Annotated in this window: 57 protein-coding genes and 1 pseudogene (1 of these 58 only partly in view); 26 read left to right on the plus strand and 32 right to left on the minus strand. The window is 73.2% G+C overall.

The window, feature by feature from the left end:
• Positions 1-210: 210 nt before the first annotated feature.
• From HAV40_RS23030 to uraD, 6 genes are read right to left on the minus strand one after another with little or no spacing between them, the layout of a single operon-like run.
• Positions 211-1,563 (minus strand): 8-oxoguanine deaminase, encoded by a 1,353-nt coding sequence (locus HAV40_RS23030; protein WP_166384619.1) that lies wholly within the window; start codon positions 1,561-1,563, stop codon positions 211-213.
• Positions 1,560-2,069 carry a (2Fe-2S)-binding protein gene (locus HAV40_RS23035; protein WP_166384621.1) on the minus strand — a complete coding sequence of 170 codons (510 nt, stop codon included), beginning with the start codon at positions 2,067-2,069 and terminating at the stop codon, positions 1,560-1,562. The genes HAV40_RS23030 and HAV40_RS23035 overlap by 4 nt, the downstream gene beginning before the upstream one ends.
• Positions 2,060-2,911: an FAD binding domain-containing protein gene (locus HAV40_RS23040; RefSeq protein ID WP_166384623.1), complete on the minus strand. Its 852-nt coding sequence runs from the start codon at positions 2,909-2,911 to the stop codon at positions 2,060-2,062. The genes HAV40_RS23035 and HAV40_RS23040 overlap by 10 nt, the downstream gene beginning before the upstream one ends.
• Positions 2,911-3,771, minus strand: coding sequence for a factor-independent urate hydroxylase (gene pucL / locus HAV40_RS23045; RefSeq protein WP_166384625.1), 861 nt, complete (start codon positions 3,769-3,771; stop codon positions 2,911-2,913). Before pucL ends, HAV40_RS23040 begins: the two co-directional genes overlap by 1 nt.
• Entirely contained in the window at positions 3,771-4,097 is a 327-nt protein-coding gene (gene uraH / locus HAV40_RS23050) for a hydroxyisourate hydrolase (RefSeq protein ID WP_166384627.1), read from the minus strand. The genes pucL and uraH overlap by 1 nt, the downstream gene beginning before the upstream one ends.
• A gap of 13 nt (positions 4,098-4,110) precedes the next feature.
• Complete coding sequence (gene uraD, locus HAV40_RS23055; protein ID WP_166384629.1) at positions 4,111-4,608, minus strand: 2-oxo-4-hydroxy-4-carboxy-5-ureidoimidazoline decarboxylase; 498 nt, start codon at positions 4,606-4,608, stop codon at positions 4,111-4,113.
• A gap of 105 nt (positions 4,609-4,713) precedes the next feature.
• On the opposite strand from uraD, the gene HAV40_RS23060 reads away from it, so the two are divergent.
• Positions 4,714-6,288: a PucR family transcriptional regulator gene (locus HAV40_RS23060; protein ID WP_166384631.1), complete on the plus strand. Its 1,575-nt coding sequence runs from the start codon at positions 4,714-4,716 to the stop codon at positions 6,286-6,288.
• A gap of 5 nt (positions 6,289-6,293) precedes the next feature.
• Here HAV40_RS23060 and HAV40_RS23065 read toward each other — a convergent pair whose 3' ends face one another.
• Positions 6,294-7,280 (minus strand): LLM class flavin-dependent oxidoreductase, encoded by a 987-nt coding sequence (locus tag HAV40_RS23065; protein ID WP_166384633.1) that lies wholly within the window; start codon positions 7,278-7,280, stop codon positions 6,294-6,296.
• A 177-nt stretch (positions 7,281-7,457) separates the two neighbouring features.
• Between HAV40_RS23065 and HAV40_RS23070 the strand changes: the two genes are divergently transcribed.
• The gene (locus HAV40_RS23070; RefSeq protein WP_166384635.1) at positions 7,458-8,048 is read left to right on the plus strand and encodes a TetR/AcrR family transcriptional regulator; all 591 of its coding nucleotides are present in this window, start codon (positions 7,458-7,460) and stop codon (positions 8,046-8,048) included.
• A 145-nt stretch (positions 8,049-8,193) separates the two neighbouring features.
• Here HAV40_RS23070 and HAV40_RS23075 read toward each other — a convergent pair whose 3' ends face one another.
• The 4 genes from HAV40_RS23075 to HAV40_RS23090 all read right to left on the minus strand — a co-directional run bounded on the left by HAV40_RS23075 (position 8,194) and on the right by HAV40_RS23090 (position 11,954).
• Positions 8,194-8,886, minus strand: a complete 693-nt coding sequence (locus HAV40_RS23075) for an MSMEG_4193 family putative phosphomutase (protein ID WP_166384950.1) — start codon at positions 8,884-8,886, stop codon at positions 8,194-8,196.
• A gap of 1 nt (position 8,887) precedes the next feature.
• Positions 8,888-9,718, minus strand: coding sequence for an undecaprenyl-diphosphate phosphatase (locus HAV40_RS23080; protein WP_166384949.1), 831 nt, complete (start codon positions 9,716-9,718; stop codon positions 8,888-8,890).
• 6 nt (positions 9,719-9,724) lie between these two features.
• Entirely contained in the window at positions 9,725-10,777 is a 1,053-nt protein-coding gene (locus tag HAV40_RS23085) for an LLM class F420-dependent oxidoreductase (protein ID WP_166384637.1), read from the minus strand.
• Positions 10,778-10,862: 85 nt separating this feature from the next.
• Positions 10,863-11,954, minus strand: coding sequence for an acyltransferase family protein (locus HAV40_RS23090; RefSeq protein ID WP_166384639.1), 1,092 nt, complete (start codon positions 11,952-11,954; stop codon positions 10,863-10,865).
• 149 nt (positions 11,955-12,103) lie between these two features.
• Between HAV40_RS23090 and HAV40_RS23095 the strand changes: the two genes are divergently transcribed.
• The 3 genes from HAV40_RS23095 to HAV40_RS23105 all read left to right on the plus strand — a co-directional run bounded on the left by HAV40_RS23095 (position 12,104) and on the right by HAV40_RS23105 (position 13,971).
• Positions 12,104-13,072: an aldo/keto reductase gene (locus HAV40_RS23095; protein ID WP_166384641.1), complete on the plus strand. Its 969-nt coding sequence runs from the start codon at positions 12,104-12,106 to the stop codon at positions 13,070-13,072.
• An 85-nt stretch (positions 13,073-13,157) separates the two neighbouring features.
• Positions 13,158-13,349 carry a DUF5703 family protein gene (locus HAV40_RS23100; RefSeq protein ID WP_166384643.1) on the plus strand — a complete coding sequence of 64 codons (192 nt, stop codon included), beginning with the start codon at positions 13,158-13,160 and terminating at the stop codon, positions 13,347-13,349.
• A 154-nt stretch (positions 13,350-13,503) separates the two neighbouring features.
• The gene (locus HAV40_RS23105; RefSeq protein ID WP_166384645.1) at positions 13,504-13,971 is read left to right on the plus strand and encodes a GNAT family N-acetyltransferase; all 468 of its coding nucleotides are present in this window, start codon (positions 13,504-13,506) and stop codon (positions 13,969-13,971) included.
• Between the two features lie 65 nt (positions 13,972-14,036).
• On the opposite strand, the gene HAV40_RS23110 is transcribed toward HAV40_RS23105, so the two are convergent.
• Both HAV40_RS23110 and HAV40_RS23115 read right to left on the minus strand, forming a co-directional pair.
• Positions 14,037-14,687: a hypothetical protein gene (locus HAV40_RS23110; protein WP_144120603.1), complete on the minus strand. Its 651-nt coding sequence runs from the start codon at positions 14,685-14,687 to the stop codon at positions 14,037-14,039.
• Positions 14,688-14,746: 59 nt separating this feature from the next.
• Positions 14,747-16,054 carry a M20/M25/M40 family metallo-hydrolase gene (locus tag HAV40_RS23115; protein ID WP_166384647.1) on the minus strand — a complete coding sequence of 436 codons (1,308 nt, stop codon included), beginning with the start codon at positions 16,052-16,054 and terminating at the stop codon, positions 14,747-14,749.
• A gap of 112 nt (positions 16,055-16,166) precedes the next feature.
• On the opposite strand from HAV40_RS23115, the gene HAV40_RS23120 reads away from it, so the two are divergent.
• Complete coding sequence (locus HAV40_RS23120) at positions 16,167-16,832, plus strand: DUF3159 domain-containing protein (RefSeq protein ID WP_166384649.1); 666 nt, start codon at positions 16,167-16,169, stop codon at positions 16,830-16,832.
• A gap of 9 nt (positions 16,833-16,841) precedes the next feature.
• Entirely contained in the window at positions 16,842-17,576 is a 735-nt protein-coding gene (locus HAV40_RS23125) for a GNAT family N-acetyltransferase (protein ID WP_166384651.1), read from the plus strand.
• Between the two features lie 242 nt (positions 17,577-17,818).
• On the opposite strand, the gene HAV40_RS23130 is transcribed toward HAV40_RS23125, so the two are convergent.
• Complete coding sequence (locus tag HAV40_RS23130) at positions 17,819-18,535, minus strand: hypothetical protein (RefSeq protein ID WP_166384653.1); 717 nt, start codon at positions 18,533-18,535, stop codon at positions 17,819-17,821.
• Positions 18,536-18,792: 257 nt separating this feature from the next.
• On the opposite strand from HAV40_RS23130, the gene HAV40_RS23135 reads away from it, so the two are divergent.
• Positions 18,793-19,821: a DNA polymerase IV gene (locus tag HAV40_RS23135; protein WP_203672218.1), complete on the plus strand. Its 1,029-nt coding sequence runs from the start codon at positions 18,793-18,795 to the stop codon at positions 19,819-19,821.
• A gap of 170 nt (positions 19,822-19,991) precedes the next feature.
• Here the strand turns inward: HAV40_RS23135 and HAV40_RS23140 are convergent, their stop codons facing one another.
• Together HAV40_RS23140 and HAV40_RS23145 are read right to left on the minus strand one after the other, a co-directional pair.
• Positions 19,992-20,177: a hypothetical protein gene (locus HAV40_RS23140; protein ID WP_166384617.1), complete on the minus strand. Its 186-nt coding sequence runs from the start codon at positions 20,175-20,177 to the stop codon at positions 19,992-19,994.
• A gap of 29 nt (positions 20,178-20,206) precedes the next feature.
• Entirely contained in the window at positions 20,207-21,136 is a 930-nt protein-coding gene (locus HAV40_RS23145; protein WP_166384657.1) for a nucleoside hydrolase, read from the minus strand.
• 111 nt (positions 21,137-21,247) lie between these two features.
• On the opposite strand from HAV40_RS23145, the gene HAV40_RS23150 reads away from it, so the two are divergent.
• The gene (locus tag HAV40_RS23150) at positions 21,248-23,593 is read left to right on the plus strand and encodes a hypothetical protein (RefSeq protein WP_166384659.1); all 2,346 of its coding nucleotides are present in this window, start codon (positions 21,248-21,250) and stop codon (positions 23,591-23,593) included.
• 96 nt (positions 23,594-23,689) lie between these two features.
• On the opposite strand, the gene HAV40_RS23155 is transcribed toward HAV40_RS23150, so the two are convergent.
• Positions 23,690-24,034, minus strand: coding sequence for a cupin domain-containing protein (locus HAV40_RS23155; RefSeq protein ID WP_166384661.1), 345 nt, complete (start codon positions 24,032-24,034; stop codon positions 23,690-23,692).
• Between the two features lie 443 nt (positions 24,035-24,477).
• Between HAV40_RS23155 and HAV40_RS23160 the strand changes: the two genes are divergently transcribed.
• Positions 24,478-25,281 (plus strand): SGNH/GDSL hydrolase family protein, encoded by an 804-nt coding sequence (locus HAV40_RS23160; protein WP_166384663.1) that lies wholly within the window; start codon positions 24,478-24,480, stop codon positions 25,279-25,281.
• 49 nt (positions 25,282-25,330) lie between these two features.
• Here HAV40_RS23160 and HAV40_RS23165 read toward each other — a convergent pair whose 3' ends face one another.
• Positions 25,331-26,347, minus strand: a complete 1,017-nt coding sequence (locus HAV40_RS23165) for a LacI family DNA-binding transcriptional regulator (RefSeq protein ID WP_166384951.1) — start codon at positions 26,345-26,347, stop codon at positions 25,331-25,333.
• A gap of 146 nt (positions 26,348-26,493) precedes the next feature.
• Here HAV40_RS23165 and HAV40_RS23170 point away from each other — a divergent pair, with 146 nt between their 5' ends.
• On the plus strand, positions 26,494-27,462 hold the full coding sequence (locus HAV40_RS23170; RefSeq protein ID WP_166384665.1) for an ROK family protein: 969 nt from the start codon (positions 26,494-26,496) through the stop codon (positions 27,460-27,462).
• Between the two features lie 75 nt (positions 27,463-27,537).
• Here HAV40_RS23170 and HAV40_RS23175 read toward each other — a convergent pair whose 3' ends face one another.
• From HAV40_RS23175 to HAV40_RS23200, 6 genes are read right to left on the minus strand one after another with little or no spacing between them, the layout of a single operon-like run.
• Positions 27,538-28,653: a sigma factor gene (locus tag HAV40_RS23175; RefSeq protein ID WP_166384667.1), complete on the minus strand. Its 1,116-nt coding sequence runs from the start codon at positions 28,651-28,653 to the stop codon at positions 27,538-27,540.
• Positions 28,654-28,707: 54 nt separating this feature from the next.
• A complete protein-coding gene (lexA, locus tag HAV40_RS23180) occupies positions 28,708-29,337 on the minus strand; it encodes a transcriptional repressor LexA (protein ID WP_166384669.1) in 630 nt (209 codons plus the stop codon).
• Positions 29,338-29,396: 59 nt separating this feature from the next.
• Positions 29,397-30,008, minus strand: a complete 612-nt coding sequence (locus HAV40_RS23185; RefSeq protein ID WP_166384671.1) for a nucleoside/nucleotide kinase family protein — start codon at positions 30,006-30,008, stop codon at positions 29,397-29,399.
• A 13-nt stretch (positions 30,009-30,021) separates the two neighbouring features.
• The gene (locus HAV40_RS23190; protein WP_166384673.1) at positions 30,022-31,134 is read right to left on the minus strand and encodes a threonine aldolase family protein; all 1,113 of its coding nucleotides are present in this window, start codon (positions 31,132-31,134) and stop codon (positions 30,022-30,024) included.
• A gap of 50 nt (positions 31,135-31,184) precedes the next feature.
• A complete protein-coding gene (locus HAV40_RS23195) occupies positions 31,185-31,409 on the minus strand; it encodes a helix-turn-helix transcriptional regulator (protein ID WP_166384675.1) in 225 nt (74 codons plus the stop codon).
• Positions 31,402-31,875, minus strand: a complete 474-nt coding sequence (locus tag HAV40_RS23200; protein WP_203672219.1) for a hypothetical protein — start codon at positions 31,873-31,875, stop codon at positions 31,402-31,404. Before HAV40_RS23200 ends, HAV40_RS23195 begins: the two co-directional genes overlap by 8 nt.
• Before the next feature lie 383 nt (positions 31,876-32,258).
• Here HAV40_RS23200 and HAV40_RS23205 point away from each other — a divergent pair, with 383 nt between their 5' ends.
• From HAV40_RS23205 to HAV40_RS23225, 5 genes are all read left to right on the plus strand, one after another.
• Positions 32,259-32,510: a dsRBD fold-containing protein gene (locus tag HAV40_RS23205; protein ID WP_166384677.1), complete on the plus strand. Its 252-nt coding sequence runs from the start codon at positions 32,259-32,261 to the stop codon at positions 32,508-32,510.
• Positions 32,507-33,154: a flavodoxin domain-containing protein gene (locus HAV40_RS23210; RefSeq protein WP_203672220.1), complete on the plus strand. Its 648-nt coding sequence runs from the start codon at positions 32,507-32,509 to the stop codon at positions 33,152-33,154. The genes HAV40_RS23205 and HAV40_RS23210 overlap by 4 nt, the downstream gene beginning before the upstream one ends.
• 117 nt (positions 33,155-33,271) lie before the next feature.
• Positions 33,272-34,186, plus strand: a complete 915-nt coding sequence (locus HAV40_RS23215; RefSeq protein ID WP_166384679.1) for a serine hydrolase — start codon at positions 33,272-33,274, stop codon at positions 34,184-34,186.
• Positions 34,187-34,266: 80 nt separating this feature from the next.
• The gene (locus tag HAV40_RS23220; RefSeq protein ID WP_166384681.1) at positions 34,267-35,502 is read left to right on the plus strand and encodes a serine/threonine-protein kinase; all 1,236 of its coding nucleotides are present in this window, start codon (positions 34,267-34,269) and stop codon (positions 35,500-35,502) included.
• Positions 35,503-35,708: 206 nt separating this feature from the next.
• The gene (locus HAV40_RS23225) at positions 35,709-36,161 is read left to right on the plus strand and encodes a hypothetical protein (protein ID WP_166384683.1); all 453 of its coding nucleotides are present in this window, start codon (positions 35,709-35,711) and stop codon (positions 36,159-36,161) included.
• Between the two features lie 14 nt (positions 36,162-36,175).
• Here HAV40_RS23225 and HAV40_RS23230 read toward each other — a convergent pair whose 3' ends face one another.
• Together HAV40_RS23230 and HAV40_RS23235 are read right to left on the minus strand one after the other, a co-directional pair.
• Positions 36,176-37,186 carry a LacI family DNA-binding transcriptional regulator gene (locus HAV40_RS23230; RefSeq protein WP_166384685.1) on the minus strand — a complete coding sequence of 337 codons (1,011 nt, stop codon included), beginning with the start codon at positions 37,184-37,186 and terminating at the stop codon, positions 36,176-36,178.
• A 181-nt stretch (positions 37,187-37,367) separates the two neighbouring features.
• A complete protein-coding gene (locus HAV40_RS23235) occupies positions 37,368-37,961 on the minus strand; it encodes a GNAT family N-acetyltransferase (protein WP_239087056.1) in 594 nt (197 codons plus the stop codon).
• A 156-nt stretch (positions 37,962-38,117) separates the two neighbouring features.
• Between HAV40_RS23235 and HAV40_RS23240 the strand changes: the two genes are divergently transcribed.
• Complete coding sequence (locus HAV40_RS23240) at positions 38,118-38,639, plus strand: DUF4142 domain-containing protein (protein ID WP_166384687.1); 522 nt, start codon at positions 38,118-38,120, stop codon at positions 38,637-38,639.
• Positions 38,640-38,674: 35 nt separating this feature from the next.
• On the opposite strand, the gene HAV40_RS23245 is transcribed toward HAV40_RS23240, so the two are convergent.
• Positions 38,675-39,052, minus strand: a complete 378-nt coding sequence (locus HAV40_RS23245) for a VOC family protein (RefSeq protein WP_166384689.1) — start codon at positions 39,050-39,052, stop codon at positions 38,675-38,677.
• A gap of 30 nt (positions 39,053-39,082) precedes the next feature.
• Between HAV40_RS23245 and HAV40_RS23250 the strand changes: the two genes are divergently transcribed.
• From HAV40_RS23250 to HAV40_RS23265, 4 genes are all read left to right on the plus strand, one after another.
• Positions 39,083-40,321, plus strand: a complete 1,239-nt coding sequence (locus tag HAV40_RS23250; RefSeq protein ID WP_239087057.1) for a hypothetical protein — start codon at positions 39,083-39,085, stop codon at positions 40,319-40,321.
• Complete coding sequence (locus tag HAV40_RS23255; protein ID WP_166384691.1) at positions 40,321-41,850, plus strand: alkaline phosphatase D family protein; 1,530 nt, start codon at positions 40,321-40,323, stop codon at positions 41,848-41,850. The genes HAV40_RS23250 and HAV40_RS23255 overlap by 1 nt, the downstream gene beginning before the upstream one ends.
• 100 nt (positions 41,851-41,950) lie before the next feature.
• Positions 41,951-43,114 (plus strand): glycosyltransferase family 4 protein, encoded by a 1,164-nt coding sequence (locus HAV40_RS23260; protein ID WP_166384693.1) that lies wholly within the window; start codon positions 41,951-41,953, stop codon positions 43,112-43,114.
• Positions 43,111-44,283 (plus strand): glycosyltransferase, encoded by a 1,173-nt coding sequence (locus tag HAV40_RS23265; RefSeq protein WP_425549774.1) that lies wholly within the window; start codon positions 43,111-43,113, stop codon positions 44,281-44,283. Before HAV40_RS23260 ends, HAV40_RS23265 begins: the two co-directional genes overlap by 4 nt.
• Here the strand turns inward: HAV40_RS23265 and HAV40_RS23270 are convergent.
• The 3 genes and pseudogenes from HAV40_RS23270 to HAV40_RS23280 all read right to left on the minus strand — a co-directional run bounded on the left by HAV40_RS23270 (position 44,262) and on the right by HAV40_RS23280 (position 46,678).
• Positions 44,262-45,497, minus strand: a complete 1,236-nt coding sequence (locus HAV40_RS23270; RefSeq protein ID WP_239087058.1) for an RNA-guided endonuclease InsQ/TnpB family protein — start codon at positions 45,495-45,497, stop codon at positions 44,262-44,264. The two genes, HAV40_RS23265 and HAV40_RS23270, sit on opposite strands and share 22 nt — an antisense overlap.
• A 100-nt stretch (positions 45,498-45,597) precedes the next feature.
• Positions 45,598-45,732 (minus strand): annotated as a pseudogene (locus tag HAV40_RS38955) (helix-turn-helix domain-containing protein); the annotation flags it as partial.
• Positions 45,733-45,802: 70 nt separating this feature from the next.
• Positions 45,803-46,678 (minus strand): LysR family transcriptional regulator, encoded by an 876-nt coding sequence (locus tag HAV40_RS23280; RefSeq protein WP_166384699.1) that lies wholly within the window; start codon positions 46,676-46,678, stop codon positions 45,803-45,805.
• A gap of 197 nt (positions 46,679-46,875) precedes the next feature.
• On the opposite strand from HAV40_RS23280, the gene HAV40_RS23285 reads away from it, so the two are divergent.
• Both HAV40_RS23285 and HAV40_RS23290 read left to right on the plus strand, forming a co-directional pair.
• Positions 46,876-47,670, plus strand: a complete 795-nt coding sequence (locus HAV40_RS23285; RefSeq protein ID WP_166384701.1) for a GNAT family N-acetyltransferase — start codon at positions 46,876-46,878, stop codon at positions 47,668-47,670.
• A gap of 143 nt (positions 47,671-47,813) precedes the next feature.
• On the plus strand, positions 47,814-49,805 hold the full coding sequence (locus HAV40_RS23290; protein WP_166384957.1) for a BTAD domain-containing putative transcriptional regulator: 1,992 nt from the start codon (positions 47,814-47,816) through the stop codon (positions 49,803-49,805).
• A 153-nt stretch (positions 49,806-49,958) separates the two neighbouring features.
• On the opposite strand, the gene HAV40_RS23295 is transcribed toward HAV40_RS23290, so the two are convergent.
• A complete protein-coding gene (locus HAV40_RS23295) occupies positions 49,959-50,846 on the minus strand; it encodes a Vgb family protein (RefSeq protein ID WP_166384703.1) in 888 nt (295 codons plus the stop codon).
• A 202-nt stretch (positions 50,847-51,048) separates the two neighbouring features.
• Here HAV40_RS23295 and HAV40_RS23300 point away from each other — a divergent pair, with 202 nt between their 5' ends.
• The 3 genes from HAV40_RS23300 to HAV40_RS23310 all read left to right on the plus strand — a co-directional run bounded on the left by HAV40_RS23300 (position 51,049) and on the right by HAV40_RS23310 (position 54,490).
• Positions 51,049-51,663, plus strand: coding sequence for a pentapeptide repeat-containing protein (locus HAV40_RS23300; RefSeq protein WP_166384705.1), 615 nt, complete (start codon positions 51,049-51,051; stop codon positions 51,661-51,663).
• An 80-nt stretch (positions 51,664-51,743) separates the two neighbouring features.
• Complete coding sequence (gene mptB / locus HAV40_RS23305) at positions 51,744-53,285, plus strand: polyprenol phosphomannose-dependent alpha 1,6 mannosyltransferase MptB (RefSeq protein ID WP_203672222.1); 1,542 nt, start codon at positions 51,744-51,746, stop codon at positions 53,283-53,285.
• Complete coding sequence (locus HAV40_RS23310) at positions 53,279-54,490, plus strand: glycosyltransferase 87 family protein (RefSeq protein WP_166384707.1); 1,212 nt, start codon at positions 53,279-53,281, stop codon at positions 54,488-54,490. The genes mptB and HAV40_RS23310 overlap by 7 nt, the downstream gene beginning before the upstream one ends.
• On the opposite strand, the gene HAV40_RS23315 is transcribed toward HAV40_RS23310, so the two are convergent.
• A protein-coding gene (locus HAV40_RS23315; protein WP_166384709.1) for a hypothetical protein crosses the window boundary here: on the minus strand, positions 54,465-54,837 show its 3' portion. The gene runs 38 nt beyond the window's last position; the window shows 373 of its 411 coding nt (coding positions 39-411); the start codon falls outside the window, past its right edge — the gene reads right to left on this strand; the stop codon is at positions 54,465-54,467. The genes HAV40_RS23310 and HAV40_RS23315 overlap by 26 nt on opposite strands.

The following is a 54,837-nucleotide window of genomic DNA, read 5'->3' on the forward strand; positions in this document are numbered from 1 at the left end:
CCCGCCGCGAAGACGTCACGACACGCGGTCCTACCAGCCCCCACCACAAATGTGTGGGACCTTCACGCCCGACACTCACCCCGCCGATCACAAACCAACACCAACCCGAACCAGACACCCTCTTAAAGAGTCGCGCCGTCGAAGGGGTCCTGAGGCCGCGACTCTTTAAGAGTTGCGACAGGTGAGGCGGGCGCGGGGCGCGGGGGGTGGTCATCGGCCCGCCTTTCGGAGAAGGGTGTGGGTTACTCGGGTGAGGTCGCGGGCGAGGGAGTCTGCGTCGGTGTGGAGGAGGTGGCCGTGGCGGACGACCAGGGCGCCGCCGACCAGGAGGGCTTCGACGCGGGCGGGTGGGCCGAAGACGAGGGCGGCGACCGGGTCCTCGATGCCCGCGTGGCCGAGGTCGTCGATGCGCCAGAGGGCGACGTCGGCCAGGCGGCCGGGTTCGAGGGTGCCGAGTTCGGCGTCGCGGCCCAGGCAGCGGGCCCCGCCGGTGGTGGCCAGGGCGAGCGCCTCGCGGGCGGTCAGCGCGGCCGGGCCGCCGCGCAGGCGGGCCGCCAGCAGCGCCTGGCGCAGTTCGGGGCCCAGCTCACCGGCCTCCTGCGAGGCCGCGCCGTCGACGCCGAGGCCGACCGGCGCGCCCGCGTCGAGCAGGTCGCGCACCCGGGCGATGCCCGCGCCGAGGCGCGCGTTCGAGCTGGGGCAGTGCGCGACGCCGGTGCCGGTCGCGCCGAGCCGGGCGACCGCGTTGTCGTCGAGGTGTACGCCGTGCGCGAGCCACACGTCCTCGCCGAGCCAGCCCAGCTTCTCCGCGTACTCGACCGGCGTGACGCCGAAACGCTCGCGGCAGAACGCGTCCTCCTCGACGGTCTCGGCCAGGTGCGTGTGCAGGCGTACGCCGTGCGCGCGGGCCAGGGAAGCGGCCTCGCGCATCAGGTCGGAGGTGACCGAGAACGGCGAGCACGGCGCGACCGCGACGCGGACCATCGCCGAGGGCGACGGGTCGTGGTGCCGCTCGATCGCGGCGGCGGTCGCGGCCAGCGCCGCGTCGGTCGACTCGACGACACTGTCCGGCGGCAGCCCGCCCTGCGACGTGCCGAGATCCATCGAACCCCGACAGGCATGCAGCCGTACGCCGACCGAAGCCGCCGCCTCGACCTGGGTACCGATCAGGTCCCCGGAGCCGCGCGGGAAGACGTAGTGGTGGTCGGCGGCGGTGGTGCAGCCCGACAGCGCGAGCGCGCCCAGCCCGGCGCTGGTGGTGACGTACACGAGTTCGTCGTCGAGCCCGGCCCACACCGGATACAGCTCGACGAGCCAGTCGAACAGGTTGCTCTGCTGGGCCAGACCTCGGGTGGCCCACTGGTAGAGGTGGTGGTGGGTGTTGACCAGGCCGGGCGTGGCCAGGCAGCCCCGGCCGTCGATGACCTGGTCGGCGGGGCCGTCGAAGTCCCCCGGCCCGACCTCGGTGATCCGGTCGCCGTCGACGACGAGGTGCCCGCGCGGATACTCCGCGCCCGCCGCGTCGACGGTCGCGATGGCGCAGCCGTTGATGACGGTCCTCATCGGCTCCCCGCCCCGTCCGGGCCGGCCGCTGCCGCGCCGGGCTCGCTCGCCGTGGCCGCGGCCAGGCGTACCGCATCCATGATCTTCTCGTAGCCCGTGCAGCGGCACAGGTTGCCCGCCAGCGCCTCGCGGATCTGGGGGTCGGTGGGGCGGGGCACGCGGGCGAGCAGGTCATGCACCGAAACGATCAGGCCCGGCGTGCAGAAGCCGCACTGGACGGCCCCGGCCTGCAGGAATGCCCGCTGCACCGGGTCGAGGTCGCCCTCGGGCGCCAGCCCTTCGACGGTACGCACGTCGCGTCCGGCGGCCTGACCGGCGGCGACCAGGCAGGCGCAGACCGCCGTGCCGTCTAGGTACACCGTGCAGGAGCCGCACTCGCCCTGCTCGCAGGCGTTCTTGCTGCCGGGCAGGCCGAGCCGCTCGCGCAGCACGTAGAGCAGGCTCTCGCCCTCCCAGACGTCGTCGGCGGTCCGGCTCGTGCCGTTGACCGTGCAGGTCACCCGCATAGGTCCCTCCAGGCCCAGGTCAGGGTGCGCCGGGCCAGCACGGCCAGCGCGTGGCGGCGGTACGCGGCGGTGCCGCGCACGTCGTCGATCGGCGACGCCGCCTCGGCGACCAGCTCGCCGAAGCGCCGCGCAACGCCGGGTTCCAGCGCGGCGAGGGTGTCCCAGGGCAGCTCACCGGCGGCGTACAGCTCGGCGTCGGTCGCCCGGCGCGGCGTCGGCGCGGCCGAGCCGATGCCGGTGCCGACGGCGCGGCGGCCGGGGTGCAGAGCCAGCGAGAACGAGCTGACCGCGATGACCATCGCGTTGCGGGTGCCGATCTTCGAGAACTGCTCCGGGCCGTCGGCGGGCCGCACCCACACGGCCGCGATCAGCTCGTCGGGGGCGAGCACGCTGCGTTTGGGCCCGGTGAAGAACCCGTCGACGGGCACCAGCCGGGTGCCGCGCACCGAGGCCAGCTCGACGTGGGCGTCGGCGGCCAGCAGCGGCGGGTGGCCGTCCCCGGCGGGCGAGGCCGAGCCCAGGTTGCCGCCGAGGGTGCCCCGGTTGCGGATCTGCGGCGAACCGACCGTGCGCGCGGCCATGGCCAGGCCCGGCAGCCGGTCGCCGAGCTCCTCGATGATCCGGGTGTACGAGACGCCCGCGCCGATGCGCAGCAGCTCGCCGTCCAGCGACCACGTGGTCAGGTCGCCGATGCGGGTCAGGTCGAGTAGCACGCCCGGCCGCCGCCGGTGGAAGTTCAGCTCGACCATCACGTCGGTGCCGCCCGCGATCGGCACGGCGTCCGGCCGCTCCGCCCTGATCGCCAGGGCGTCGGCCCAGGTCGGTGGGGTAAGAAAGTCCATCAGGCCGCTCCCAGGTCCCACGCTAGCCCCGGCAGGGGTGCGTCGTCGCGCAGCACGGTGCCTTCGATCAGGCCGTACGGGCGGTCGGCCGCGACGTAGACCGCGTCCGGGTTGTCCAGGCCGAACGGGGACAGGTCGACCAGGAAGTGATGCCGGTTCGGCAGCGCCAGCCGCACCTCGGCGACCTCGGGCACCCGCTCCAGCACCCGCTCCCCCATCGCGTACAGGGTCTGCTGCAGCGAGCGGCTGTACGTGTCGGTGAACGCGCCGACCAGGCCCTCGCGGATCGCCGCGAACGCGGCATTCCAGTCGACGTCGAGCGTGGCGAAGCGCCAGCGGGCGTCCACGGCCGTGGCCAGGATGCGGTCGTCGGCCTCCGGCAGCGTCGTGTACTGATCGCGCGGGAAGCCCTTGAACATCGAGCCGGTCGTGTTCAGCAGCGTCAGCCCGTGCAGCCCGCCGACGGCCCAGGCCTGCCCGGCGGTCGCGGTCAGGGTCGCGGAACGCACCTCGTCCCCGGCGCGGGCGAACGTGTGGCCGCCGAGCCGCCGCCAGCCGTACGCCTCGACGTGCACCTGCGCCCGGTCGATCGGCCCGGTCACGAAGTGGCGGGCCAGCCGCAGCCCGAACTCCTCGATGCCGGCGAAGCCGTCGCGGGCGAACGCGTACACCGTGTTCTTCTGCGTGTCGGTGGGCAGCACGTCGGCGTTGTCGCCGGTCAGGTGCGTGGCGTCGAGGCGGCCCGCGAGGCGGGTGCTGACGTTCAGGTCGGTCAGCTCGTGGCGCGGCCCGTCGCGGACCACGGTGACCAGGCGGCACTCGGCCTTGCCGTACCGGTTCGGGCCAAGGCGGATCGTCATCAGGACCCCCGGTAGGTGGTGTAGCCGAACTTGCTCAGCAGCAGCGGCACGTGCAGGTGGCGGTCGGGCTCGGTGACGTCGAAGACCACGGTCACCTCGGGGAAGAAACTGCCCAGCCCCTGGTACGCGGCGACGTCGAAGCGCAGCCCGTAGCGGCCGACCAGCCACTGCTCGGGGGGCACCCAGTCGGCCAGCCGCCCGTCGGCGTTCGTGGACCCGGTCGCGACGGTCACCCAGCCGTACTGCCCCAGCCGCTGCAACGTCACCTGCACGTCGGCGGCCGGTTCGCCACGGCAGGTGTCCAGCACGTGCGTCGACAGGGTCATCGCGCGCTTCCCCTCATGTCCCGAACAACCGGTCGAGACGCAGCAAGGTGATCGCTGTCAGCTCGCGGCGTACCACGTCGCGCTCGGCGGCCTCGTCGTTGCGCAGCCGCTGCCGTGCCGAGGCGAGCATCTCGTCGGCCGTCCGGCCGCTGGCGAAGATCAGGAACACGTGGCCGAAGCGGTCCTCGTACGCCCGATTGGCCTCGACCAGTTCCTTCGCGGTCCGCTCGTCGGCGGACGCGGCACCGGACTGCTCGCGGCGCGACCACGCCGCCTCCCGGCCCTCGCCCACCGCCCGCTCACCGATACGCGGGTGCGCGTCGAGAGCTTCCCGCACGTCCGGCCAGGTCAGCGCGCCGACCGCCCCGGCGGCGACCTCGCGCAGCTCACCGAGATCCGCGTACGGCCGCCCGGCAGCCACCGCCCGCGCCCACGCACTCGACGCGTTGCAGGCCAGCAACTCGCGTACGGCGTCCGGCGCGGGCAGAGCGTTGAACTCGGCCGCCGACATGGAATGAGTCAACTGCCCTACCCCCTGGCGGTGAAGGGTGAGAAGGACCGAAACTGCAACAAAGCCTGGCTAGGCTCTTTGGAGGTTACGACAAAGGCGGTGCCCATGCGGCTACGTGACGTGCTGGAACAGCCCGGTGTCCGGCTGCCGGTGCTCGCCGGGGAGGGCGAGTTGGACCGCCCCGCCCACCTCGCGTACACCACCGACCTGCTCGACCCGGCCCGTTACCTCGCGGGCGGCGAGGTCGTGCTGACCGGAATGATGTGGCGGCGGGAACCCGCCGACTCGGAGCTGTTCGTCGCCGCGCTGGCCGGGGCCGGGGTGGCCGCGCTCGGCGCGGGCGAGGCGCTGCTCGGCCCGGTCCCCGCCGACCTCGTCGAAGCCTGCCGCCGGCACCGGCTGCCGCTGTTCGCGGTGCCCGCCGAGGTGTCGTTCCGCGAGGTCACCGACCGGATCAACACGGTGCTGTGGGCCGAGCGCGAGGCCGGGGCGCTGGCCGCCCGCAGCCGCCGCCGCGGCATGGTCGCGACGCTCGCCGCCGGTGCGGACCTGGCCGAGGTGTGGCCCGCCACGGGAGCCTGGGTGCTGACCAGCACCGGCCGCGTCATCGTCGGCGACCCCGAAGACACGCCCCGCGACCTGGCCATCGGGCGGCGGCTCGCGACCGCGTTCCTGCGCGCGGACACCCTGCCCGCCCGCTGCCGGATCGGCGACCGGGACTTCCACCTCGACGCCCCCGGCCCGACCGCGACCCCGGGCACCCGGTTCGTCGCCTGCGCCGACCCCACCCTGCTCGAAGAACTCGTCGAGCTGACCGCCCTCGACGCGGCCCGCTCCGAACGCGCCCGCCGCATCGAACGCCGCCTGGCCGTCCACCTCGCCGCCACCCTCACGAGCGCCGCCGACCCACCCGAACTAGCCGCCGCCCTCCACGCCTGCGGCCTCCCCCTCACCGGCCCCTACACCGTCCTTGTCGCCACCCTCCCCGCCTCCGCCTCGCGCTCGGGCGCGGGTTCGGGTTCGGGTTCGGGTTGCGGTTTCGGGGAAACCGCAGGAATCGGGGCGGTGAAGCGTGCGGTTTCCTCGAAACCGCACGACGCGGACGGTGTAGCCGTCGCGGTCGTGGAGGAGATGGTGCCGGGGGCTGCTGTCGCGGTGGTGGGCGGGGAGGTTGTCGCGGTGGCGGCGGACGTGGGCAGGGTCGGAGGGCTGCGGGAGGCGGGTCGGCATCTGACGACGGCGGCGCGGGGGACGCGGTTCGCGGCCGGGTCGAGTGAGGCGGCGGGGGTCGCGGAGCTGCCCGCGGCGCTGTCGCGGGCCAGGCACGCGCACCGGTATGCGGTGGAGCAGCGGGATCGGGTGGCCGTCATCGGCAGCGACGAGCTGGCCTCACATGACCTGCTGCTGGCAGGGGTGCCCCGGGCGACCCGGCAGGCGTTCGCCGACCGGCTGCTCGCGCCGCTGCGGGCCTACGACGCCGATCACCACGCAGACCTGGTACGCACCCTGCAGACGTTCCTGGCCTGCGACGGCTCCTGGACCCGCTGCGCCGCCGAGATGCACCTGCACGTCAACACGCTGCGCTACCGCATCCGCCGCATCGCCGACCTCACCGGCCGCGACCTCGACCGCTTCACCGACCGCGTGGACCTCTACCTCGCCCTGTGCCTCGACACCTGACCCGGTCAGGCGCGGACGGAGTCCAGGGCCTCGGCGGTCAGGGCGACCGAGCGCAGGCGGGCCTCGCCGGTGGCGTGGTGGGCGACGATCAGCTCGTCGGCCCCCGCCTGCCGGGCGAACGCCTCCAGGTAGTCGCGGACCTGCGCGGGCGTGCCGAGGGCGGCGTACTGGAGCATCTGGTCGACGTGCGCCCCCGCGCCCTGCGCCAGGAGCTGGTCGGCCTGCTCGTCGGTGAACGTCTGGCCCCGCCCGAACAGTCCCGTGGCGAACGCCCGCCGGGTGCCCTGGAACTGCTCCCTCGCCTCGGCGGTCGTGTCGGCGGCGACGACATTGACCCCGGCGATCACGTACGGCCGGTCGAGCTGCTCGGACGGCCGGAACTCCCGCCGGTACGCGGCCACGGCGGCCTCCAGGGCCTGTGGCGCGAAGTGCGAGGCGAACGCGTACGGCAGGCCCAGCGCGGCGGCCAGCGTCGCGCCGAACATCGACGAGCCGAGGATGTACAGCGGCACGTTCGAGCCCTTGCCCGGCACCGCGTCCACGCCGGGGATACGCGACCTGCCCGCCAGGTACGCCTGCAGTTCCAGCACGTCGTTCGGGAAGCCCTCGGCCGACTGCGCGTCACGGCGCAGCGCGCGCATCGTGTTCTGGTCCGAGCCCGGAGCCCGGCCCAGTCCGAGGTCGATGCGGCCGGGGTACATCGCGTCGAGGGTGCCGTACTGCTCGGCGATGGTCAGCGGTGTGTGGTTGGGCAGCATGACGCCGCCCGCGCCGAGCCGGATCTCGCGGGTGAACGTGCCGACGTGCGCGATCAGCACCGCCGGCGCCGACGAGGCGATGCTGGGCATGTTGTGGTGCTCGGCGTACCAGACGCGCCGGTAGCCGTGCTCCTCGGCGGTGCGGGCGAGTTCGACGCTGGCCGCGATGCTGTCGCGCGCGGTCTCGCCGGGGCCGATGCGGGCCAGGTCGAGGATGGAGAGCGGGATCGTCATGCGGCCGTCCTTCTGACGTGGCGGGCACCGGCCGGACCGGGCCGGTGCCCGGCGGGACCTGGCACGGTCCCGCCGAGCGTGGCCGGTGATCCCGGTCGGCGTGAAACGGAGCACTTGCTCCGCCTGCCCTACGACCGTAGCACCGAAGCGGAGCAGCCGCTCCGGTAGGGTGTGTGCATGACGTCACCCCCGGCCGCCACCCGCAGCGATGCCGCCCGTAACCGGGTGCGGCTGCTCGACGCGGCGGCCGGGTTGATCACCGAGCGCGGCAGCGACGTCGACGTACGCGAGATCGCCCGCCGGGCCGAGGTCGGCATGGGCACCCTGTACCGCCACTTCCCCACCAAGGAAGCCCTGCTCGACGCGGCACTGGAGCACGTGTTCACCTCCTGGGCCGCCGCCGCGTCGGCCGCGCTGACCGGCCGGGCCTGGTCGGACCTGAGCCGTTTCCTGGGCGACGCCCTGACCCGGCAGACGGCCTCCCCCGGCCTGCTCGACGCGTACTGCCAGGCCCTGCCCGGCCAGGCTGGGAACACCGCCCGCCAGCACTGCCGCCAGCAGGTCGGCCCGCTGATCGCGGAGCTGGTCCGCGCCGCCCACGCCTCCGGCGACCTGCGCCCCGACATCACCGCCGAGGACGTGTCCCTGCTGCTGGTCGCGCTCGGCCGCATAGCCCCGGTCGTGCCGGAGCCGTCCTGGCGCCGCATCCTCCACGTATCCCTGGACGGCCTGCGCGCCTCATCAGCCACACCCCTCCCCCACCCCTAACCCCGCCCCGCCTACCCGCCCGGCCCCCGCCAGAAATAGACGCTGGCCTATCTCATCGAGATTTAGCCCCAAAAATTCGATGAGATAGGCCAGCGTCTATTTAAAACGGGGTGCGTCGACCATTCGCCGGGAAGGAGCCGGTGGGTCAGGCGCCGCCGCCGAGGACGGCGTCGCTCTCGGCGGTCTCCTCGGCTGGGGGGCGGTGCTTGTGGAGGAGGGCGGAGACGGGGGTGCCGGTGTCGTTGACGCGGAGCACGAACGGGCGCTGCGGGGTGTAGCGGATCGCGGTGACCGAGGACGGCTCGACCGAGATGCGCTGGAACAGGTCCAGGTGCATACCCAGCGCGTCGGCCACGATCGCCTTGATCACGTCACCGTGGCTGCACGCCAGCCACACCGCGTCCGGGCCGTGCGACTCGGTTATCCGGGCGTCCCAGGCGCGTACGGCGGTGACGGCGCGGTTGGCCATGGCCGCCATCGCCTCGCCGCCGGGGAACACGACCGCGGCGGGGTGGTGCTGCACGGTCGACCACAGCGGGTTGTCGGCGAGCTCCTTGAGCGAGCGCCCCGACCATTCGCCGTAGCCGCATTCGCGCAGGCCCTCCTCGGCCACCGGGACGACGCCGGGCAGGGCGAGTTCGAGGGTCTGCTTGCAGCGGACCAGGGGGCTGCTCAGCACGACGGCCAGCGGCAGCCCGGCGAGCCGCCCGCGGGCCTGTTCGGCCTGGGCGACGCCGAGTTCGTCCAGCTCGACGGGCAGGTCCCCGGCGAGGATGCCGTCGGCGTTGGCGGTGGTGCGTCCGTGCCGCAGCAGCAGTAGCGTGGCCACGATCGCCAGCCTAGGTCGCGGAGATGGTGTTCGTGGCGAGCAATGCGATGATCGCACCACCCAGGATCACCCGATACCAGACAAAGGCCATCAGTGAGTGATGGGCGACGAACTTGAGCAGCCAGGCGATCGAGGCGTACGCCACGAGGAAGCTGACGACCGTGCCGACGATCAGCGCGGCGTTGCTGACGGCCGGGCTGCCCACCGCCTCGGGTAGCTCGTAGATGCCGGCGGCGACGAGCGCGGGCACGCCGAGGAAGAACGACAGCCGGGTGGCGGTGACCCGGTCGATGTCGCGCAGCAGGCCGGTGGTGATTGTCGCGCCGGAGCGGGAGACGCCCGGGATCAGGGCCAGGCACTGGGCGAAGCCGATGACGATCGTGTCGACCAGGCGCAGCTGCTTCTCGCCGCGGGTCTGGGTGGCGGCGTACTCGGCGAAGGCCATCACGCCGCTCCACACGATCAGCGCGCCCGCCACGAACCACATGCTGCGCAGCGGGCCGGTGATCCAGTCCTTGGCCAGAAAGCCGACGATGCCGATCGGGATCGAGCCCGCGATGACGTACCAGGCGAACTTGTAGTCGAAGATCTGGCGGGCCTCGGCCGAGAACAGGCCCTTGAACCAGGCTCCGGCCAGGCGGGTGATGTCCTTGAAGAAGTACACCAGCACCGCCGCGATCGCTCCGATCTGGATCACGGCGGTGAAGGCGGTGACGGCGGGATCGTCGATCGGCAGGCCCATCAGCTTCTCGGTGATGGTCAGGTGTCCCGTTGAGGAGATCGGGAGGAATTCGGTGATCCCCTCCACGATGCCCAGGACGATCGCCTGCCAGATCTCGATCTCCACTTAGTCTCCCAGTCCGCTCTCCGCGTACGCTTCGGCCACCGTACGCAAGGTCTCCCTGCCGGAGTCGGCGTCTGCGACGAACAGCGCCAGCGACAGCGTAGTCACGCCCGATTCGGCGAACTCACGCAGGCGTCGCGCGATGCGGTCCTTGGGGCCCAGCAATGAGGTGCGGTCGATGAACTCCATCGGGATCGCCGCGGCGGCGTCGCGCTGGCGCCCGGCCAGATACAGCTCCTGGACCTGCGCGGCGGCCTCGCCGTAGCCCATGCGGGTGGCCAGCTGGTTGTAGAAGTTCTGCTGGCGGCTGCCCATGCCGCCGACGTACAGCGCGGCGTAGGCGCGCACGAGTTCGGCGCACATCTCGACATCGTCGCCGATGACGACGGGCACGCTGGGCACGATGTCGAAGCCGTCGAGGGTCTTGCCGACCTTGGCGCGGCCCGCCGCGATCTGGCCGAGCTGCTCCTGGGCGAACTCGGGCGCGTAGAACACGGCGAGCCAGCCGTCGGCGATCTCGCCGGCCAGTTCGAGGTTCTTCGGGCCGACCGCGGCGAGGTAGACCGGGATCTCGGTGCGCAGCGGGTGGAAGTTCAGGCGCAGCGCCTTGCCGGGGCCGTCGGGCAGCGGCAGGGTGTGGAACTCGCCCTCGTAGGTGACCTGCTTGCGCGACAGCGCGAGCTTGACGACGTCGACGTACTCGCGGGTGCGGGCCAGCGGCTTGGCGAAGCGCACGCCGTGCCAGCCCTCGGAGACCTGCGGGCCGGACACGCCCAGGCCGAGCCGGAAACGGCCGCCGGACAGCGTGTCGAGGGTCGCGGCGGTCATTGCGCTGGCGGCGGGGGTGCGGCCGGGGATCTGCATGACGGCGCTGCCGATGTCGATGCGCTCGGTCTGCGCGGCGATCCAGGACAGCAGGGTCGGCGAGTCCGAGCCGTACGCCTCGGCCGCCCAGACCACCGCGAAGCCGAGCTGGTCGGCCTCCCGCGCCAGGGCCAGCAGGCTGTCGGGCGTGGACCACGGCGTCAGGTAGCCGATGTTGAGACCGAGTCGCATGGTGACCTCCGTTGGCCGGGCCGCGTCGGTGGCGGTGGCCCCAGGTTACCGAGTAGTAAGAATCATGGGAAGGATGACCCGTGTCTCAGGCCGCCGGCACCCGCGACGGCACCGGCACACGCGCCACCGCGCCCCCCGGAGCTGCCGGAACAGCCGGTACGAGCGACGGCGGGCGCTTCGCGGCCAGGTCCTCGACCCAGCCGAAGCACAGCACCGCGCCGAGCGTCAGCACCGCCCCGACCGCGATGGTGAGCAGCGGCGGCCCGGCCAGCGCGCCGAGCAGCCAGGTGCCCAGCGCGATCATCGGCAGCTGCCACACGTAGACGGTCACCGCCCGCGCGTTGAGCAGCGCGACCGCCCGGCGCACCGGCTCCACGGCGGTCACCCAGGCCAGCTTCGGCCGGGCGCGCAGGGCGACGAGCACCACGGCGGTGCCCCACAGCACCGGTACCAGCGGGTCCTGCAGGCCGTCCAGGTCCGTGGCGGCGCGCAGCAGCGCGGCCGCGCCCAGCGAGCCCGCGGCCGCCAGGCAGACCGGCCAGGTGAGCCGGTCCAGCAGGCCCGACTCTCGGGCGTACCCGAGCACCCAGGCCGTGCCGTACGCGGCGGTGCTCCAGACCACGTCGCCGATCCGCGAACCCGGCAGCGTGACCGCGGTCGACAGCAGCACGGCCGTGGCGAGCGGGGTCAGCAGCGTCGCCACCGGCGCGCGCTGGAACAGCCACCACAGCAGCGGGGAGAGCAGCACGAACCACAGGTAGACCCGCAGGTACCACAGCGTGATGACGAAGGCCGCGCCCCACTCGCTGCCCGGTGGGTTCACCAGCGGGAACACCCACGGGATGAGGTCGGTCCAGACGAACGGGTGCCAGCCGTGCAGCAGCATCAGCGGCACCGCGACCGCTGCCAGCATCCACAGCGGCGGCAGCAGGCGGCGCACCCGCGAACGGACCGTGCGCGCCGCGCCACCGCGCCGCAGCGAGACCGCGGTCAGGTAGCCCGCCAGGCCGAACATGACCCACATCGCGGGCAGCAGCGTGGTCAGCGCGCCCAGTGGAGCGGTGTGCTGGAGGAACACGCGCACGATCGCGGCGGCGCGGAGGGTGTCGATGTAGGGGCTTCGGGTACGGGCGGTGCCGGGTTCAGCGGGGCTGGCTGCGGCCGTACTGCTCCACATGATGGTTCGGCGCTCCTGGGGCTGGGTCGACCGGACACCTCAACCACAGCTCACTTCCCTCAAAGCCGGCTCGGTAAACCGTTGCCCGCGCGGTGTCGTACGCCACCCGCCGATCCCCGCCACGGTGTCAAGCCGAATACAGTTCACCCATGCAGCAACGACCGCTCGGCCGTAGCGGGCTGGTGGTCTCCCGCCTCGCCCTGGGCACCATGACCTGGGGTCTGGACACCGATCCGGACGATGCGGGCGCCCAGCTCAAGGCGTATGTGGACGCGGGTGGCACGCTGCTGGACACCGCCGACGTGTACGCCGACGGCGAGGCCGAAGCGGTGCTCGGCACGCTGCTGGACGCCATGGTGTCGCGCGACGAGGTGCTGATCGTGGCCAAGGCGGGGCTGCGGGCACGGGCCGACCGCCGGCACGACGGCTCACGCGGGCACCTGCTGCGTACCCTGGACACCACGCTGCGCCGCCTCGGCGTCTCCTATGTGGACCTGTGGCAGGTGCACGGCCAGGACCCGGACACGCCGTGGGAGGAGACGCTGTCCGCGCTCGACCACGCGGTCAGCTCGGGCCGGGCCCGCTACGCCGGTGTGTCGAACTTCTCAGGCTGGCAGACCGCCCGCGCCGCGACCTGGCAGCGGGCCTGGCCGGGGCGGGCCCCGATCGTGGCCACGCAGATGGAGTACTCGCTGCTCCAGCGCGGCATCGAGCGCGAGGTGCTGCCCGCGTCGGCGGCGCTCGGCCTGGGCGTGCTGCCCTGGTCTCCGCTGGGCCGAGGGGTGCTGACCGGCAAGTACCGCCACGGCCGCCCGGCCGACTCACGGGCCGCGTCGCCGCACTTCGAGCGCTCGGTGCTGCCGTACCTGCAGCCGCGCTGCTCGGCGATCGTGGAGGCGGTGGCGACCGCCGCCGACGGTCTGGGCGTGTCGGCCGCCGAAGTGGCCCTGGCCTGGGTACGTGACCGTCCCGGTGTGACGGCGCCCATCGTGGGCGCCCGCAACGTCGGCCAGCTCGTCGCCGCCCTCCAGGTCGAGGAGATCACCCTGCCCCCGGAGATCTCCCGCGCCCTCGACGACGTCTCCGCCATCGCCCACGGCTACCCCGAGCTGGACTGATCAACGTGCGGGAACGGGACGATCCGCCCGCACGCCGAACCCCGCCCTGCTTGCCTGACCTGGGGCGGAGGTGCACCATCGCTGTATGGACTACGAATACGCACCGCTGCGGTTGCCTCCGGATGTAGATCGGTTGACCGCCGCGGTGCGGCTCGCGATCCAGGCTGAGTACGGCGGCTGGGAACTGGCCCGCGTGCAGCTGATGAGGGACGGCACCCGCAAGGTGCTGCTCCGCCGGCCGCTGCGGGCCCTTCCCCTGCCCGGCCTCTCCGTCTGACGGCCTGACCGGCGCACTCCGCCGGGATCTCCGCAGGCGGGGACGGTGCTGACGTGGTGGCACTGCCCCCGCCGGCCGACGGAGCACGGGCCGGTCGCACTCCTGAACGATCACCTCGCGTAATTTGACGTACCCCGACGGTAATCTGCCGAACATGACAGGCATCGACATCCGTGAGGCCCGCCCGCGGGACGTCGTCGGACTGGTGAGCTCCGTGGCCAGCCTGTTCGCCGACGAAGCAGGGACCCGTGATCACACCCTCGACCGCCCGCCGCGGCAACGCGCGGCCACCGAACTGACGCTGGGGATCGCCGACGAGGACCGGCTCGTGCTGGTCGCGGCCGACGGCGACCAGATCGTCGGGCACCTGACCGGCACCGTCGCCGCCTCCGCCGCGATCCGCCCGCTGCGGGTGGCGACCCTGGTCGGCATGTACGTGTCCCCGGCGCACCGCGACGCGAACGTGGGCGCGCGCCTGGTCGCCGCGTTCCGCGCCTGGGCCGCCGAGCGGCACGCCGACCGCATCGCGCTCGACGGCTACCGCAACGACGAGTCCGCGGTGCGCTTCCACCGCCACCAGCGCTTCGCCCCGCGTACGCCCGTCCTGGAGACGACGTCCTAGCGGCCTCATACGCGGACGGCGCGCGCCCTTTCGGGGCGCGCGCCGTCGTCGGCTGGGTCAGGACGTCAGTCCTGGTCCTCCATGATGTCGCCGTTCAGGTGCTCGTCCAGGCGGGCCACCAGCTTGTCGGAGGCACCCAGGGTGAACGGGCCGTTGGCGTCGGTCTCCTCGAAGTCGTCGGGCTCCAGGGACTTGTCCACCTCGGCGACGGTGACGATGCCGTCCAGCGGCTCCAGCTCCGGGATGTCGAGGGCGGCCAGCGAGCCGTCGGAGCTCTGCAGCAGCTCCAGCACGGCGTCGGCGACCGAGGCCACCGGCTCGGAGTCGGCGTCGCTGAGACCGGCCTCACGGCGGGCCAGCTCGGCGGCGTTGATCAGCGCGGAGACGCTCGGGATCAGGTAGTCGCGCCGCTGGCGGACCGAGATCACCTTCGGGTGCGGGTCGGTCGGGGCCTGCTCGGCGGCGACGAGGTCGGCCATGAACCGGTCGGCCTTCTCCAGGTCGATCGGCTCGACCTCCCAGGGCAGCGGCTCGCCGTACGTCTCCGAGAGGGCGTCGTCGTAGGTGACGGCAGCGTTGTTGAACGCCACGTAGGCACGCCAGACGTCATCGCTGTCGACCTCACCCTTGGCGTCGCGTACAGCGGCCAGGTGCGCCCGGGCGGCGGTGATCATCTCTTCCAGCGCGGCCTCGACGGCGGCGTGGTTGTCGCTCATTACTCGGTTACTCCTTCATACGACGAGACAGGCCGGTTCCCGGCCGCGCACGACCGGGCCTAACTCTGCCGCAGGAACCTGTCCAGTACCCGCACGCCGAACTGTAGTCCCTCCACCGGCACGCGCTCGTCGATGCCATGGAACAACGCGGAGAAGTTCAGGTCCGGCGGCAGGCGCAACGGCGCGAAACCGAAGCAGCGGATGCCGAGCCGGGCGAACGACTTGGCGTCGGTGCCACCCGAAAGCATGTACGGGACGGCGTGCGCGCCGGGATCCTCGGCCTTGAGCGCCAGTGCCATCGCATCCACCAGCGCCCCGTCGAACCCGGTCTCCAGAGCGGGCTGGCGGTGAATCGACTCTATCTCCAGATCCGGCCCGAGCACCTGCGCCAACTGCTCGCGGAACAGCTCGAACTGCCCCGGCAGGGTCCGGCAGTCGATCGTGGCGCTGGCCCGGCCGGGGATGACGTTGTCCTTGTACCCGGCGCTCAGGCGGGTCGGGTTGGCGGTGTTGCGGATCGTCGCGCCGATCATGGTGGCGATCGGGCCGAGCTTGGCGATGGCCGCCTCGGGGTCGTCCGGGTCGATCTCGATCTGCAGCGCCTCGCCGACCTCCTCCAGGAAGGCCCGCACGGTCGGAGTGACCACGACCGGGAAGCGGTGCCGGCCGACCCGGGCGACGGCCTCGGACAGCGCGGTCACCGCGTTGTCGTCGTGCACGAACGAGCCGTGGCCGGGGCGGCCGGTGGCGTGCACGCGCAGCCAGTCGATGCCCTTCTCGGCCGTCTGGATCATGTACAGGCGCAGGTCGTTGCTGACCGTGTACGAGAAGCCGCCGACCTCGCCGATCGCCTCGGTGCAGCCCTCGAACAGGTCCCGGTGCTCGTTGACCAGGAACGCCGCACCCCAGTCGCTGCCCGCCTCCTCGTCGGCGGTGTACGCGAGCACGATGTCGCGCGGCGGCACGTAGCCGGTCCGCTGCCAGTCGCGCACGACGGCCAGCGTCATCGCGTCGAAGTCCTTCATGTCGACCGCGCCCCGGCCCCAGATGAAGTCGTCCTTGATCTCCCCCGAGAAGGGGTGCACCGACCACTCGCTCGCGTCTGCGGGGACCACGTCCAGGTGCCCGTGCACCAGCAGCGCCCCGCGCGAGGGGTCCGCGCCGGGGATGCGGGTGACCACGCTGGCGCGGCCCGGACGGCTCTCCAGCAGCTGCGGGTCGAGGCCGACCTCGCTGAGCTTGGTAGCGACGTACTCGGCGGCGCCCCGCTCCCCCGCACTGGTGGCCAGATCACCCGTGTTCGTGGTGTCGATGCGGATCAGGTCGCGGCAGAGGTCGATAACCTCGTCAGTGGCGGGCGTACGCATAAGGATCTTCCTACCAGGTCGGGCCGGAATGTCCCAGCGCCGAGGCGACCCGCTTCCCGGCCGCCGGAGAACAGGCTAGGCTGCCCTAACCCCGAGACCCGCTGGAGATCCCGTGACCGCCACCCGGCCCGACCCCGCCGGTGAGAGCTTCGCCGACCTGCTCGGCGGGCGACGTGCCGCGATCGACGCCACGCTGGGCCCGCTGGCCTTCGGCGTCGCCTTCGTGGCCGGCGGCGAGTCGATCGAGTGGGGCGTGGGGGCGGCCGTAGCGGTCACCGCGCTGATCGGCGTGTGGCGGGTGCTGCGCGGCGACAAGCTGCGGGCGGTGCTGGTCGGCCTGCTGGGCGTGGTCGTCGCCGCACTGATCGCGCTGCACACGAACCGGCCGGAGGACTTCTTCTTCATCCGCATCGCCACCAACGCCGCCAGCGCGCTGGCCTGGGCGGTCAGCATCGTGCTGCGCTGGCCGCTGCTCGGGGTGGTCGTGGGCACCGTGCTCGGCCAGCGCGGCTCGTGGCGGCGCGACCCGGCGCTGCTGCGGGCGTACAGCCGGGCGAGCTGGATCTGGGTGCTGCAGTACGTGCTGCGGCTGGCGGTGTGGCTGCCCCTGTACTGGATGGGCCAGGCCAAGGCGCTGGCGTTCAGCACGGTCGCGCTCACCTGGCCGGTCGTCGCCGCCTGCCTGGCCGTCAGCTGGTACGTGATGCGCAGGTCACTGCCCGATGGCCACCCCGGCCTGCGCCACCCGCAGCTCGACGGCACGCGGGTGAAGGTCTAGCCTGCCCCGGTGAGCCTGACCGTGGAGCCCCTGCACGCCCGCCCCCGGCCGCAGGAGCAGCTCGACCGGCTGTTCGCGGGCGGCTGGCCGGAGTTCATCTTCCACGACCAGGAGACCGCGCGGCACATCGGACGCGTCCGCGCGCTGTTCGCCGACCTGGAGCTGGTGCTGCTCGACGGCGACGAGCCGGTCGCGGCGGGCTGGGCCGTGCCGCTGTGCTGGAACGGCGAGGTGCCCGACCTGCCCACCGGGTACAACGACAGCCTCGCCCGTGCCCTGGCCGCTCAGGACGCGGGATCCACGCCGGACACGCACGCCGTGCTCGCCGCGCAGGTGCACCCCGACCGGCAGGGCGGCGGACTGGCCGCGCAGCTGCTCACCGCGCTGTGCGAGGACGCCGCGCGGCGCGGCCGGGGCCGGGTGATCTGTCCCGTCCGGCCGACGCACAAGTCCCGCTACCCGCTCACCCCGATCGAGCGCTACCAGGCGTGGACCCGCCCCGACGGCCTGCCGCGGGACCCGTGGCTGCGCACCCACGTCCGGATGGGCGCGCGGGTGCTGGCCGCCGCGCCGCGCTCGCAGGTCATCAGCGGGGCGGTCGCCGACTGGGAGAGCTGGACCGGCCTGGCGCTGCCCGACTCCGGCGACTACGTGATCCCGGACGGGCTGAGCACGCTGCGCGTGGACCGCGCGGCGGACACCGGCGTGTACGCCGAACCCAACGTCTGGGTCCGCCACCGCTGACTCCGGCTACGTTGCGCCACGGCTCGATAACACAAAGTTCATATACTAGCCATACGGATGTATGCGCAGTACTGCATACAGTGGTTCACTGGGCTTTGTGGACGGCGAGCCGACCACGCCGGTCGCCCGATCCGCCGTCGGCAGTCACACCGGACGGCGGCCCCGGCCCGGCCCGCACGTTGCGCAACGCGCTGGTCGGCTCGACGTTCCACGAACTCCCGCCGACCCGGCCGCGCCCGTGGTCAGTTCTCGCTGAGCCGGACCCCGCGACGGCTGAGGAACGCCAGCGAGCGCTCCAGCTTGTCCCGGTCCTCGGCGACGATCAGGTCCCCGGTCTCCCGGCCGTACGGGTCGAAGAAGCCGTCCTCGGCCAGCCGGTGCAGGAAGCCCTCCTGCTCGCGCTGCAGCACCGGGTCGGGTTCGGGCTGCCGGGGCGGGCGGGCGTACGCGGCGCGGTCCCGGTCGGCGTGACGCCGCTGGGCCGGGGCGGACCGGTGCCGTTCGACGAACGACGCGAAGTCCTGGATCTCCCGCACCGCCGCGGCGACGCCGGTGAGCGCCGCGTCGCCGTAGCGGTCCCACGGCGACACGGCGGCGTCGTGGGTCAGCGTCAGGTCCAGCACGCCGTCCAGCGCCATCGTGGCGATGCGCAGCGGGTTGGCCCAGACGATCCGGTTCGCGGACTCGTCGTAGCGCTGCCACGCCAGGTCGCGCAGGCTCTCGTGATCGACGTCGCCGTCGGGGGCGTCCCAGGTCCGCTCGCTGATGCGCAGCAGGGTCAGCGCGTCGTCGCGGAACCGCGTGTCGGAGCGCGCGGCTTCGGCGAGCATGCCGACCTCGTACACATGGGTCAGGGCCCGGACGGCTTCGATGAGTTCCGAGGATGTGGGCGCGTCACCCAGGTCGAGGGCGAGTCGGAGGAAGGCTCGGTCGGGTGCGGCAGCCTTGGGACGGGGCATGTGACGCCTTGCCATGGGTGATCATCTGCGTCCTGGCAGTATCCAGCATGGATCACCGGTAGCACCAGGAAACAATGTGGACCGCATCCGTACAGCTCCGCCATAGGGCGCTGACATGGGAAGACGTCAACCGGGCAGACCCGGCTGCGGGGCGGCCGGCGCCGCTCCGGCGGCCCGGGGAGCAACGGCCCGCGACCACGCCCTCTTTTCTGCCGGTTCGCACCGGTCGGCGGCCGGACCGGCGCGACGATGGGACGGTGACCGGCTGGGTGCTGCACGTCGACCTGGACCAGTTCGTCGCCGCGGTCGAGGTGCTGCGCCGCCCCGAGCTGCGGGGGCGGCCGGTGGTCGTCGGCGGCGACGGCGATCCGGGCAAGCGCGGCGTGGTCAGCACCGCCTCGTACGAGGCCCGCGCGTTCGGCGTGCACTCGGGCCAGCCGCTGCGCGTCGCCGCCCGCAAGTGCCCGGACGCGGTGTTCCTGCCCGTCGACGCCCCCGCGTACGAGACGGCGTCGGCGCTGGTGATGGCGGCCCTGCGGGACAGCGGCGCGGTGGTCGAGGTGCTCGGCTGGGACGAGGCGTTCCTCGCCCTGGACACCGTCGACCCCGAGGCCGCAGCGCGGGACCTGCAGCGGCGCGTGCGGGAGGCGACCAGCCTCGACTCCAGCGTCGGCATCGGCGACAACCGGCTGCGCGCCAAGCTCGCCACCGGGTTCGGCAAACCCGCCGGGGTGTTCCGGCTGACCCAGGCGAACTGGGACGAGGTGATGGGCGAACGCCCCACCGACGCGCTCTGGGGCGTCGGCGCGAAGACAGCCAAGCGGCTGGCCGTGCTCGGCCTTCGCATCGTGGCTGAGCTGGCCGCCGCCGATCCGCAGGTGCTGGCTGCCGCGTTCGGCCCGGCCACCGGCCCGTGGCTGGTCCGGCTCGCGCACGGCGAGGACGACACCCCGGTGACGGGTGCGCCCTACGTGGCGCGGTCGCTGAGCAAGGAGACGACGTTCCAGACCGACCTGGCCGACTGGGCCGACGTACGCCGGGAGGTGCTGGTGCTGGCCGCGCGGGTCGCGGACACCGTGGCTGAGCAGGAGCGACCGGTGGGACGCGTGGTGGTGAAGATCCGCTACGTCCCGTTCACCACCCGCACCCACGGCCACACCCTCGACGTCCCCACCACCGACCCGGCCGCCATCGAGCGCGCCGCCCTGGCCGCCCTCGACGCCTTCCCCACCGACCGCGAGGTGCGCCTCCTCGGCGTCCGAGCCGAGTTCACCCCACCACCCTGACCGCGCCTCCACCCTCCCACGCCACCACCCTCCACCAATAGACGTTGGCCTATCCAGATGAAAAAACGGTGATCACTTTCATCCAGATAGGCCAGCGTCTATCAAAAACGGGAGCGGCGAGCCGCCGTCGACCGGTTACGGGGGTCCAGCTGGGGGCCCTGAGCGCCGGGTTACTCGGCGGCTTCCTCCGAGGTGCGGCGTTCGGCGTAGAGGTCGGGGCCCTTCGCGGCGCGCAGGGTGCGGATGTCCGACTCGGCCAGGATCGCCTCCGCCTGGGCGTGGGGGTCGTCGCTGCCGACGGCCAGCTCCTCGGGCAGCAGCTTCTCGGCACGTGAGGTGGTGCGGTCCTCGTCCATGCCTGACGGCTACCTCGCCCGGGCGTCGCCTAAACCTCGCGGTCGAGGCTGGTCACCCGGTCGAGCAGGGCGTTCACGACGGCGCGGGTGTCGGCGTCGACGACCACGTCGACCGTCGGCCCGTCGGCGGGGTCGAGGTCGACGACGGTGTTGCCGCGGCTGGGACCGTACCCCGCGTCCACGTGGATCCGCGCGGGCTGCGTCGTGACCAGTTCGGGGTGCAGCACCGTCAGCACCGCGACCGCGTCGTGCACGGGCGTGACCGCGCCGAGGCCGTGGCGGTAGCCGCCGAGCGCCCGCGCGGTGAGCGCGCCGACCCGGCCGGACCCGGCGAGCACGGCGAGGTCGGCGTCGACGAGGCCGGTGCGCCGGGTGACGTCGAGCGGCACCAGGGTCGTCGGGACGGATACGCCGGGGTCGGTCAGCACCCGGTGGGCGGCCTCGGGGTCGAACCACACGTTGAACTCGGCGGCCGGGGTCATGTTGCCCGCGCCGATCGACCCACCCATCACGACGAGCCGGTCGAGCCGCGCCGCGAGCTGCGGATACATCGCGTAGAACAGGGCCACGTTGGTCATCGGGCCGACCGCGAACAGGGTCAGCGGCTCGGTGGAGGCGGCCACGGTCGCGGCCAGGAACGCGGCGGCGGGCCGGGGGTCGGCGGCACCGGGCGCCTCGGGGAGCACGACGCCGCCGAGCCCGCCGTCGCCGTGGGCGCCCTTCTTGGCGCTGACGGGTACGCGTACCAGCGAGCGGCCCGCACCGGCGGCGACCGGGACGTCGCCGCGCCCGGCCAGGGCGAGCACGGATCTGGCGTTGCGGGTGGTCAGCTCGATGCCGACGTTGCCGCCGACGGTGGTGACGCCGCGCAGGTCGAGTTCGGGGCTGGCGCAGATGGTGAGCAGGGCCATCATGTCGTCGATCCCCGGATCACAGTCGATCATCACAGCGCGCGCCATGCCGTCATCCTGCCCCATCGGGCGATCAGGCGCGGTCCTGTCGCGCTAGCGACGGCCGGTATGCCGATTCGGACGGTTGCCAGAGGCGTTGCGCGGCAACAGAGTTTCCCCGTGCCCGTACCCCGCTATGACGCCGCGCCGGTGGACCGCCCGTCCGGCCTGATCCCGCCCCCTGTCGACCTGTCCGGGGTGACCGAACTGCGCCTGCACGGCGTCGGCGGCACCACCGCGGAGGACCTGCTCGGCGACCTCGCCCCGCAGCAGGTCTCCGGTGACCGCATCGCCGGTTTCTACCGCACCGCCGACCTGCCCGCCCGCCACGTCGAGGCGTACTCGTGGGGCGGGCTGACCTCCCGCAGCGGCTCGCGGGTGCTGTGGCTGCTGCTGCTCCCGTTCGCGATGGCGAACCTGGCCGGGTGGATGTGCACGCCGAAGACCCACGGCTCGGGCTGGCGGTTCCGGCTGCACCGCACCTTCGTCCGCTGGGCGTCGCTCGGCCTCACCGTGAACGTCGTGCTGATCATGGCGATGGGCACCATGGAGCTGCTGGCCTACCAGTGCGGCGGGCGCGACGACTGCGCCGGGGACAACTGGCTGCTGAGCTGGCTGCGCAGCCCGCTGCTGGCCGAGTACGCCGGGCGGCGGGTGCTGATCGGCGCACTGGTGCCGGTGCTGTTCGTGGCGTTCCTGGCGGTGCTGACCGTGCGCAGCATCAACCGCTACGAGGAGGTGGACCCGCCGTACCAGGTGGGCCACAAGCCGCCCCGGGCCGCGACCAGCGCCGCCCAGCCGCGGCTGACGCTGGCCGACCGCACCTTCTGGGACGGCCGCCGCAGCGCGTTCGACCTGGGCTGCGCGCACGTCGCCGCGGCGCTGGCGTTCATCGCGCTGACGCTGGGCTTCGCCGGCCACGGCATGTTCTACGACGCTGACCTTCCGCCGATGGAGACCAGGTGGGCGCTGTACGCCACGATCGTCCTCGGCGGCGCGGCCGTGCTCGGCGCGCTGGTGGTGACCGCGCTGGACGAGTGCCGCCGGTGGGCGGCCGGACTGCTGATCGCCCTGGCGGTCGGCGCGCTGCTCGCCGCAGCGGTGTTCCTGCTGGCCCAGCCCGAGATGGGGCGGAACTGGGGTTACCTGCCGAACATGCGGTACACCAGCAACGCCGCCTTCGGCGCGATCTTCGGCGCGCTCGGGCTGACCCTGGTGTCCACGCTGCTCGGCGGGTGGAAGCGGGGCATCTTCTTCATCTTCGGGCCGTTCGTGGTGCTCGCGGTCAGTATCGCGCTGCTCAACGCGGTGATGCTGGGCGCGATGCTGCGCATCACCGACCTGTTCGGCGAGGTGAACTCGCTGTCGCTGGTGCCGGTGTTCCCGGCCGCGCCCGGCGAGCTGTACGTCTACCCGATCATCACCACGCTGCACCAGTACCTGACCCTGGTCCCGCTGGCGCTGATCGTGCTGTTCGGGATCTTCGAGCTGATCGCGTACTGGCGCGCGGGTGCGAGCCGCAAGGCCCGTGAGCAGGCCGAGAAGTTCTACGCCGTCGACCGCTACCCGCAGCCCGACGGTGAGCCCGACTGGTACGACAACGCGTCCGGGCAGCGGCGCTGGATCGCCGGCGTGGTGCGAGCCCGCAAGCTCGCGCAGATACCGCGTCACATCGACCGGCTGCTGACCGCGATGGCGGTCACCGGTGTGGTCCTGCTGATCGCGATCCAGATCCGCTACTGGGTGTTCCACCAGCTCCCCTGGGGCACCCAGTGGACGGTCACCGCGGGCAGCTACCTCACCGCGGCGCTGCCGATCCTGGTCGTACTGCTGCTGCGGCGCGGCTGGACGAACCTGGCCAGCCGCCGCCGCATCGGCGTGATCTGGGACGTGTGCACGTTCTGGCCGCGCGCGTTCCACCCGCTCGCACCGCCGTCGTACGCCGAGCGGGCCGTGCCCGAGGTGCAGCGGCGGCTGTGGCGGCTGCACAGCAACGGCGGCAAGACCGTCGTCGCCGCGCACAGCCAGGGCAGCGTCATCGCCGCAGCGGCCCTGCTGCAACGCGACAACCTGCCCGCCGACGGCCGCTTCGCGCTGGTCACCTTCGGCTCGCCGCTGCGCACCCTGTACGGGTGGGCGTTCCCGGCGTACTTCACCGACACGGTGCTGCGCTCGCTGGAGTCGCGGGTGCACGCGTGGCGCAACTTCTACTACGACACCGACTTCATCGGCGGCGCGGCACTGGCCACCGAGCCGGCACAGGACGTGGACGTCCTGCTACCCGATCCGGAGACCTGCTGGTACATCTACGGCCAGCCGCTGCCGCTGGCCCGGCGGCACACCGGCTACTGGGACGACCCGGCGGTGTGGCGGCAGGTCGACGAGCTGTCCGCCGCTCTGTCCGCCGGCCCGAAGGTGCCCGTGCAGCCCGGCCCGCCGATGACCGCCTCCGAGGTGGGGCTGTAGCCCGCTGAGGTCGGTGGCATGATCGCCGTTTGGGGTCGATATCTGTGGTCCAGCCACATGTCTTGACCACAAACGGCGATCATGACGGTGCGGCGGTCAGCCCTGGGCTGCGCCGCCGCGCGAGCCGTAGGCGGGGCCGAAGAAGACCAGCAGGGTCAGGTCTTCGGTGACGTCGACGAAGCGGTGCTCCTCGTGCGCCGGTACGAAGACGACCGAGCCGGGGCCGACGGCGGACTCGCCGCTCGGGGTGACGATCCGGGCCCGGCCTGCGGTGACCACGTAGACCTCGTCCTCGGTGTGCGGGCTCTGGTCGTCGAGGCCGCCCGCCGGGATGCAGTAGGTGCCCACGGACAGGTCCGGCGTCTTCAGGTGCTCCACCCAGTCGTTGGCCGTGCCGACCGGCGGCGGCATCCACCGCCCGGCCCTCTCGATGATCTGCATGGCGGCCAGCCTAACCAGGCCCACCGACCGCCGGGCCCCGCTGTGCCGCCGCCCCGCCGCCCCCGCCCCGCGCTTTGCATAGACGCTGGCCTATTACATCGAGTTTGATCTCGTCCCAGTCGACGTAATAGGCCAGCGTCTATGAGGTTCGCGCAGCGCGGGCGAGCCCGGCGACGGCGGTGCGGATTGCAAGAAGTTGCTGCGGGTCGGGTCGACCGGTGCCGCTTGGGCGCGGTCGAGGCGTGCGCGCGAGGGTTCGCGGGCAGCGCGGTGCGGACCCTGGTGGGGTTGGCACCTGGGTAAACGGATCCAATGTAGCCATCGGTCGCGCGGTGCGCCAGAGGTTCGAAACATCTTGCAACGCTTGCGAATTGAGATCTTCACAACAGGCGTTTCAACTGATATCTATATGCGATCGCTTCGCCCCTGACCCGGAGGACGACTTGTCCCGATCGCGCCTGCTGACCTTCACGGCGACCCTCGCCACCGCCTTCACCGTGCTGGTCGCCCTGGCAGCCACCCCCGCCCAGGCCGCTTCCACCGTCCGCTACGTCGCCCTCGGCGACTCCTACGCGTCCGGCGTCGGCGCCGGCAGCTACACGTCCGAGAGCGGCGCGTGCCAGCGCAGCACCAAGGCCTACCCCGCCCTGTGGGCCGCCGCCAACGCCCCCGCCTCGTACGCCTTCGTCGCCTGCTCCGGCGCGACCACCACCAGCGTCACCAGCTCGCAGCTGTCCGCCCTCAGCAGATCCACCACGCTGGTCAGCATCAGCGTCGGCGGCAACGACGTCGGCTTCGCCAACATCATGTCGACGTGCGCCCTCAAGGGCACCACGCAGTGCGTCGCGGCGGTGCAGGCGGCCGAGGAAAAGGCCCGCGCGTCGCTGCCCGGCCTGCTGGACAACGTCTACAACGCGATCCGCTCACGCGCTCCCAGCGCTCGCGTGGTGGTCCTCGGCTACCCGGTGTTCTACCAGCTCGGCACCGTCTGCGTCGGGCTCAGCGCCACGTCCCACGCGAAGATCAACGAAGGCATCAACCTGGTCGACGACCTCACCCGCAGCGCCGCGAGCCGACACGGGTTCGTGTTCGCCGACGTGCGCTCGATCTTCGTGGGACACCAGCTGTGCAGCGGCGACAAGTGGCTGCACGCCCTCAACTTCGCCAGCCTCGGCATCTCGTACCACCCGATGGCCACCGGCCACTCCGGCGGCTACTACCCCGTCTTCCGCAACGCCGCCGCCTGACGCGGCAAGGGCACCTTCCTGTCGCTGTACGCGAGGGAAGGTGCCCCTCTCAACGCCTCACGCCACTTGCGGCCGGTCCGCGGCGGGTGCTGCCCGCGGTGAGGCCGCGTTCGACGAGTTCCGTGGGCAGCACGACGGTGCGCGGTCGCGAGCGGTCCCCGTCGATCCGCGCGAACAGCAGCTGCGCGGCGCGGCGGGCCAGTTCACGGGTGTCGTAGCCGATGACGGTCAGCGGGCGCGGCATCAGGTGCGACAGCTCGAAGTCGTCGAAGCCGACCAGGGCCGCGTCGCTGCCGCGCTGCCACAGTTCCTGGACCGCGCCGACGGTGATGCGGTTGTTCAGGGCCAGGAACGCGGTCGGCGGGTTCGGTTGGGTGAGCATGTCGGCGACGGCCGCCGCGGCGGTGGCGGGGTCGCGTACGCCGCCGCGCACCAGTGCGCCGTCGTAGCCGATCCCGGCGTCGGCGAGCGCGTCCTGCGCCCCGGCGAGGCGTTCGCGCATGGTGTGCACGTCGACCGAGTCCAGCAGCACGCCGATGCGGCGGTGGCCGTCGGCGACGAGTCTGCGTACGCCGTTGCGCGCGCCACCGCGGTTGTCCAGCAGCACCGCGTCGGCCTCGATGTTGGTGCCGGGACGGTCCAGGAACACCACCGGGATGCCCATGTCGACCTGCGCGTTCAGGAACGAGTGGTCGCATCCGGCGGGCACGACCAGCAGCCCGTCGACGCGCCGCGAGCACAGGTCGCGCAGCAGCTGCTCCTCGCGCACCGGGTCCTCCTCGGAGGAGGCGGACAGCAGCAGGGTGTCGCGGTCGCGGGCCATCGCGGCGGTGACGTGGGCGATGGTGGAGTAGAACGGGTTGGCCAGCTCCTCGATGATCAGGCCGATGGTGGCGCTGGCCCGGCCCGCCCGCAGCGCGCTGGCCATGTGGTTGCGCTGGAAGCCGAGTTCGGCGACGGCGGCGAGGACCCGGTCGGCCATGGCCCGCTGCACGTGCGGCTCGCCGTTGACGACCCGCGACACGGTCTTGAGGCTGACCCCGGCGAGCCGGGCCACGTCGACCATGGTGGGGCGGCGGCCGGCCCGGCCCGGGGGAACACTGTGCTCGCTCGTCACGGCAGGAACGTTACCCGGTCACCGAGGGCGGGTAAGCGACAGACGGACAACGTTGTCATAATCTCTCCAACGCCTTCCTCCTCCCTGGAGCCCCCATGCCGCACCGCGCTGCCGCACCGCTCGCTCTCGCCGTCGACATCGGCGGCACCAAGATGGCCGCCGGACTCGTCGACGCCGACGGGACCATGCTGGCCGCCGACCGCATCCCCACCCCGCGCCCGCTGCTCGGACCGGACGCGGGCGAGCAGGTGTGGGCGGGCCTGTCGGCGATGCTCGACGGCCTGCTCGACCGCACCGGCGGCCGCCCGATCGCCGGGGTCGGCACCAGCACCGCCGGTCCGTTCGACCTGGCCGGGGCCACGGTCAGCCCGGTCAACATCGCCGCCTGGCGGGGCTTCCCGCTGGTGGACCGGCTCGCCGCGCAGGTGCCCGGGGTGCCGGTGCGGCTGGCCGGGGACGGGGTCTGCGCGGCCATCGGCGAGCACTGGCGCGGCGCCGGGCGCGGCCATGACGACCTGCTGGTCCTCGTGGTGTCGACCGGGGTCGGCGGGGGTCTGGTGCACGGCGGGCGGCCCTTCACCGGGGCGTCCGGCAACGCCGGGCATGTCGGCCACATGGTCGTCGACCTCGGCGGCGACGAGTGCCCGTGCGGCGGGCGCGGCTGCGTGGAGGCGATCGCCAGCGGTCCGAGCATGGTGCGGTACGCCCGTCGCGAAGGTTGGTCGCCGACCGGCGACGGCACCGCCCGCGACCTGGCCGACGTGGCGCGGGCCGGTGACCCGGTCGCCGTGGCCGCGTTCACCCGCGCCGCGGACGCGCTGGCCGCGGGCATCGTCTCGGCGGCCGCGATGTGCGACCTGAACCAGGTGGTCATCGGCGGCGGCGTCGCCAACGCCGCCGACCTGCTGTTCCCCCCGCTCAAGGAGGCCCTGGCCCGCTTCGGCCGCCTCGGCTTCCTCCAGGACATCGACGTACGCCCCGCCCACCTGGGCGGCAACGCCGGCCTCATCGGCGCCGCCGCCCTCATCCACTCCCCCGACCCCTACTGGCCGTCCCACCCCTGATCGATCATGAAGCGAGGGCGGTGACACGCCGTCGAGCACGTCCACAAGTTCATGATCGACCCGGCAGGGGGGGGCCTACCGGGGGTCGAAGAGGGCTAGGCGGGGGTCGGCGGCGAACTGGGTGATGGTCATGCCCAGGGCGGGGTTGCGCTGGGTGGCCTGGTGGGCGGCGGAGGGGTCGGGGGTGTTGGTGATGGTGACCATCACCAGGGTGTGGCCGGTGTAGACGAGGACGGTCCAGAGTTGGGCGTCGAGGCCCAGGGCGAAGCCGGCGCGGCGGCCTTCGGGCTGTTCGCGCAGGCCGTACTGTTCCAGGACTGCGCCGCTGTCGAGTTCGGCGCTGAAGCCGCACCAGGTGAGGCGGTCGCAGTGGGCGAGGTCGGGCACGTAGGTGGTCGGGGCGACCGAGATGGTCAGGGTGCCGTAGCCGTTGCCGTTGATCAGTTGCAGGCTCGTCGTCAGGGCGCCCGGAGCCAGGGCCGGGTCGGGTAGCGGGGCTACGTCGCGGGTGTCGCCGCCGTCGGCCAGGCCGAGGTCGATGCGGCGCAGGCCCAGCGGGTTGATGCGGGTGAGGACCAGTTCGGCCATCAGGCAGGCGTGGCGCTCGGTGCGGGCCGGGTCGGCGGCGACCGGCTCGCCCTGGGGCAGCGGCATGTCGCCGGACAGCACCGCGAACCGGTCGACGCCGGTGCGGCCTCCTGCCTGCGGCGGCGCGGGCGGCACCGGGGATCGGGTCAGCGACGGCAGCGGCGTCGGGCCGGGCACCCCCGCCATGCAGTCGACCTCCTCGGGCGGTGGCGTGCCGCCGGGGTCGGGCCGCAGCAGCACCACCGCGAAGCCGACGCCGACCGCGAGCGCGACGGTGAGCAGGGTGCTCACCGCCAGGTCGCGGCGGCGCAGCCGCCGTCCGGCGGTGAGCAACTCCGCGGTGGCCAGGCCGAGCGGCGGCTCCGGTCCCTGCGCGGGCTCGCCGGGCCGGTGGCGGCGCAGCGCGCGCAGCAGGGTCCGCTGGGCGTACGCCTCGGGCGGCTCGAAGCCGAGCGCCGGCCAGCGCCGGTACAGCCGCAGCAGGGTGCGCCGGACGAGCTCCTCGGCCACGTCCCAGTCGCCGCACCGTTCCCTCGCCTGCCGCCGCAGCGCGGGGACCAGCGCGGTGGCGAACTCGGCGTACTCGTCCTCCCAGGCACGCATTCCGACAGTCAACACAACGAATGCGCTTCGCGGCAGATCCTCCCGCCTGCTGGGTCACCGCACCCGGCGTACCACCGCCACGACCTTGCCCAGCACGACCGCGTCGTCGCCGGGGATCACGCCGTACGCCGGGTTGCACGGCACCAGCTCGACGTGCCCGCGGCTGACCCGGTACACCTTCACGGTCGCCTCGCCGTCGATCATCGCCGCGACGATCTCCCCGCTGTACGCGGTCGGCTGCTGGCGGATCACCACCACGTCGCCGTCGCAGATCGCCGCGTCGACCATCGAGTCGCCGCGCACCCGCAGCGAGAACAGGGTGCCGTGGCCGACCAGGTCGCGCGACAGGGTCAGGGTCTCCTCCAGCGTCTGCTCCGCCAGGATCGGCCCGCCCGCGGCGATCGTGCCGAGCAGCGGCACCTGCACGGTGTTCGCGCCGCGCTGCTGCGGGATGCCGTCGTCGTCGAGCGGCAGGCGTACGGTCAGCGCGCGCGGGCGGCCCCGGTCGCGTTGCAGCAGGCCCTTCTCCTCCAACTCGCGCAGGTGGTACGCCACCGTCGAGGACGCGGCCAGGCCCACCGCCCGGCCGATCTCGCGCAGGGTGGGCGGGTAGCCGCGACTGGTCACGCCGTCCTGAATGACTTCGAGGATGCGCCGCTGCCGCTCACTCAGCTTCGAATACACCCTGGCAGGCTAGCCGACCATCGGTGCATAAGCCGTATATCGCCGCACGGCGCGGGGTCTCAGGCGCGGTGGAGGTGGAGGTCGGCGTGGGGGGCGGTGGACTCGACGACGCGGGCGTTGGCCTCGTCGCTGCGGTACACCCAGTCGCGGGCGGCGGCGGGGTCCAGGCCCTTGGCGTGCTGGCGGGCGAGCAGCCCGTCGACGCGCGGTCCGTCGTCGGCCGACAGGTAGACGGCCAGGTCGAGCAGCTGCCGTACGCGGTCCCACGGCGGGGTGTCGAGTAGCAGGTAGTTGCCCTCGGTGACGATCACCTCGACGTCCGGCGGGACCGGGATCGCCCCCGCGACGGGTTCGTTGAGGACGTGGTCGAACGTCGGCGCGTACACCGTCTCGCCGGTGCTCTCGCGCAGTCGGCGCAGCAGCGCGGCGTAACCGGCGGCGTCGAAGGTGTCCGGGGCGCCCTTGCGGTCGGCCCGGCCGAGCCGCCGCAGCTCCGTGTTGGCCAGGTGGAATCCGTCCATCGGCACCACCGCCGCATGGCCGAGCCGGTCGGCGAGGTCCCGGGCCAGGGTCGACTTGCCCGCGCCGGGCGCACCGGCGATGCCGATCACCAGGCGGCCCGGCCGCCGCGCGCGCAGCCGGTGCACCTCGTCGAGCAGCGTCGTGAGCATCACGGCCAGTCTGTCAGCCCGGTGCCCCGGCGGCCAGTTCCAGCAGCGCCAGACCGGCCGCGGTGACGTCGGCGGCGGTCCACTCCAGGGCCGGGGCGGCCACGGTCATCTCGGTCATCGCCAGGCCCGGCGACCGGTCGGTGAACACGTTGGCGAACCAGGTCTTCTGCTGCTCGGCCAGGGCCAGCACGGCGGCGTTGAGCGCCGTCGCCGGGCCGGGCAGCCACAGCTGGAACTGGTGGGTGTGCGGCACGTGCGGGAACACCCGCGCGCCGGGCAGCTCGGCCAGCGCCGCGGCGACGGTCCTGGCGTGCGCGACATACTCGGGCAGCCGGGGCAGCTCGCGGTCGAGGCCGCCCAGCGCGGCGAGCGCGGCGGGCCACTGCTGGAACAGCTGCCCGCCGTAGCGGTGCCGCCAGGCGCGGGCCTGCGCGGTGAAGTCCTCGGCCCCGGCCAGCAGCGCGCCGGACAGGCCGCCGAGGGTCTTGTAGAGCGACACGTAGACGCTGTCGGCAAGCCCCGCCACGGTCGGCAGGTCCCGGCCCAGGTGGAACACCGACTCCCAGAGCCGGGCCCCGTCGAAGTGCACCTTCGCGCCGCGCGAGCGGGCCGCCGCGACCAGCGCGTTCAGCTCGTCCCAGGTGGGCAGCAGGAAACCGGCGTCGCGCAGCGGCAGCTCGACCAGCAGCGTGCCGAACGGCTCGTCGAGGTCGCGCACCTCCTGCGCGGTGGGCTGGCGCGGCTCGGTGGTCGCCCACACCCCGCGCAGCCCGGTCAGTGTCTGGTACGCCTTGCGTTCGTGTACTTCCAGGTGCCCGAGCGGGTGCAGGGCCACCGTCCGGTTGCCGGTGCGCTCGGCCCAGCAGCGCAGCGCCACCTGCTGGGCCATGGTGCCGGTCGGGAAGAACACCGCGTCGGGTTTGCCGAGCAGCCCGGCGACCCGCCGCTCCAGGGCCGCGACCGGGCCGCCGCCGTAGAAGTCGGGCCGGTCGTCGAGCCCTTCGTAGTCGACGGCGGCGAGGTCGGCGAGCCGCTCGCGCACCGACGCCGTGCGATGCCCGGACAGGATCCGGTCGCAGCCGCGCATCGTCCGCCAGCGGCGTTCCGCGGGATCCTCAGCAGCCATCGGGCCATGATGCCACTACGGGCCGTACGCCGGGTCGCGGGCTGTGCCGGCTAGTCGGCGTCGCCGGGGTAACCGAACACGTCGTCGAGCGGCGCCTTGAAGACGCGGGCGATCTGGAACGCCATCTCCAGCGACGGGGAGTAGCGCCCCTGCTCGATGGCGATCACCGTCTGCCGGGTGACGCCGACGCGCTCGGCCAGTTCGGCCTGCGTCATCTCGCCGTGTTCGAGCCGCAGCGCCCGGATGCGGTTGGTGACGCGGGTCGGTTTAACCATGGAAGGCTCCGCGGTAGGCCCGGATCTTCGCGATCGCGCCCCAGGTGGTGCCGACGGCCCCGAGCAGGAACAGGGCGTTGCCGATCCAGAACTGGTCGGCGCGCACCATCGCGAGCACCAGCACGACCGCCGCGCCGACGCCCAGCACGCCCTGGGCGATGCGGTCGCCGTGGCGCACGATCTCCCGGTCGCGTACGTCGGACTCGGTGTGGCTGTCCCGCGCGACCATGGCCGACACGATCGAGCCGAGGATCGTCCCGGCGAACGTCACGCCCATCGCCCACAGCATCGGCGTCACCCAGGCGACCTCCGCGGCGGGGTGACGCCACAGGCGCGGGATGACCACGGCGAAGTAGACCAGTGACGTTGCGGGCACCAGGATCGCCATCAACCAGGTGTTGCGTTCCTCGTAGGTGGTCGGGACGCGGTCGGTGTCGGCGGCGGGCACGGGCTTGCACGAGGTCATGGCACATCCTCCCGGTCGGCCCGGCGATGTCAAGAATTCTTTACACCACCGGTACGCCGGAGCGTACACCATGTCAGGAATTCTTTACATCGCTCGGCGTCACCGCTTACCGAACATCCACCGGATGGCGGCCACGAGGAGCGCGATGCCGAGGACGGTGCCGAACACACCGGCGTACACCTGTTCGCTGGACACACGCACACCATAGTGAGCACGGGCCCGTTCCGCCGCCACCGCACCGCCGGGCGCGGCGGCCGCGATCTCGCCGAATCGCCCTTTGTGCAGGCCAACCGGCCCACCCCGAGCGCTACGAGCGCGACAATGGCAGGGGCGGCACGCGACCTGACGGCGTGCCGGCGCGTCACTGCCGGGAGGCCGGGCCGATGAGCACGAAGCACTGGACCGTGGACATCACCATCGACGACGACGGCTCCGGCCGTACGCAGGCGCACGCCCGCCTCGACACCGGCGGCCCGATCACCGCGCTGCGCGGCGACGGCAGCGCCGCGCGGCAGCGGTTCGACGAGGACGTGCCGGTGATCGGCGACGAGCTCGCGGTCGGCCGCGCCCTGGTGGAACTCGGGCAGCGGCTGCTCGCGCAGGCCGACGCCGACCTGGAACGGACCCCCGCATGACCACCGCGCCGGCCCCGGCCACCGCGCCCCCGCTGCTGGAACCGCCGCTGCAGCGCCTGGTCATGGCGCAGCTGGAGGAGCTGCCCGAGGCGCTCACCGGCCAGACCGGCCCGCCGCGCCGGGTCCTGGTCGCCGCGGCGTCGAAGTACGAGGCGACCGCGGAGATCGCCACCGTCATCGCCAAGGTGCTCACCGAACGCGGCTTCGACGCCGAGGCCACCGAGATCGACCCGTCACTGCAGGTCGACGGCTTCGACGCGTTCGTCGTCGGCAGCGCGGTCTACTCCGGGCACTGGCTGCAACCGGCCCGCTGGTTCGTGCAGAGCCACGCCGCCGTGCTGTCCACGCGCCCGGTGTGGCTGTTCTCCAGCGGCCCGGTCGGCGACCCGCCGATGCCCGACGAGGACCCGGTCGACGTGACCGCCATCGCCGAGGCCACCGGCGCCCGCGAGCACAAGGTCTTCGCCGGGCGGCTCGAACACAGCAGGCTGAGCATCGCCGAGCAGGCCCTGGTGGTGGCGCTACGCGCACCCGAGGGCGATTTCCGCGACTGGGACGCGATCCGGGACTGGGCCGCGGGCATCGCCGACGCGCTCGCCGCGACCGGCCCGACCACCATCACCGGAACGATCAGCCTGGACTGACCCGGTCTACGGATCACGCGAAGCCCGCGCGTGGGGCATCATCGACGGCGTAACCCCCGCCCCGCCGACGCGCACCCCCGCCATCGGCAGCCACTCCGCCCCCTCGGAGCTTGCCTCATGACCGAGCACACCCGCCGCCGTGCCCTGCTGGCCGGCGGCGTGGGCGTGGCCGCGCTGGCCACCGGCGGTCTCTGGCTGGCCGGGCGCGGCGGCGCGGACCCCGGCGCGGCGGCGCTCTGGCACGATCCGCCCGCACCGGTGGACACCACACCGGCCACGGTGCCCGCCCAGCCCGGCCCGCCGAAGGCCGAGCGCGCCCGCATCCTGACCGCCGCCAACGCCGGAGATCTGATCAAGATCACTACCAGCGGCTGGTACAGCTGGGCGCTGATGGACCGCGCCACCGGCGAGATCGTCGGCGCGAAGAACCTGTCCGAGACGAACATGACCGCCTCGATGATCAAGGCCTGGCTCGCCGCGGACTACCTGCGCCGGGCCACCGACGCGGGCCAGACCCCGAGCGCGGCCCGGTTCGCCGAGCTCCGCAAGCTGATCCGCGACAGCGACAACGCCGTCGCCACGGCGCTGTGGACCGAACTCGGCGGGCGCGCCACGATCACCCGACTGATCTCCATCTGCAAGCTGACCGACTCGGCGGCCGGACCGGACTGGAGCAAGACCCAGCTCTCGGCGCGCGACACCTGCCGTATCGCGCACGCCATCGGCACCGGCACGGCGGCCGGTTCCCGGTGGACCGACTACCTCATCGGCGAGATGCGCGCGGTGCGCGGCGAGGGCACCTTCGGCATCCGCCGCGCGTTCCCGGCCGCCGAGCAGCCCAAGATCGCGATCAAGAACGGCTGGGTGTGGCGCGGCGCGCCCTACGGCTTCTGGAACGTCAACTGCCTGGCGCTCGGCGACACCTGGACCATGGCCGTGCTGACCCGGTACGCCTCAGGCGGCCAGCAGCACGGCGAGAACATCGCCCAGTCCGTGGCGACCCAGCTCCGCACCCTGTCCAGCCTGCTCTGACCACGGCGAGCGCGGGCGGGCCGCCAGGATGACACGGCCGTCTATATTGTCGACGGGTCAGCGCCGCGATGGAGGATGCCGTGTATGACAACCGGTTCGGCGACTTGTCCTATCTCGACTGGCTGGCGCTCAACCCGTACGAGGGGCCGGCGCACCGGCTGCGGGCGCTGACCGGCACCGCGGCGGTCCTCGACGAGCTGCACTCGGGGCGGCGCACCGGGGTGCCGGTGGCCCACGGCGACGTCACACCGGCCACCGTCGTGGTGCGCCCCGACGGCTCGTCCAGCCCCGCCGACCTCGGCCAGCTGTGGACCGTCGACGGCTCCCTGATCGCCGCGCGCAGCACCCCGTACGCCGCCCCGGAGCTGTTCCTGCCCGGCGCGGTGACCAGCCCGGCCGCGGACCGCTTCGCCTTCGCGGCGACCGTCGCGCACGCCGCGCTGGGCGCGCCGCCGCCGGTGCGGTTCGCGCCGCAGGGACCCGATCTTCAGCAGCTCAGCGAGCAGTTGCGCACCCACCCGCTGTGCGCCGCGTTCCCCGCGTTCGGCCACCGCATCCTCAACGCGCTGGCCGCCGCACCCGCGGACCGGCCGTCCAGCCTGACGACCTGGCTGGAGGCGCTGCTCAACGACCTGAACCCGCCGACCCTGGCGATGACCAGCGCGCTGCCACCGGCCCCGGGGGCGTACCCGCCGCCCGGCGAGCCGCTGCCGCCGTGGTCGCCACCGGCCAAGAGCCCGTCCGGCAGTTCGTCGGGGCTGACCTGGGTGCTCGCGGGGGTGGCGGCGCTGCTCGCGATCGCGCTGCTCGCCGGGGGCGCGTGGTATCTGATCGCGCAGATCGACGAACCGTCCGACGGGGACCTGGTGGTCGCGCCGTCGCGCTCGGCGTACGCCTCCCCGTCGCCCTCTCCCAGCGCGAGCCCGGAGGTGGACGACCTCGCCGCGGCGCGGACCTTCCTGTCGGGGACCTGGGAGGGCACCTACCGTTGTCGGCAGGGCCTGACCGGGCTGAAGCTCACCGTGTTCGTGGTCGACGAGCACGAGGTGGAGGCGATGTTCGAGTTCTTCCCGGTGAGCAGCAACCCGGATGTGCCGCGCGGGTCGTTCGTGCTGGACGGCACGTACACGGCGACGGGCTTCACGCTGCTGCCGGGGCACTGGGTGAAGCGGCCGGGCGACTACGTCATGGTCGGGCTCGAAGCCTCGTTCGCGGCGGCGGCGGGGCAGAGCATCCGCGGCGAGGTCACCGACTCCGCGTGCGACGACTTCCAGGTGAAGAAGACCTCCACCACCACCCGCCGCCCGCCGGTCTGATCCACACCGGAGGTTGAGCCGCCTTCAGCATAAGGCGGTTCCGCGTGATCTTCACTCCTCCGTTCGACCGTCGCGACCCCCGGGCTGAGCTGCCTAAGCTTCCCGCTCGTGCCTGTCTGCGAGGTGGCGCCCCTCGGCAGACCGGCACGCGTCGCCCGCCGTACGCGGTGGGCGACGTGTCATGTCGACCGAGCCGCGGAGGCAACTTGATCGAGCTTGAGCTCATCGCACGCAACGTTCTCCTCTCGTCCGCCGGGCCGGACCTGCCGACCGAGGTATGGGCCTGCCGCACGCTGGTGGCCCGCACCGCCGGTTACCGCAGCCGCCTGGTCGGCGCGCTGCTGCGCCTGGAGCGCGTCACGGACTCACCGGCGGACCGGCTCCGCCTGGCCGAGGAGGCGGTCGCGCACGCTCGACTGATCGATCCCGACGACGACCACCACGCCACCGACCTGCTGATCTGGGCCCTGCACGCACTGCAGCGCAACCTGTACGCCCTCGGCCGCACCACCGAAGGGCGCGCCGCTCGCCAAGAGATCGTCGTCAGCTACCGCCCTGGCCTGCACACGAAGCTCGGCTGCCGGGTCACCGCCTGCTACGCCGACCGCGAGCCGCCGCCGGTCGCCGACTGGGCGGCCGACGCCGCCACCGCCTCGTAACCGGTCCGGGCCGGTCAGGGCGCCGGTGCCGACTCGCGGACGACCAGCCGGAACGGCGGCTGGAACTCGGCGGGCGGCCCGGCCGGGCGGCCCTCGATGCGGTCGAGCAGCTTCTCGACCGCGAGCCGCCCGATCAGCTCCTTGTCCGGCGAGATCGTGGTCAGGGTCGGGATGCTGAACCGGCCCTCCTCCACGTCGTCGATGCCGATCACGGCCACGTCGGTGGGCACCCGCAGCCCGTGGTCGTGCAGGGCCCGGATCGCGCCCAGCGCGATCAGGTCGTTGAAGGCGAACACGGCGTCCGGCGGCTGCGCCAGCGTCAGCAGCGCCCGCATGCCCGCCGCACCGTCACCGCGGCCGAAACCGCTGGTCGTGACGGTCAGGTCGGGGTCGAACGGCAGCCCGGCCGCCGCCAGCGCCTCGGTGTAGCCGCGCAGGCGCAGCAGCGACGGGGCCCGGCTGGCCTCGATGTGCGCGCCGATGAAGGCGATCCGCCGCCGCCCGAGCGCGATGAGGTGCCGCATCGCCTCGCGGCTGGCGGCGAGGTTGTCGATGACCACATGGTCGTACGGGGCGTGGTAGATGGCCTCGCCGACCAGCACCATCGGGGTCTGGCTGGTACGGCTGGCGATGTCGTCGCGGTTGAGGTGCACCGCCGACAGGATCAGCCCGTCGATGATCTGGGCCCGGAACCCGTCGGCGACCAGCAGTTCCTTTTCCCGGTCGCCGTCGGTGTAGTCGAGCAGCAGCGTGTACCCGCGTGCGGTGGCCGCCCGGATCGCCGCGTCGGCGAGCTCGGCGAAGTACGGGTTGTTCAGCTCGGGCAGGGCCAGCGCGATGATGCCGGTGCGGCCCCGGCGCAGGTGACGGGCACTGAGGTTGGGCGTGTAGCCGAGCTCGTCGATGGCCTGCTGCACCCGCTCGCGGGTGGCCTCGCCGACGGGCCGGTAGCCGTTGACGACATTGGACACGGTCGCCTGGGACACACCGGCCCGTCTGGCGATGTCCTTGAGACTGACCGCCATCGGCGGGTTTCCTCCACTCACCGCTCATTGTCACCACTGGCGGGTCCGCCACGTCAACGCAGGTGCCGCCGCCGACCACCGACTGGTATCACGAGTTCAGCAGCCCTTCGCGATCAACCGCCTTCGCTCTATAACGTTATACAGACCGTCTCCGATGACGACAAGCCGTCGCGCCCGCACGTCAGGAACCGTCGAGGGCCGCGCGGACCTGCGGCCATACCGCCGCGAAGGGCCTGATCTCCCCGGGCGGGGCGTCCGTGGCCGCCGCACGCTGCCAGAAGCCGATGTCGCACCAGCGGCCCTGCTTGTAACCGACGCCCCGCAGGGTGCCGGTGTGCTGGAACCCGAAGGCCTCGTGGAACCGCGCGCTGGGCTCGTTGGGCAGGCCGATCACGCCGATCACGGTGCGGTAACCCTGGGCGTCGAGGGTGGCCAGCAGCGCCCGGTAGAGCGCGTGGCCGACCCGCTGCCCGCGCCTGCCGTCGGCGACGTAACCGGTGACCTCGGCGCACCAGTCATACGCGGCACGGGCCTTCCACTGGCCCGCGTACGCGATCCCGGCGACCTCGCCGTCGACCACGGCCACCAGCCAGGGATGGCGGTCGCGGCCACGGGCCCAGTCCTCGGCCCACACCTGCGGCGTCTGCGGCTCGGTGCGGAAGTTCACCGTCGTGGTGGCGATGTAGAAGTTGACCAGCTCGGCGACCGCCGCCCAGTCCCCCGCCGCCGCGGGCCGCACCTCTACGACCGCCGGCGGCATCAGGTGGTGGCGCATGGGCGGCATTCTAATCCGGGAAGATCACCGTCCGCTGCCCCTCGGCGGGCAGGTGTCGGCTACCGCGTTGGTGGGTACTGAGCTGGGCGCAGGCGGCCGCGCGCCACCCGCGGCACCAGGCTGCGCCGCGCGGTCCCGGGGGATGGAGGCTTGGTCATGAACCGGAGCAGAGGGCTGTTCGTCGTGCTCGCGACGGTGGGGATCCTGCTGGGCGCGGCAGCGCCGGCCGCCGCGGTGCCCTCGGCGCAGGACGCCTCCTTCCTGGTCGGCATCCACCAGGCGAACCTCTACGAGATCGCGTCCGGGAACCTGGCCGCCCAGAAGGGCACCACCGACGAGGTGCGGCGGCTGGGCCAGCTGATCGCCGCCGACCACACGCGGTTCGACGCCGCGGTGGTGGCGGTCGCCGACCAGGTCAAGGTGGCCCTGCCGGACAAGCCCGCCCAGGAGCAGATGGACGTGCTCAAGGAGCTGGCCGCGACGACCGGGCCCACCTTCGACCAGGTGTGGATCACGCGGGAGATCGTGACCCAGGGTGAGAGCCTGCAGGCGGCCCGCACCGAGCTGAACTACGGCTTCGACCCGCGGGTCAAGGACCTGGCCCGGCAGTCCGACGAGATGTTCATGACGCACGTCAACGAACTGCACCGCGTCGGCGCGGGAGTCAACGTCGGCTGACCCCCCGGACGCGCCCGGTGTCACCGGGCGCGTGCTCAGTGCCGTACGAGGCAGAACGGATGCCCGGCCGGATCGGCGTACACGCGCCAGCTCTGGCCGGGCGAACCCGCGTCCAGCACGGTCGCGCCGCAGGCGAGCACCTCCTCCTCGGCCGCGTCCAGATCGGGCACGCCGAAGTCGAGGTGGAACTGCTGGGGTTTGCTGGGGTCGGGCCACTGCGGCTGCTGGTACTCGGCGACCCGCTGGAAGGCGAGCACCAGGCCGTTGGCGGCGTGCAGGGTCGACCAGTCGTCGCCCAGTGACCAGCGCCGGTCCGGCCGGTTGACGTCGCCGCCGAGCAGCGACCGGTAGAACTCGGCGAGCCGCTTCGGTTCACGGCAGTCCAGCACGACGCACTGCAGTTCAGCGAGCATGGTCTGATCCTATGCGGTCGTGGCATATTGATGCAGATCAGTGTGAAGGGCGCGGGTCCGCTGTGCCGGGTGGCCGTCCGCGCTTCACGCGCCCGCCACGTGCCCGTCTCCGGCACGACAGCGGGCGCCTTCACGCTGCTCGCGATCCTGCCAGGAGGCGTGATGCAGACAGCGAACCTGATCGTCAACCCGGGCGGCGACGCCGCCGTCGGCGGCACCGGCCAGCCCACCCCGGTCGTTCCCGGATGGACCACCATCGAGGGCGCGGCGGCCGTCGTCACGTACGGGAGCAGCGGTTATCCGGCCTCGTCCAGCCCCGGTCCGGCCGACCGGGGCGCGAACTTCCTCGGCGGCGGCGACGCGCCCCGCACCCGGCTGACGCAGCAGATCACGCTGCCGATGACGGCACAGATCGACGCGGGCACCGCGCTGTTCGACACCGGCGGATGGCTGGGCGGGTACGCGGCCCAGGACGACGGCGCACGCCTGTCGGTGGAGTTCCTCGACGCCGCCGCCCGGCCGCTGGGCGTGGTCGTGCTCGGGCCGGTCACCGCCGCCGAGCGCGGCAACGCCACCGGCCTGCTGCGGCGCGCCCAGACCGGCACCGTGCCGCCGGGCAGCCGCACCGCGCGGGTGCTGCTGCTGTTCACCCGTGACGGCGGCACGTCCAACGACGGCTACGCCGACAGCCTGTGGCTGACCCTGTCCACCCCGGCGGTGAACCTGCTGGCCAACCCGGGCGGCGACGCCGGTCCCGGCGGCACCGGCGGCGCGACGGCGTCGATTCCCGGCTGGACCCACCTGGAGGGCGGCACGGCCGTCATCGCGTACGGGACCAGCGGTTATCCGACCGCGTCGAGCCCCGGTCCGGCGAACCGGGGAGCGAACTTCCTCGGCGGCGGCACGTCGGCGCGCAGCCGCCTCGGGCAGAGCGTGGCCCTGCCGAACACCGGCGCCATCGACGCGGGCACGGCCCGCTACGACGCGGCGGCCTGGCTCGGCGGGTACGCCGACCAGAACGACACCGCGCAGCTGTCCGTCGCGTTCCGCAACGCCGCCGGGCAGACCCTGTCGACGGTCGTGCTCGGCCCGGTCACCGCCGCGCAGCGGGCGAACGTCACCGGGATGCTGTCGCGCACCGCGACCGGCACGGTGCCCGTGGGCAGCCGCACCGCGCAGGTCGAGCTGCTGTTCGTGCGGGCCGGTGGCACCTCCAACGACGGCTACGCCGACTCCCTGTCCCTCAGCGTCTCGACCGGAGGAGCCTGATGGCCCTGCACCGCCGCCAACTCCTGCAGGCCGCCGTCGGCGCGGGCGCGCTCGCGACCGCCTGGCCGCTGGCCCGCGACCTCGGCCCGCAGGCCGCCTACGCCGCCGCGGCCGCACTCGGCGCGAGCTGGGACCCGGCCCCGTTCACCCTCGGCGTCGCCTCCGGTGACCCGCTGCCGACCAGCGTCGTGCTGTGGACGCGGCTGGCCCCGGACCCGCTCGCCGACGTGCAGCCGCTGCCCGACATCGTGCAGGTCGACTGGAGCGTCGCCACCGACGCGGCCATGACCAACGTGGTCGCGTCCGGCTCGGTCGCCGCGTCGGTGCTGCTCGGGCACAGCCTGCACGTCGTCGTCGACGGGTTGACCCCCGGGCGGCGCTACCACTACCGGTTCCGGGCGCTGGGCCAGTACAGCCGGGTCGGGCGGACGAAGACCGCACCGGTCGGCGCGGTGAACCTGGTCCGGTTCGCGTCGCTGAACTGCCAGAACTACCAGTCGGGCGAGTATCCGGGCATGCGCGACATCGCCGCGGACAGCAACCTCGACTTCGTGGTGCACCTGGGCGACTACGTGTACGAGGGCTCCGAGCTGGGCACCGCGTACACGCTGACCGACTACCGCAGGCTGCACGCGCTGTACAAGGGTGACCCGCTGCTGCGCGACGTGCACGCCGCGCACCCGTTCTACCTGACCTGGGACGACCACGAGGTCGTCAACGACTACACCGGCTCGCGCGGCGCGGCGAGCTTCGTGGCCCGCCGGTCGGCGGCCTACCAGGGCTGGTACGAGCACCTGCCGCTGCGGCTCGAGGGCTCCGACACGGCGCTGCCCGACCCGCGCATCTACCGCCACCGGCAGTGGGGCGACCTGCTCGAACTCGTCATCCTCGACCTGCGCCAGCACCGCACCGAGCAGAACCTCACCGGCGGCTCGATCCTCGGCCCGGCTCAGAAGCAGTGGGTCAAGGACCGGGTGTCCCAGCGCAGCGGCGGCTGGCACTGCTGGGTCAACTCGATCTTCCTGAGCCAGCAGCGCAACCCCGACGGCGGGTACCTGTTCACCGACCAGTGGGACGGCTACCGGGCCGAGCGCACCGAACTGCTGACGTACGCCCAGCAGCAGGGCATCGCGGACTTCGTGACCATCACCGGCGACTGGCACAGCGCGTTCGTGCAGGACGTGCGCCCCGACTTCGACAACCTGGCCGCCCCGGTCATCGGCACCGAGTTCGTGGCGCACTCGACGACCTCGGGCGCGTACCCGGCGAGCTGGAACGCGGCCAACGGCCCGCGCCTGGGCCAGGTCAACCCGCACCTGCAGTACTTCGAGGGCAACCGGTACGGCTACGACCTGTACGAGGTGACGCCGCAGCGGTGGACGACGCGGCAGCGCGTGGTCAGCGACCGCGCCAACCCGAACGCCACGGTCAGCACCCTGACCAGCTGGCACGTCGACCGGGGCCGGGCCGGGGCGTACGAGGACCCCGCGACGAAGGGCTCGGCGGCGCAGTACCGGCGCAACCCGTGACCTGTGCCCGGCGGAGCCTGGGGAACAGTTCCCCTGGGCTTCGCCGGGACGACTCCTTGGCTTCGCCTCGGCTCCCGGCGGCGAACCTAGCGTGGCGGCCATGCGCGTGGCGATCATCACCGAGTCGTTCTCCCCGGACGTGAACGGCGTCGCGAACTCCGTCGCCCGCGTCGCCGACCACCTGCTCGCGCGCGGCCACGAGCCGCTGGTCATCGCGCCGCGACCGGCACCACGGGCGGGCCGCGCGATCACCGAGAAGCCCTATCCGGTGGTACGGCTGGGTTCGCTGCCGATGCCCGGCTACGGCAACGTGCGGCTGGCCTGGCCGACCCGCCGCCTCCGCGAGGCCCTTGCCGGGCACCGGGCCGACGTGGTGCACCTGGCCAGCCCGTTCGTGCTCGGCGCGTGGGGCGCGAAGGCCGCCGCCGACCTCGGCATCCCCGTCGTCGCGATCTACCAGACCGACGTGCCCGGCTACGCCCGCGCGTACGGGGTCGCCCCCGGTGAGGCGCTGTCCTGGCGCTGGATCCGGCACGTGCACGGCCGCGCCGCCGCGACCCTGGCCCCGTCGTCGACGACCGCCGCCGAGCTGGTCGCACACGGTGTCCCGAACGTCGGCCGGTGGGGGCGCGGCGTCGACGCCGAGCTGTTCCACCCGTCGCGCCGCGACGAGAGCCTGCGCGCCGCACTCGCCCCGGGCGGCGAGCTGATCGTCGGCTACGTCGGCAGGTTGGCGCGGGAGAAGCGCGTGGACCTGCTCGCCCGGACCGCGGCGCTGCCCGGCGTGCGCGTCGTCGTGGTCGGCGACGGCCCGACCCGCGAGGCGGTGCGCCGGGCCGTGCCGCAGGCGGACTTCCTGGGCACCCGGCGCGGCACCGACCTGGCCCGGCTGTACGCCAGCCTCGACGTGTTCGTGCACACCGGACCGCACGAGACGTTCTGCCAGACCGTGCAGGAGGCCCAGGCCAGCGGCGTGCCGGTGGTCGCACCCGCGATCGGCGGGCCGCTCGACCTGGTGCGCCACGGCGTCGACGGGCTGCTGGTGCCGCCGAACGACGGCGCGGCGTTCGCGGCCGCCGTCGGCACGCTCGCCGACCCGGCCGTACGCCGCGACTACGGCCGGGCCGCCCGCGCCGCCGTGGCCAGCCGGACCTGGTCGGCGCTGGGCGACGAGCTGATCGGCCACTACGCCGCCGCGACGGCCACGGTGCGCGTGCCCGGCCGCGTGCCCGCACCCGTCGCCGTACCGGTGCACGTCCCGTGACCGGGCTGCGCATCGTCCGGCTGGCCAACTTCGTCACGCCCAGCTCCGGCGGCCTGCGCACCGCGCTGCGCGAGCTGGGCCGGGGGTACGCCGCAGCCGGGCACGAACCGGTGCTGGTCGTCCCCGGCGCCCGGCACACCGACGAGCCGAGCGAGCAGGGCCGGGTGATCACCCTGCCGGGGCCGGTCGCGCCGGGGCTGGGCGGCGGCTACCGGCTGCTGGTGCGCCGCAGGCCGCTGGCCGACCTGCTGACCGCGCTGGCCCCGGACCGGATCGAGGTGTCCGACCGCACCACGCTGCGCTGGACCGGTGACTGGGCGCGCCGCCACGGCGTGCCGTCGGTGATGGTGTCGCACGAGAGCGTCGACGGGCTGCTCGGCGTCGTGAAGCTGCCCGCCGGGGTGCGCGCCCGGATCGCCGCCGGGCTCAACCGCGCCAGCGCCGCCGCGTACGACCGGATCGTCTGCACCACCGCCTGGGCCGCCGGGGAGTTCACCGGCGTCGGGGCGCACAACGTCACGCAGGTGCCGCTCGGCGTCGACCTCGACCTGTTCCACCCCGACCGCCGCGACCCGCTCGTACGCGGCGAGCACGTGCCCGGCGGCGAGCTGCTGCTGGTCGCCTGCGTACGCCTGTCCCCGGAGAAGCGGCCGGAACGGGCCCTGACCACGCTGCGCACGCTGCTCGACCGTGGTGTCGCCGCCCGGCTGGTGATCGCGGGCGACGGGCCGCTGCGGTCCCGGCTGCAGGCCGCCGCGGCCGGACTGCCGGTGGCGTTCACCGGCTGGATCAGCGAACGGCAGCGGCTCGCGGCGCTGCTGGCCAGCGCGGACGTGGTGGTCGCGCCCGGTCCGATGGAGACGTTCGGGCTGGCCGCGCTGGAGGCCCTGGCCTGCGGCACCCCGGCCGTGGTGAGCGCGTCCAGCGCCCTGCCCGCCGTCGTCGGAGACGCGGGTGTCGCGGTCGCGGGCGAGGATCTCGCCGACGGGGTGCTCCAGCTGCTCGGCCGCGACGAGCGCCGCCGCCGCGACGCCGCCCGCGCCCGTGCCGAGCAGTTCGGCTGGGACGCCGCCATACAGGGCTTCCTCGGCGTGCACAGCGCCCTCGAACCGGCCGACGCCGCGCGCCGACCCCGCTACGGCCTGTTTCATAACTCGGTGGAGTTGTGAGACAGCGCCCTTCTCGGGCGTCCGTGCCTCACCCCGGGTGGGGTGGGTGCGGTTCCTGCGTCATCGGGGCCGGTTTCGTCCGCGCGGGTGCGTGGGCCAGAGCCTTTCCCTCGGCGGGCTTTGGTGACCGGGCCCCCTGCGGGGAGGTCCCGGACCCGGGCGTGGTGCTGCTCGGCCCAGATAGCGAGGTTGACAGCGGCGTTGAGGTCACGATCGGCGCGGTACCCGCACGCCTGGCAGGTGAAGACGCGCTGGCCCAGCGGCACCGCGGCGGCGACGGTCCGGCAGGCCGAGCAGGTCTTCGTCGAGGGGTACCAGCGATCGACCGGGCACAGATGCCCGCCGTGCCACTGCTGCTTGTAGGTCAACTGCCGGGCCAGTTCGCCCCACGACGCATCGGCGACCGCAGCGGCCAGGTGCCGGTTGGTGAGCATGCCGGTGATGGTGAGGGTCTCGATCGCGAGCCGGTCGTGGGTCTTGACCAGCTTGTTGGAGACTTCGTGCAGGAAACGACGCCGGATCGCGGCCACGCGGGCGTGATGGCGGCCCAGCCGGGCGGCGGCGTCGGCGCGGTTGCGGGAGCCGCGCTGTTTACGGGTGACGGCGCGGGCCAGACGCCGCTGACGGACCATCGCCGAGCGCGCAGGCCGGGGTGGGTCATCCACACGCAGCGTCGGGGTGCCGTCGGCGGTGGCGGCCACGACGAACGCCGTCAGACCCCGGTCCACGCCCACCCAGCCCGTGGTCGGCGTGCGCGGCTGGTGACAGGCGGCAGCGTGCAGGTCCGCGGCCTCGCAGGTCACCGACACCGTCCACCGCCCGGCCCGGTGTGTGACGGTCGCGGACAGGATCTTCGCCCGGCCTTTGGCGAGCATGCGCCGCAGCCGCCGGGTGTCCTGGCGTACCGCGACCGTGCCGATACCAGGCAGGGTCACGGTACGTGGAGCGTGGTCACCGACCCTGATACTGGCCCGGCCAGCGGTGGAGGTCTTGCAGCGGACCCGAAACGACAACAGTGCCCGTTTCTTGGACTTGAACCTCGGGAAGCCCACCGCCCGACCCTTGCGTTCGCCGGTCCGCGAGGCCCTGTCCGCGGCCCAGATCGACCGCAGCCTCCTCGAACACCTGCTGACACACCTCGGCCCGCCACGACAGGCCCGTGGCGTTGACCGTGGTGGTCCCGTCCGCGGCGGCCACCAACACCCGGCCGGCATCGGCCGAGGTCTTCCACCCGTTGAACGCGTTGATCAGGTCGAAGCCCGACCACGGCACCCTGCAGCCCATCCCATGGCTTTTGGCGTCCAGGGCCTGCTTGACCAGCCGCACGCACTGGTTGTACCCGAAACGGGACGCACCCGCGTGCCGACGCAGCATCGTCTGCTGCTCGACGGTCGGGTCCAAACAGAACTGGAACGTGGTGAAACGGGCCACGGCAGCACACCCTGCCACACACCACCGACAACACCCAGCCGACAACGATCACATCGGCCGCACGAGCCGCACACTTTTGAAACACGCGCTAGGCGTCGGCGGCCGCCTGGGCGAAGGCGCGGACCAGGGTGGTCTCGGCGGCGGTGCGCCACACCGGCACGTACTGCAGGACCGGGCCGTCGGCCAGCGGCAGGAAGGCGATGTCGTGGCGCGACCGGGTGGCGGCCGCGTGCACGCCGACCGGCGACACGACCGTGCCGCCGCTGATCGCGGTCAGGGCCTCCTCCAGGGTGGCCACCCCCAGACCGCGCGGGATGGGCCGTCCGGCCGGGGTCACCGCGGGGGTGTGCGCCCGCCACATGTAGTCGGGGATCGGCCCGTCCGCCCACACCACCGGGTGGTCGCCGAGGTCCTCCATCGTGACCTGGTCCCGGCCGGCCAGCGGATGGCCGGGCGAGACGGCCAGGACCATCGACTCGGTGTGCAGGTTCGGCCCGACAGTGAGGTCGGGCTCGTCGACGGGCAGCCACGCCAGCGCGATGTCGACCCGGCCCGCGCGCAGCGCGCTGAACGGATCGGTCGGCAGGATCTCGCGGATGCGCACCTCGCACCGCGGATGCCGCTGCCGGAACAGGTCGAGGACCGGCGCGATCTGGTGGTGGTCGACGGCCATGGCGCCCAGCGTCAGCGTGCCGATCTGCCCGCGCGTGGTGGCGACGGCCTCGTCGACGGCCGCCATGATCTCGCGGTAGCCCGCGCCGAGCCGGTCGCGCAACCGCTGCCCCAGCGGCGTGAGCTGCACGTTGCGGCTGGTCCGTTCGAACAGCGCGCCGCCGATCCGGCGCTCCTGCTGTTTGATCGACTGGCTGACGCGCGCCTGGGACAGGTGCAGGCGCTCGGCCGTACGCCCGAAGTGCAGCTCCTCGGCCAGGGTCAGGAAGATCTCGATGTCGCGTAACTCCACCTGGCCCCCTGTCACCGCTCACCCGCGTCGCGCCGCGAAGCGGCAGTCTACGGCGGCGGTGCGGGGCCGGACCGCGATCGTGACCCGGACCACGGCCGGTCGCAGCGCCGCGTGCGGCCTCGAACGATAACCCGCGCTTATGTGACGGTGCGATCTTGGGCGTTGTTCCGGCCGGCCAGGACGGCGATGGTGACACCATGACCGAGTGCATGATCGACATCGTGGCGACGCCGGACCATCCCGGAGTGCCGTGGTGGCAGGCCGTGACACCCGACGGCTTCGTCGCCGGCGTCGCCGGGCTGCGGCCGACCGGCCCGCACGGTCTCCTGCTCCCGCCCGCCCTGTGCGTGACCCCGTGCGCCGCCGACCTGAACCTGTACGTGGAGCCGCAGTGGCGCCGGCGCGGCATCGGCTCCCGGCTGCTGGCCGCGGTCCGGGCCCAGACCACCGAACGGCACCTCGCCGTCGAGGTGGCCGCAGGCACTCCCGCCGAGGCGTTCTGCCTGCGGCACGGCTTCCGGCATGCCCGCACCGTGCGCCACGACCTGCTCGCCTACGCCGACGTGCATCGCGCGTGGCTGGGCGAACTGGTCGACGCCGGACACCGCGGCTACCGCCTGACCTGTTGGAGCGGCGACGTGCCCCCCGACTCCAGCGTCGCGGACCTGATCGGCAGTCCGAGCCGGCCCGGTGACACCGTGCTGACCGTCGCCGACGACGGCGGAGACCTGGCGGCCTATGCCGTCGCCGTCGTCGACCCCCGGCCCCGCGCCCGCCAGTACGGGCCCGCCGTGCTGCCCGCCCACCGCGGACGGCGGCTGGGCCGCTGGGTCAACGCCGCCCTGATCCAGCGGCTGCGCGAGGTCCACCCGCACGTCGAGGAGATCGAGACCGTGACCCCGGAGGACGACGCCCCGCTGCTCGCCCTGCGCGAGCATCTCGGCTTCCGCCCCGTACGGCGAACCCGCCGCTACGAACTCCCCCTGCGCTGATCCACGACTCCCTCCGCCACCGAGTCAGAGGACGAATCACCATGTCCGTGGCCGTATTGACCCCACCGGTCGGGGCGGCAGCCGTGAGCCCGCCCGGCAGGCAGCCGCCGACCGACGCCGACGATCCCCGCGACACCGCCGTCGTGGACATCAGGATGCTCGGGCCGCTCGAGGTCCGCGTGAACGGAGCACCCGCCGACGTGCCAGGCGCGCGCCTGCGCGGGCTGCTGATAGCGCTCGCGCTCGAACCAGGCCGGGTCGTCCCCAAAGCCGCGCTGCTCGACTGGATCTGGGGCGGCCACCCGCCCGCCGACGCCACCAACGCGCTGCACCGCCTGGTCTCGCGCCTGCGCCGGGCCCTGCCGGACGGCATGATCGAGGGCCACACCGACGGCTACCGGCTGCTGCTGGCACCCGACGCCGTCGACGCGGTGCGCTTCGCGCGCCTGGTGGGCCAGGCCCGCGACGGCGAAGGGCCGCAGCGCGTACGGCGGCTGCGCGACGCCCTGGCTCTGTGGCGCGGCACGGCGATGCAGGATGTGGGACTGCCCGACAGCACCGCACTGGACGCGGCGGTCACCCGGCTGGAGCGGCTGCGCCTGACCGCCGTCGAGGACCGGTGCGACGCGGAGACCAGCCTCGGCGACGGCGCGGACCTGGTCAGCGAGCTGACCGACCTGGCTGCCGCGCATCCGCTGCGCGAACGGCTCGCCGCCGCGCTCATGCGGGCCCTGGTGGCCGCCGGACGCGGCACCGAGGCGCTGCTGGTCTTCCAGCGCACCCGGGACGCCCTGGCCGAGACGCTGGGCGTCGACCCGGCACCGGAACTGTCCGCGTTGCACGTCGCGCTGCTGCGCGGCGAGCTGGGGCAGCGCGACGACAGGCGGCGGACCAACCTGCGGGCCGAACTGACCAGCTTCGTCGGCCGGGAGACCGACCTGGCCGCCGTCCGCGACCTCGTCGCCGGGCACCGGCTCACCACCCTGATCGGACCCGGCGGTTCCGGCAAGACACGGCTGGCCACCGAGACCGCGCACACCCTGCCCCGGGACCTGCCCGGCGGGATCTGGCTGGTGGAACTCGCCACCGTCGGCGCCGGCGGCGACGTCGCGCAGGCGGTGCTCGCCGGGCTCGGTTTTCGTGACGCCGCACCGGGCACCGACCCGGTGCGGCAGGTCGCCGCCGCGGTCGGCGAGCAGGCCATGCTGCTGATCCTCGACAACTGCGAGCACGTCGTCGAGGCGGCGGCGGCGTTCGCCCACCGCGTGCTCGGCGAGTGCCGCAGGCTGCGGATCCTGGCGACCAGCCGGGAACCGCTCGGCATCACCGGCGAGGCGCTGTGGGCCGTCGCGCCGTCGGTGCTGCCCGCCCACGACGCGACCCAGGGCGAGATCGAGGCGGCTGCGGCCGTACGCCTGCTGCGGGACCGCGCCGGGGCGGTGTGCCCCGACCTCGGGACCGACGCCGCCACCTCGGCCACCCTGGCGCGCGTCTGCCGGGCACTGGACGGCATGCCACTGGCGATCGAACTCGCCGCGGCCCGGCTGCGCACCATGTCCCTCGACCAGCTCGCAGGCCGCCTCGACGACCGGTTCCGGCTGCTGACCGGCGGCAGCCGCACCGCCCTGCCCCGCCACCGCACGCTGCGCGCCGTCATCGACTGGAGCTGGGAACTGCTCACCGACGCCGAACGGACCGTCCTGCGGCGGCTCGCGGTGTTCTCCGGCGGGGCGAGCCTGGACGCGGCCGAGCGGGTCTGCGCCGGTGGCCCGATCGCGCCCGGCCAGGTGTTCGAGCTGCTCACCGCACTGACCGAGAAGTCACTCGTGCTCACCGAGGGCGGCTGCGCGCCGCGCTACCGGATGCTGGGCACCATCCGGGAGTACGCCCGCGACCGCCTCGCCGAAGCGGGCGAAACCGACCAGTCCCGCCACGCCCACCTGGCCTACTTCACCGAACTCGCCGAAACAGCCGACCGTCACCCGCCCCACCCCGCCGACCTGGCCGCCGACCACGACAACATCCACGCCGCGATGCGCGGCGCACTCGCGGCCCGCGAGCCCCGCGAGTCGATGCGGCTCGCGGCGGCCGCCGGATGCGGAGATCACTGTCTGCGGTCGGAAAGTGCGGTCTGACCACACGTATCGACCGGAAACGGCGATCATGCCGGCCGAAATCCGATTGCCGCCGCTGCGACCTGGCGAGGCTGGCCCGCGAGCGCGGGCACGGCGACGTCCTCGACGCGTGGGGCACCGAACTCGATCTCCTGCCCTGATAACAGCCGCAGGTCAGTGCACGCTGATCCGGGCTACGGCACCGGTCTCCAGGGCGGCCCACACGTCACCGTCCGGGCCGACGGTGATGCCGTGCGGCTCCGAGGCCGGGGTGGGCAGGTCGTACTCGGTGAGCACACCCGCGGCGGTGATACGGCCGATCCGGTTGCCGCCCCATTCGGTGAACCAGCAGTCGCCCGTGGGCGTCACGGCGACGGCGTGCGGTTTCGCGCCCCGGTCGGGCAGCGGGAAATCCTGGACGGCGCCGTCCATACCGAGCCTGCCGAGCTGCCCGGTGCCGATGTCGGCGAACCAGACCGCGTCGTCGCCGGACGCGATGCCCACCGGGGCGGCACCGATGGCGGTCAGGCTGTGGAGCGTCACCAGGCCGTCGACGGTGCAACGGCCGATGGCGCCGGCCTGGTTGAGGGTGAACCACAGTGCCCCGTCGGGGCCAGCCGTGATCATCGAGGGGAACGTCTGCCGTCCCGTCACGGGAAAGTGGCTGATCCGGCCGTCGGTGGTGATCCGGCCGATCCGGTCGGTGCTCATCTCGGTGAACCACAGTGCGCCGTCCGGGCCCGCGCAGATCCCGAACGGGCTGCTGCCGGGGTCGGGCAGCGCGTACGCCGTCAGCGTCCCGTCGGTCCCCATGCGCCCGATGTGGCCGTCGGCGGACCGGGTGAACCACAGCGCCCCGTCCGGACCCGCCGTGATGATGCCCGGCCGGCAGCCCTCGGGTCCGGCCCGGTACCGGGTGGTCTCCCCGCGTGTGGAGAACCGGGCGACCTCACCGCTGTGGATCAGTGTGAGCCACAGCGCGCCGTCGGACCCGGTCGTGATGCTGTAGGGGCCGGCGCTCACGTCCGCGACCACGAACTCCCGGACTGACGGGTGCACCATGCTGTCCTGCCTTCCCTCGACTTCTGACGGCTCGACCCGCTCCGGGTACCCCGGGCAGATGGATCATTAACCGGCGCCCGTCTCCGCCGCCGGCGACGGGCAAGGGCCGGGTTAGGGTCGACCCGTGCCGCCTCGGTCAGCAACCAGCAGAGACACCAGCCGTCCGCCCCGCGTGCCCACCCGGCCCAAACCCCCGGCGGCCATGGACACGGCGGTGTCGCCGGACCACGACCTGGAGGACGAGGCCACGTTCCGGCGGCTGGCGTTCCTCGACCACGACCTGAACGGGCAGGCCGCCGACGCGGCCGAGTTCGAGCAGTGCCGGTTCACCCGCACCGGCCTGGCCCGTACCGTGCTGGACCGGGCGATGTTCACCGACTGCCTGGTGGAGACCTCCGACTGGGCGAACCTCAAGGCGACCAAGTCGGGCCTGCTGCGGGTCGAGGTGTCGCTGGGCAGGCTCACCGGCCTGCACTGGGTCGACGGCACGCTGCGCGACGTGACGTTCCGCGAGTGCCGGATGGACCTGGCGACGTTCCGGTTCACCTCGTTCAAGGACGTCGCGTTCATCGACTGCAACCTGACCAGGGCCGACTTCACCAACGCCGATCTGCGCGGGGCGAGCTTCACCGGCTGCGACCTGTCGGGCGCGCAGTTCGCCCAGGCCGACTGTGCCGGGGCCCGGTTCACCCGGTGCGAGCTGGGCGGCATCGGCAGTGTGGCGAGCCTCAAGGGCGCCGTGGTCAGCGCGCACGACCTGGCCGGGCTCGCGCACACGCTGGCGGCGGCGCTCGACATCACGATCGACGGGAGCTGACCGGTCGCGGCAACTCGGCGGCCACGACTGGTTGGGGCCGCCGTCGTCTGCCGTACACCGCCTGCTGGCAGCCTGCCCTGGTGCTGTCCGCCATCCGCCTGCCCGACGAGACGCGCCGGTGCCTCGTCCTGGGCCTGGCCGGTGCCACGGCGCTGGCCGGTGGCGGCCTGGCGGCGGGGGCGCTGCCGGTGCGCGACACCCTCGCACCCGCGCTGGGGCTGAGCGCGCTGCGCCAGCACCAGGGCGCCGGGCTGGTCTGCGCCTACTTCGGGCTGGCGCTGCTGGTGGCCGCCTGGTGGCGGCTGGGCCGGGCGGTACGCGGCGGCGACCCGCCCTCCCCGCGCACCCTGCTGCTGGTGCTCGCCGCGTGGGCGGTGCCGCTGGTGGCGATGCCGCCGCTGTTCAGCCGCGACGTCTACAGCTACCTGGCGCAGGGGGCAATGGTCACGGCCGGGCTCGACGTCTACCAGGCGGGCCCGTCGGCGATGGGCGGCCCGCTGTTGGCGGAGGTGCCCGTGATCTGGCAGCACACGCCGACGCCGTACGGCCCGGCATTCCTGTCCCTGGCCGCCGGAGTGTCGGGGTTCTCGGCGACGGACGTGCCGCTGGGCGTGTTCGGCATGCGTGCGGTGGCACTGGCCGGGGTCGTGCTGCTCATCGCGTGCCTGCCCCGGCTGGCCCGGTCGTGCGGCGTGGACCCGGCCGCCGCGCTGTGGCTCGGCGCGCTGAATCCGCTGGTGCTGCTGCACCTGGTCAGCGGGGCGCACAACGACGCGGTCATGCTGGGCCTGCTCATCGCCGGGCTGACCGCCGCCTGCGCCAACCGGTTCGCGCTGGCCGCCGTCGTGATCACCCTCGCCAGCCTGGTGAAGGCCCCGGCGGCGCTCGGCCTGGTCGTCGTGGTCTGGCTGTGGCAGCGCGCGCTGCACCGCTCGGCAGATCCGCCCGCGGCGATCCTGCCCGCGTCGCGGCCGGCGTGCGCCGGGTCGGTGTCGGATCGCCCGGCCCTCGGGCGGCGGACGGCCACCCTGCGGGCGTTCGGGTCGACCGCCTGCCTGGCCGCCGCGACGACCGCGCTGGTGACCGCCGTGACGGGGACCGGCTACGGGTGGGTGCGGTCGCTGACGACGCCGATCTCGGCGCACAACTGGTCGCTGAGCAGCACCGTCGGCCGGATCACCCGGAACCTGCTGGAGGCGGCGGGCAGTGATCTGGCCGCGTCGGCGATCCCGGCGTGGCGCTGGATCGGGCTGGCCGCCGCCGCCGGGGCGACGCTGCTGGCCTGGCATCACCGGCGACGGCTCGGCCTGGTGTACGCCCTGGGACTGAGCCTGGCCGCGCTCGCCCTGCTCGGACCGGCCCTGCGGCCCTGGTATCTGCTGTGGGGGCTGGTGCCGATCGCGGCCGCCGCACCGCCGCACGGGCGGGTGCGCCGCTGGACGGCGCTGGCCTGCCTCGCGCTGACGGTCACCGTGTTCCCGAGCGGGTTCACGCCGTCGGTGGACGAGCTGGCGGCGGCGCTGGCCGGGGCGCTGCTGGCCGTGCCGATCCTGGTCCTGTACGCCGGTGACGTCGCCGCGCCGGTGCGTCCCTATCGAGGAACGGAGCCCACCGCATGGTGAGCACGCCCCGCGCCCGACTGCTCTGCGTGCTCGCGCTGGCCACCGCGGTGGGCCTGTTCATCGCGCTGATCCCGGGGCATCGCGGCTGGTTCGACGTGCTGGTCTACTACGGAGCCGTCAACGACTGGGTGCACGAGGGCGGCAGCCTGTACGGCTACCTGGTGCCGGGCACCCACTACGGGTTCACGTACCCGCCGTTCGCGGCGGTGGTGATGCTGCCGATGAGCATGCTCGGCTGGCACACCGTGATCGCGGTCAACGTGGCGCTGACCGCGGTGGCCTGCGCGCTGGTGCTGTACTGGCTGGTCGACCCGATCGCCCGGGAGCACGGCTGGCCCCGGCTGTTCACATTCGGGATCGCCGTGTGCCTGCTGGCGGCGCTGCAACCGGCCCGCGACACGGTCAGCTTCGGCCAGGTCAACCTGATCCTCGTCGCGCTGGTGCTCACCGACGCGTGGCTGCTGACCAGCGGCCGGGGCCGGTGGGCGGGCATCGGGATCGGGCTCGCCGCCGCGATCAAGCTCACCCCGGCGATCTTCATCGGGTATCTGCTGCTGGCCGGGCGGCGGCGGGCGGCCGTGACGGCGAGCGCCACCGCCGCCGCCGCGACGCTGCTGGCGGTGCTCGTCGCGCCGGGTCCGTCGTGGACGTTCTGGACGTCGGCGTTCGGTGACACCGGCCGGATCGGCGACCTGTTCTACATCTCGAACCAGTCGCTGCGCGGGGTGATCGCCCGGCTCGACCCGGAGCACTCGCACCCGGTGTTCTGGCTGGTCACGGTCGTATGCGCGCTGGTCGTGTGGGGTTGGCGGGTGCGCCGGGCGGCCCGCGCGGGCGACGTGTGGGGCGGCTTCGCGCTCACCGGCCTGGCCGCGTGCCTGGTCAGCCCGGTCACCTGGGTGCATCACCTGGTCTGGGTGGTGCCCGCGCTGGTCCTGCTGACCGGGGCGGGGCTGCGCGAGCCGGAGCCCCGCCGGCGGCGCAAGCTGCTGTGGTCGGCCGGGGCGGCGTACGTGGTGCTGTGCAGCAGCGTGGTGTGGGTGTGGGCGAACAGGTCCGGCGACCCGGACGGGTTCGTCGGCGGCAGCGCGTACGTGTGGATCACGCTGGGGCTGCTGGTGCTGATGCCGCTGCGCTCGCCGACGCCTGCCGTTCACCGACCGGCGGCGCAGGAGTCGATCAGCGTATCGGCTGCCCGGTCATGATGCCCGCACGCCGTCCGGCCGTGGCGGTGTGCGAACGGGGAACAATGACCATCCTCAGCACCATCCTGGGCCTGCTCGCCGCCGGGCTGTTCGCGGCGGCGGCGGCGCTGCAGCACCGGGTGACCCGCGCCGTCACCCAGGCCCGCGGTGACATCGCCGGACACTGGCTGCCGGTGCTGGGCGTCGTGGCGCGGCTGCTGCGCAGCCCGGTGTGGCTGGCCGGGCTCGGCTGCAACGTGCTGGGCTTCGCCGCGCACGCCACGGCCCTGCACACCGGGTCCATCTCCATCGTGCAGGCGCTGCTGGCGGTGCAGCTGATGTTCGCGCTGCCGATGGCGTACGCCCGC

This window comes from Catellatospora methionotrophica, assembly GCF_011297335.1.
Classification (GTDB): domain Bacteria; phylum Actinomycetota; class Actinomycetes; order Mycobacteriales; family Micromonosporaceae; genus Catellatospora; species Catellatospora methionotrophica.

Coding starts and splice junctions, on each gene's coding strand:
- HAV40_RS23030 (WP_166384619.1), bottom strand. CDS start 1,563: ATGAGGACCGTCATCAACGGCTGCGCCATCGCGACCGTCGACGCGGCG.
- HAV40_RS23035 (WP_166384621.1), bottom strand. CDS start 2,069: ATGCGGGTGACCTGCACGGTCAACGGCACGAGCCGGACCGCCGACGAC.
- HAV40_RS23040 (WP_166384623.1), bottom strand. CDS start 2,911: ATGGACTTTCTTACCCCACCGACCTGGGCCGACGCCCTGGCGATCAGG.
- pucL (WP_166384625.1), bottom strand. CDS start 3,771: ATGACGATCCGCCTTGGCCCGAACCGGTACGGCAAGGCCGAGTGCCGC.
- uraH (WP_166384627.1), bottom strand. CDS start 4,097: ATGACCCTGTCGACGCACGTGCTGGACACCTGCCGTGGCGAACCGGCC.
- uraD (WP_166384629.1), bottom strand. CDS start 4,608: ATGTCGGCGGCCGAGTTCAACGCTCTGCCCGCGCCGGACGCCGTACGC.
- HAV40_RS23060 (WP_166384631.1), top strand. CDS start 4,714: ATGCGGCTACGTGACGTGCTGGAACAGCCCGGTGTCCGGCTGCCGGTG.
- HAV40_RS23065 (WP_166384633.1), bottom strand. CDS start 7,280: ATGACGATCCCGCTCTCCATCCTCGACCTGGCCCGCATCGGCCCCGGC.
- HAV40_RS23070 (WP_166384635.1), top strand. CDS start 7,458: ATGACGTCACCCCCGGCCGCCACCCGCAGCGATGCCGCCCGTAACCGG.
- HAV40_RS23085 (WP_166384637.1), bottom strand. CDS start 10,777: ATGCGACTCGGTCTCAACATCGGCTACCTGACGCCGTGGTCCACGCCC.
- HAV40_RS23090 (WP_166384639.1), bottom strand. CDS start 11,954: ATGTGGAGCAGTACGGCCGCAGCCAGCCCCGCTGAACCCGGCACCGCC.
- HAV40_RS23095 (WP_166384641.1), top strand. CDS start 12,104: ATGCAGCAACGACCGCTCGGCCGTAGCGGGCTGGTGGTCTCCCGCCTC.
- HAV40_RS23100 (WP_166384643.1), top strand. CDS start 13,158: ATGGACTACGAATACGCACCGCTGCGGTTGCCTCCGGATGTAGATCGG.
- HAV40_RS23105 (WP_166384645.1), top strand. CDS start 13,504: ATGACAGGCATCGACATCCGTGAGGCCCGCCCGCGGGACGTCGTCGGA.
- HAV40_RS23110 (WP_144120603.1), bottom strand. CDS start 14,687: ATGAGCGACAACCACGCCGCCGTCGAGGCCGCGCTGGAAGAGATGATC.
- HAV40_RS23115 (WP_166384647.1), bottom strand. CDS start 16,054: ATGCGTACGCCCGCCACTGACGAGGTTATCGACCTCTGCCGCGACCTG.
- HAV40_RS23130 (WP_166384653.1), bottom strand. CDS start 18,535: ATGCCCCGTCCCAAGGCTGCCGCACCCGACCGAGCCTTCCTCCGACTC.
- HAV40_RS23140 (WP_166384617.1), bottom strand. CDS start 20,177: ATGGACGAGGACCGCACCACCTCACGTGCCGAGAAGCTGCTGCCCGAG.
- HAV40_RS23145 (WP_166384657.1), bottom strand. CDS start 21,136: ATGGCGCGCGCTGTGATGATCGACTGTGATCCGGGGATCGACGACATG.
- HAV40_RS23155 (WP_166384661.1), bottom strand. CDS start 24,034: ATGCAGATCATCGAGAGGGCCGGGCGGTGGATGCCGCCGCCGGTCGGC.
- HAV40_RS23165 (WP_166384951.1), bottom strand. CDS start 26,347: ATGGTCGACGTGGCCCGGCTCGCCGGGGTCAGCCTCAAGACCGTGTCG.
- HAV40_RS23170 (WP_166384665.1), top strand. CDS start 26,494: ATGCCGCACCGCGCTGCCGCACCGCTCGCTCTCGCCGTCGACATCGGC.
- HAV40_RS23175 (WP_166384667.1), bottom strand. CDS start 28,653: ATGCGTGCCTGGGAGGACGAGTACGCCGAGTTCGCCACCGCGCTGGTC.
- HAV40_RS23185 (WP_166384671.1), bottom strand. CDS start 30,008: ATGCTCACGACGCTGCTCGACGAGGTGCACCGGCTGCGCGCGCGGCGG.
- HAV40_RS23190 (WP_166384673.1), bottom strand. CDS start 31,134: ATGGCTGCTGAGGATCCCGCGGAACGCCGCTGGCGGACGATGCGCGGC.
- HAV40_RS23195 (WP_166384675.1), bottom strand. CDS start 31,409: ATGGTTAAACCGACCCGCGTCACCAACCGCATCCGGGCGCTGCGGCTC.
- HAV40_RS23200 (WP_203672219.1), bottom strand. CDS start 31,875: ATGACCTCGTGCAAGCCCGTGCCCGCCGCCGACACCGACCGCGTCCCG.
- HAV40_RS23205 (WP_166384677.1), top strand. CDS start 32,259: ATGAGCACGAAGCACTGGACCGTGGACATCACCATCGACGACGACGGC.
- HAV40_RS23210 (WP_203672220.1), top strand. CDS start 32,507: ATGACCACCGCGCCGGCCCCGGCCACCGCGCCCCCGCTGCTGGAACCG.
- HAV40_RS23215 (WP_166384679.1), top strand. CDS start 33,272: ATGACCGAGCACACCCGCCGCCGTGCCCTGCTGGCCGGCGGCGTGGGC.
- HAV40_RS23230 (WP_166384685.1), bottom strand. CDS start 37,186: ATGGCGGTCAGTCTCAAGGACATCGCCAGACGGGCCGGTGTGTCCCAG.
- HAV40_RS23235 (WP_239087056.1), bottom strand. CDS start 37,961: ATGCGCCACCACCTGATGCCGCCGGCGGTCGTAGAGGTGCGGCCCGCG.
- HAV40_RS23240 (WP_166384687.1), top strand. CDS start 38,118: ATGAACCGGAGCAGAGGGCTGTTCGTCGTGCTCGCGACGGTGGGGATC.
- HAV40_RS23245 (WP_166384689.1), bottom strand. CDS start 39,052: ATGCTCGCTGAACTGCAGTGCGTCGTGCTGGACTGCCGTGAACCGAAG.
- HAV40_RS23250 (WP_239087057.1), top strand. CDS start 39,083: ATGCAGATCAGTGTGAAGGGCGCGGGTCCGCTGTGCCGGGTGGCCGTC.
- HAV40_RS23255 (WP_166384691.1), top strand. CDS start 40,321: ATGGCCCTGCACCGCCGCCAACTCCTGCAGGCCGCCGTCGGCGCGGGC.
- HAV40_RS23260 (WP_166384693.1), top strand. CDS start 41,951: ATGCGCGTGGCGATCATCACCGAGTCGTTCTCCCCGGACGTGAACGGC.
- HAV40_RS23270 (WP_239087058.1), bottom strand. CDS start 45,497: ATGCCGGCCGGGTGTTGGTGGCCGCCGCGGACGGGACCACCACGGTCA.
- HAV40_RS23285 (WP_166384701.1), top strand. CDS start 46,876: ATGACCGAGTGCATGATCGACATCGTGGCGACGCCGGACCATCCCGGA.
- HAV40_RS23295 (WP_166384703.1), bottom strand. CDS start 50,846: ATGGTGCACCCGTCAGTCCGGGAGTTCGTGGTCGCGGACGTGAGCGCC.
- HAV40_RS23300 (WP_166384705.1), top strand. CDS start 51,049: ATGGACACGGCGGTGTCGCCGGACCACGACCTGGAGGACGAGGCCACG.
- HAV40_RS23310 (WP_166384707.1), top strand. CDS start 53,279: ATGGTGAGCACGCCCCGCGCCCGACTGCTCTGCGTGCTCGCGCTGGCC.